This is a genomic window from Chitinophaga agrisoli (genome assembly GCF_008386695.1).
Classification (GTDB): Bacteria; Bacteroidota; Bacteroidia; order Chitinophagales; family Chitinophagaceae; genus Chitinophaga; species Chitinophaga agrisoli.
The window spans coordinates 288,358-346,028 of record NZ_VUOC01000003.1 but is presented as its reverse complement, the minus strand read 5'-3'; the positions used below and the strand labels follow the sequence as shown (position 1 = coordinate 346,028).

Annotated in this window: 57 protein-coding genes, 1 tRNA gene and 1 pseudogene (2 of these 59 only partly in view); 26 read left to right on the top strand and 33 right to left on the bottom strand. The window is 46.7% G+C overall.

What is annotated here, in order from left to right:
- A protein-coding gene (locus F0L74_RS16730) for a bifunctional helix-turn-helix transcriptional regulator/GNAT family N-acetyltransferase (protein ID WP_149839051.1) crosses the window boundary here: on the top strand, positions 1–300 show its 3' portion. The gene continues 654 nt to the left of window position 1, outside the view; only the last 300 of its 954 coding nucleotides appear in the window; its start codon lies beyond the left edge, outside the window; it ends in the stop codon at positions 298–300.
- A 48-nt stretch (positions 301–348) separates the two neighbouring features.
- Here the strand turns inward: F0L74_RS16730 and F0L74_RS16725 are convergent, their stop codons facing one another.
- On the bottom strand, positions 349–1,350 hold the full coding sequence (locus F0L74_RS16725; RefSeq protein WP_149839050.1) for a terpene synthase family protein: 1,002 nt from the start codon (positions 1,348–1,350) through the stop codon (positions 349–351).
- A gap of 160 nt (positions 1,351–1,510) precedes the next feature.
- Between F0L74_RS16725 and F0L74_RS16720 the strand changes: the two genes are divergently transcribed.
- Both F0L74_RS16720 and F0L74_RS16715 read left to right on the top strand, forming a co-directional pair.
- Positions 1,511–2,071, top strand: a complete 561-nt coding sequence (locus tag F0L74_RS16720; RefSeq protein WP_149839049.1) for a methyltransferase family protein — start codon at positions 1,511–1,513, stop codon at positions 2,069–2,071.
- A 70-nt stretch (positions 2,072–2,141) separates the two neighbouring features.
- Positions 2,142–2,215, top strand: a tRNA-Met gene (locus F0L74_RS16715).
- On the opposite strand, the gene F0L74_RS34135 is transcribed toward F0L74_RS16715, so the two are convergent.
- The 9 genes from F0L74_RS34135 to F0L74_RS16670 form a co-directional block, all read right to left on the bottom strand.
- Positions 2,175–3,542 carry a recombinase family protein gene (locus F0L74_RS34135; protein ID WP_438502956.1) on the bottom strand — a complete coding sequence of 456 codons (1,368 nt, stop codon included), beginning with the start codon at positions 3,540–3,542 and terminating at the stop codon, positions 2,175–2,177. The genes F0L74_RS16715 and F0L74_RS34135 overlap by 41 nt on opposite strands.
- A 29-nt stretch (positions 3,543–3,571) precedes the next feature.
- A complete protein-coding gene (locus F0L74_RS16705) occupies positions 3,572–3,820 on the bottom strand; it encodes a recombinase family protein (protein ID WP_149839048.1) in 249 nt (82 codons plus the stop codon).
- A 153-nt stretch (positions 3,821–3,973) separates the two neighbouring features.
- Positions 3,974–4,348, bottom strand: a complete 375-nt coding sequence (locus tag F0L74_RS16700; RefSeq protein WP_149839047.1) for a hypothetical protein — start codon at positions 4,346–4,348, stop codon at positions 3,974–3,976.
- Positions 4,332–7,079, bottom strand: coding sequence for a MobF family relaxase (gene mobF, locus F0L74_RS16695; protein ID WP_149839046.1), 2,748 nt, complete (start codon positions 7,077–7,079; stop codon positions 4,332–4,334). The genes F0L74_RS16700 and mobF overlap by 17 nt, the downstream gene beginning before the upstream one ends.
- A 176-nt stretch (positions 7,080–7,255) precedes the next feature.
- Complete coding sequence (locus tag F0L74_RS16690) at positions 7,256–8,035, bottom strand: hypothetical protein (RefSeq protein WP_149839045.1); 780 nt, start codon at positions 8,033–8,035, stop codon at positions 7,256–7,258.
- Positions 8,036–8,059: 24 nt separating this feature from the next.
- Positions 8,060–9,562: a type IV secretory system conjugative DNA transfer family protein gene (locus tag F0L74_RS16685; RefSeq protein ID WP_149839044.1), complete on the bottom strand. Its 1,503-nt coding sequence runs from the start codon at positions 9,560–9,562 to the stop codon at positions 8,060–8,062.
- A 70-nt stretch (positions 9,563–9,632) separates the two neighbouring features.
- On the bottom strand, positions 9,633–9,824 hold the full coding sequence (locus F0L74_RS16680; protein ID WP_149839043.1) for a hypothetical protein: 192 nt from the start codon (positions 9,822–9,824) through the stop codon (positions 9,633–9,635).
- Between the two features lie 232 nt (positions 9,825–10,056).
- Entirely contained in the window at positions 10,057–11,106 is a 1,050-nt protein-coding gene (locus tag F0L74_RS16675) for a hypothetical protein (protein ID WP_149839042.1), read from the bottom strand.
- A 226-nt stretch (positions 11,107–11,332) separates the two neighbouring features.
- Positions 11,333–11,644 carry a hypothetical protein gene (locus tag F0L74_RS16670; protein ID WP_149839041.1) on the bottom strand — a complete coding sequence of 104 codons (312 nt, stop codon included), beginning with the start codon at positions 11,642–11,644 and terminating at the stop codon, positions 11,333–11,335.
- 275 nt (positions 11,645–11,919) lie between these two features.
- Between F0L74_RS16670 and F0L74_RS16665 the strand changes: the two genes are divergently transcribed.
- The 7 genes from F0L74_RS16665 to F0L74_RS16635 all read left to right on the top strand — a co-directional run bounded on the left by F0L74_RS16665 (position 11,920) and on the right by F0L74_RS16635 (position 15,802).
- Positions 11,920–12,387, top strand: a complete 468-nt coding sequence (locus F0L74_RS16665) for a hypothetical protein (RefSeq protein ID WP_149839040.1) — start codon at positions 11,920–11,922, stop codon at positions 12,385–12,387.
- 224 nt (positions 12,388–12,611) lie between these two features.
- Complete coding sequence (locus F0L74_RS16660; RefSeq protein ID WP_149839039.1) at positions 12,612–13,280, top strand: recombinase family protein; 669 nt, start codon at positions 12,612–12,614, stop codon at positions 13,278–13,280.
- Positions 13,281–13,312: 32 nt separating this feature from the next.
- Positions 13,313–13,570, top strand: coding sequence for a hypothetical protein (locus F0L74_RS16655; protein WP_149839038.1), 258 nt, complete (start codon positions 13,313–13,315; stop codon positions 13,568–13,570).
- Between the two features lie 20 nt (positions 13,571–13,590).
- The gene (locus F0L74_RS16650) at positions 13,591–13,914 is read left to right on the top strand and encodes a hypothetical protein (RefSeq protein ID WP_149839037.1); all 324 of its coding nucleotides are present in this window, start codon (positions 13,591–13,593) and stop codon (positions 13,912–13,914) included.
- Positions 13,915–13,945: 31 nt separating this feature from the next.
- Positions 13,946–14,878 carry a porin family protein gene (locus F0L74_RS16645; protein WP_149839036.1) on the top strand — a complete coding sequence of 311 codons (933 nt, stop codon included), beginning with the start codon at positions 13,946–13,948 and terminating at the stop codon, positions 14,876–14,878.
- Between the two features lie 115 nt (positions 14,879–14,993).
- A complete protein-coding gene (locus F0L74_RS16640) occupies positions 14,994–15,332 on the top strand; it encodes a hypothetical protein (RefSeq protein WP_149839035.1) in 339 nt (112 codons plus the stop codon).
- Between the two features lie 44 nt (positions 15,333–15,376).
- Complete coding sequence (locus F0L74_RS16635; protein WP_149839034.1) at positions 15,377–15,802, top strand: hypothetical protein; 426 nt, start codon at positions 15,377–15,379, stop codon at positions 15,800–15,802.
- 90 nt (positions 15,803–15,892) lie between these two features.
- Here the strand turns inward: F0L74_RS16635 and F0L74_RS16630 are convergent, their stop codons facing one another.
- Positions 15,893–17,050 carry a tyrosine-type recombinase/integrase gene (locus F0L74_RS16630; RefSeq protein WP_149839033.1) on the bottom strand — a complete coding sequence of 386 codons (1,158 nt, stop codon included), beginning with the start codon at positions 17,048–17,050 and terminating at the stop codon, positions 15,893–15,895.
- Positions 17,051–17,615: 565 nt separating this feature from the next.
- Between F0L74_RS16630 and F0L74_RS34130 the strand changes: the two genes are divergently transcribed.
- The 3 genes from F0L74_RS34130 (at position 17,616) to F0L74_RS16615 (ending at position 19,283) form a co-directional block, all read left to right on the top strand.
- On the top strand, positions 17,616–17,813 hold the full coding sequence (locus tag F0L74_RS34130) for a helix-turn-helix domain-containing protein (protein ID WP_149839513.1): 198 nt from the start codon (positions 17,616–17,618) through the stop codon (positions 17,811–17,813).
- 80 nt (positions 17,814–17,893) lie between these two features.
- Positions 17,894–18,805 carry a DUF8464 domain-containing protein gene (locus F0L74_RS16620; protein WP_149839032.1) on the top strand — a complete coding sequence of 304 codons (912 nt, stop codon included), beginning with the start codon at positions 17,894–17,896 and terminating at the stop codon, positions 18,803–18,805.
- A complete protein-coding gene (locus F0L74_RS16615) occupies positions 18,798–19,283 on the top strand; it encodes a JAB domain-containing protein (protein WP_149839031.1) in 486 nt (161 codons plus the stop codon). The genes F0L74_RS16620 and F0L74_RS16615 overlap by 8 nt, the downstream gene beginning before the upstream one ends.
- A gap of 107 nt (positions 19,284–19,390) precedes the next feature.
- Here the strand turns inward: F0L74_RS16615 and F0L74_RS16610 are convergent, their stop codons facing one another.
- From F0L74_RS16610 to F0L74_RS16575, 7 genes and pseudogenes are all read right to left on the bottom strand, one after another.
- Complete coding sequence (locus F0L74_RS16610; RefSeq protein WP_149839030.1) at positions 19,391–21,316, bottom strand: ATP-binding protein; 1,926 nt, start codon at positions 21,314–21,316, stop codon at positions 19,391–19,393.
- Positions 21,303–21,824 carry an ABC-three component system middle component 5 gene (locus F0L74_RS16605; RefSeq protein ID WP_149839029.1) on the bottom strand — a complete coding sequence of 174 codons (522 nt, stop codon included), beginning with the start codon at positions 21,822–21,824 and terminating at the stop codon, positions 21,303–21,305. The genes F0L74_RS16610 and F0L74_RS16605 overlap by 14 nt, the downstream gene beginning before the upstream one ends.
- A complete protein-coding gene (locus tag F0L74_RS16600) occupies positions 21,824–22,399 on the bottom strand; it encodes an ABC-three component system protein (RefSeq protein WP_149839028.1) in 576 nt (191 codons plus the stop codon). The genes F0L74_RS16605 and F0L74_RS16600 overlap by 1 nt, the downstream gene beginning before the upstream one ends.
- On the bottom strand, positions 22,396–22,581 hold the full coding sequence (locus tag F0L74_RS16595) for a hypothetical protein (RefSeq protein WP_149839027.1): 186 nt from the start codon (positions 22,579–22,581) through the stop codon (positions 22,396–22,398). Before F0L74_RS16595 ends, F0L74_RS16600 begins: the two co-directional genes overlap by 4 nt.
- A 370-nt stretch (positions 22,582–22,951) precedes the next feature.
- A pseudogene (locus F0L74_RS34125) lies at positions 22,952–23,584 on the bottom strand (ISAon1 family transposase).
- 8 nt (positions 23,585–23,592) lie between these two features.
- Entirely contained in the window at positions 23,593–23,820 is a 228-nt protein-coding gene (locus F0L74_RS16580; RefSeq protein WP_149839024.1) for a hypothetical protein, read from the bottom strand.
- Between the two features lie 61 nt (positions 23,821–23,881).
- Positions 23,882–24,208, bottom strand: coding sequence for a hypothetical protein (locus F0L74_RS16575; RefSeq protein WP_149839023.1), 327 nt, complete (start codon positions 24,206–24,208; stop codon positions 23,882–23,884).
- A gap of 85 nt (positions 24,209–24,293) precedes the next feature.
- Here F0L74_RS16575 and F0L74_RS16570 point away from each other — a divergent pair, with 85 nt between their 5' ends.
- From F0L74_RS16570 to F0L74_RS16555, 4 genes are all read left to right on the top strand, one after another.
- Positions 24,294–25,097 carry a helix-turn-helix domain-containing protein gene (locus F0L74_RS16570; RefSeq protein ID WP_149839022.1) on the top strand — a complete coding sequence of 268 codons (804 nt, stop codon included), beginning with the start codon at positions 24,294–24,296 and terminating at the stop codon, positions 25,095–25,097.
- A gap of 70 nt (positions 25,098–25,167) precedes the next feature.
- Positions 25,168–26,358, top strand: a complete 1,191-nt coding sequence (locus tag F0L74_RS16565; RefSeq protein WP_149839021.1) for a serine hydrolase domain-containing protein — start codon at positions 25,168–25,170, stop codon at positions 26,356–26,358.
- Between the two features lie 223 nt (positions 26,359–26,581).
- Entirely contained in the window at positions 26,582–29,500 is a 2,919-nt protein-coding gene (locus tag F0L74_RS16560; RefSeq protein ID WP_149839020.1) for a CshA/CshB family fibrillar adhesin-related protein, read from the top strand.
- Between the two features lie 410 nt (positions 29,501–29,910).
- Positions 29,911–30,189: a hypothetical protein gene (locus F0L74_RS16555; RefSeq protein WP_149839019.1), complete on the top strand. Its 279-nt coding sequence runs from the start codon at positions 29,911–29,913 to the stop codon at positions 30,187–30,189.
- A 25-nt stretch (positions 30,190–30,214) separates the two neighbouring features.
- On the opposite strand, the gene F0L74_RS16550 is transcribed toward F0L74_RS16555, so the two are convergent.
- The 4 genes from F0L74_RS16550 to F0L74_RS16535 form a co-directional block, all read right to left on the bottom strand.
- A complete protein-coding gene (locus tag F0L74_RS16550) occupies positions 30,215–31,114 on the bottom strand; it encodes a helix-turn-helix domain-containing protein (protein WP_149839018.1) in 900 nt (299 codons plus the stop codon).
- A 90-nt stretch (positions 31,115–31,204) separates the two neighbouring features.
- Positions 31,205–32,020 (bottom strand): SDR family oxidoreductase, encoded by an 816-nt coding sequence (locus F0L74_RS16545; RefSeq protein WP_149839017.1) that lies wholly within the window; start codon positions 32,018–32,020, stop codon positions 31,205–31,207.
- 181 nt (positions 32,021–32,201) lie between these two features.
- Positions 32,202–33,284: a suppressor of fused domain protein gene (locus F0L74_RS16540; RefSeq protein WP_149839016.1), complete on the bottom strand. Its 1,083-nt coding sequence runs from the start codon at positions 33,282–33,284 to the stop codon at positions 32,202–32,204.
- A 314-nt stretch (positions 33,285–33,598) separates the two neighbouring features.
- Positions 33,599–34,351, bottom strand: coding sequence for a class I SAM-dependent methyltransferase (locus tag F0L74_RS16535; protein WP_149839015.1), 753 nt, complete (start codon positions 34,349–34,351; stop codon positions 33,599–33,601).
- A 100-nt stretch (positions 34,352–34,451) separates the two neighbouring features.
- On the opposite strand from F0L74_RS16535, the gene F0L74_RS16530 reads away from it, so the two are divergent.
- The 5 genes from F0L74_RS16530 to F0L74_RS16510 all read left to right on the top strand — a co-directional run bounded on the left by F0L74_RS16530 (position 34,452) and on the right by F0L74_RS16510 (position 42,720).
- Positions 34,452–35,627: a helix-turn-helix domain-containing protein gene (locus tag F0L74_RS16530; protein ID WP_149839014.1), complete on the top strand. Its 1,176-nt coding sequence runs from the start codon at positions 34,452–34,454 to the stop codon at positions 35,625–35,627.
- Positions 35,628–35,675: 48 nt separating this feature from the next.
- Complete coding sequence (locus F0L74_RS16525; protein WP_188316040.1) at positions 35,676–36,845, top strand: helix-turn-helix domain-containing protein; 1,170 nt, start codon at positions 35,676–35,678, stop codon at positions 36,843–36,845.
- Between the two features lie 324 nt (positions 36,846–37,169).
- Positions 37,170–38,528 (top strand): TolC family protein, encoded by a 1,359-nt coding sequence (locus F0L74_RS16520; RefSeq protein WP_149839012.1) that lies wholly within the window; start codon positions 37,170–37,172, stop codon positions 38,526–38,528.
- 11 nt (positions 38,529–38,539) lie between these two features.
- Positions 38,540–39,592 carry an efflux RND transporter periplasmic adaptor subunit gene (locus F0L74_RS16515; protein ID WP_149839011.1) on the top strand — a complete coding sequence of 351 codons (1,053 nt, stop codon included), beginning with the start codon at positions 38,540–38,542 and terminating at the stop codon, positions 39,590–39,592.
- A gap of 11 nt (positions 39,593–39,603) precedes the next feature.
- Positions 39,604–42,720 carry an efflux RND transporter permease subunit gene (locus tag F0L74_RS16510; protein ID WP_149839010.1) on the top strand — a complete coding sequence of 1,039 codons (3,117 nt, stop codon included), beginning with the start codon at positions 39,604–39,606 and terminating at the stop codon, positions 42,718–42,720.
- Positions 42,721–42,793: 73 nt separating this feature from the next.
- Here F0L74_RS16510 and F0L74_RS16505 read toward each other — a convergent pair whose 3' ends face one another.
- The 7 genes from F0L74_RS16505 to F0L74_RS16480 all read right to left on the bottom strand — a co-directional run bounded on the left by F0L74_RS16505 (position 42,794) and on the right by F0L74_RS16480 (position 49,627).
- On the bottom strand, positions 42,794–43,528 hold the full coding sequence (locus F0L74_RS16505) for a metallophosphoesterase family protein (protein WP_149839009.1): 735 nt from the start codon (positions 43,526–43,528) through the stop codon (positions 42,794–42,796).
- 123 nt (positions 43,529–43,651) lie between these two features.
- Complete coding sequence (locus F0L74_RS16500) at positions 43,652–44,812, bottom strand: FG-GAP repeat domain-containing protein (RefSeq protein WP_149839008.1); 1,161 nt, start codon at positions 44,810–44,812, stop codon at positions 43,652–43,654.
- Positions 44,813–44,893: 81 nt separating this feature from the next.
- Entirely contained in the window at positions 44,894–46,018 is a 1,125-nt protein-coding gene (locus F0L74_RS16495) for a multinuclear nonheme iron-dependent oxidase (RefSeq protein WP_246197742.1), read from the bottom strand.
- A gap of 28 nt (positions 46,019–46,046) precedes the next feature.
- On the bottom strand, positions 46,047–46,223 hold the full coding sequence (locus F0L74_RS33320; protein ID WP_188316039.1) for a chryseobasin-related MNIO class RiPP peptide: 177 nt from the start codon (positions 46,221–46,223) through the stop codon (positions 46,047–46,049).
- Between the two features lie 120 nt (positions 46,224–46,343).
- The gene (locus tag F0L74_RS16490) at positions 46,344–47,195 is read right to left on the bottom strand and encodes a dienelactone hydrolase family protein (protein WP_149839007.1); all 852 of its coding nucleotides are present in this window, start codon (positions 47,193–47,195) and stop codon (positions 46,344–46,346) included.
- 155 nt (positions 47,196–47,350) lie between these two features.
- Positions 47,351–48,727: a hypothetical protein gene (locus F0L74_RS16485; protein ID WP_149839006.1), complete on the bottom strand. Its 1,377-nt coding sequence runs from the start codon at positions 48,725–48,727 to the stop codon at positions 47,351–47,353.
- Between the two features lie 75 nt (positions 48,728–48,802).
- On the bottom strand, positions 48,803–49,627 hold the full coding sequence (locus tag F0L74_RS16480) for an SDR family oxidoreductase (protein ID WP_149839005.1): 825 nt from the start codon (positions 49,625–49,627) through the stop codon (positions 48,803–48,805).
- 100 nt (positions 49,628–49,727) lie between these two features.
- Between F0L74_RS16480 and F0L74_RS16475 the strand changes: the two genes are divergently transcribed.
- From F0L74_RS16475 to F0L74_RS16465, 3 genes are all read left to right on the top strand, one after another.
- Positions 49,728–50,093 (top strand): winged helix-turn-helix transcriptional regulator, encoded by a 366-nt coding sequence (locus tag F0L74_RS16475; RefSeq protein ID WP_149839511.1) that lies wholly within the window; start codon positions 49,728–49,730, stop codon positions 50,091–50,093.
- Between the two features lie 63 nt (positions 50,094–50,156).
- Complete coding sequence (locus F0L74_RS16470; RefSeq protein ID WP_149839004.1) at positions 50,157–51,848, top strand: GH39 family glycosyl hydrolase; 1,692 nt, start codon at positions 50,157–50,159, stop codon at positions 51,846–51,848.
- A 59-nt stretch (positions 51,849–51,907) separates the two neighbouring features.
- On the top strand, positions 51,908–52,765 hold the full coding sequence (locus F0L74_RS16465; protein WP_149839003.1) for a DMT family transporter: 858 nt from the start codon (positions 51,908–51,910) through the stop codon (positions 52,763–52,765).
- A gap of 146 nt (positions 52,766–52,911) precedes the next feature.
- Here the strand turns inward: F0L74_RS16465 and F0L74_RS16460 are convergent, their stop codons facing one another.
- The gene (locus F0L74_RS16460) at positions 52,912–53,454 is read right to left on the bottom strand and encodes a YciE/YciF ferroxidase family protein (protein ID WP_149839002.1); all 543 of its coding nucleotides are present in this window, start codon (positions 53,452–53,454) and stop codon (positions 52,912–52,914) included.
- Positions 53,455–53,785: 331 nt separating this feature from the next.
- Here F0L74_RS16460 and F0L74_RS16455 point away from each other — a divergent pair, with 331 nt between their 5' ends.
- Entirely contained in the window at positions 53,786–55,633 is a 1,848-nt protein-coding gene (locus F0L74_RS16455; RefSeq protein ID WP_149839001.1) for a cytochrome c oxidase subunit I, read from the top strand.
- 15 nt (positions 55,634–55,648) lie between these two features.
- On the opposite strand, the gene F0L74_RS16450 is transcribed toward F0L74_RS16455, so the two are convergent.
- The 3 genes in view from F0L74_RS16450 to F0L74_RS16440 are tightly spaced (at most 8 nt apart) and all read right to left on the bottom strand, a layout consistent with a single transcriptional unit that may run on beyond the window.
- On the bottom strand, positions 55,649–56,593 hold the full coding sequence (locus F0L74_RS16450; protein ID WP_149839000.1) for a phosphatase PAP2 family protein: 945 nt from the start codon (positions 56,591–56,593) through the stop codon (positions 55,649–55,651).
- 8 nt (positions 56,594–56,601) lie between these two features.
- Positions 56,602–57,222 (bottom strand): sterol desaturase family protein, encoded by a 621-nt coding sequence (locus F0L74_RS16445; protein ID WP_149838999.1) that lies wholly within the window; start codon positions 57,220–57,222, stop codon positions 56,602–56,604.
- A 2-nt stretch (positions 57,223–57,224) separates the two neighbouring features.
- Positions 57,225–57,671 carry the 3' end of a DUF4833 domain-containing protein gene (locus F0L74_RS16440; RefSeq protein WP_149838998.1) on the bottom strand. 849 nt of this gene lie beyond the right edge of the window, so the window shows 447 of its 1,296 coding nt (coding positions 850–1,296); its start codon lies beyond the right edge, outside the window; its stop codon occupies positions 57,225–57,227.

Genomic DNA, 57,671 nt, shown 5'->3' with positions numbered 1-57,671 from the left:
TATGATGAACAACCCGTGGGCACCTGCGCCATGATCAAAATGGAAGACGGTGGCTATGAGCTGGCTAAGATGGCGGTGTCCCCGGCTGTACGGGGCAAGAACATTGGCTGGTTACTGGGACAGGCAGCCATTCACTGGGCGCAGGAAAAAGGCGCTAAACGGGTATACCTGGAGAGCAACACCATCCTCAAACCTGCCATCAACCTGTACCACAAGCTGGGATTTAAAAAGATCACCGGTCCCCCCTCCCCTTACGAGCGGGCCAACATTCAAATGGAATTGTGTTTAGACCAGATATAGATAGAAACAAAAAACGTCCTGTATCATCCGGTACAGGACTTCTTTTTATCACTCATCCAGGAAGATCTTACTGAAAGTGAGGCTATCCTCATTACGTTTCACCAGTTTAAGGTCATAACGCGCTGTATCAAACACGCACCAATCCAGGTTGCCCCGGATCCAGGAGCGCAGGCCCGCTATAAAATGCGGTAAACACGCATGTACCGCTTTGCCCGGCGTTAATAACTGCCCTTCCTGGAACATAAAATGCCGGATGGTCTCATTACATACCTCTGTGACCTCGCGAATAGCATCATAGGGGCTGAAATGGTGCTCCTCCTGCAACAGCAGCACCAGGTTATGCGGTTCGTTTATGCGCAACTCCTTGTTAAAGGACACCAGGTCATTTACCCAGCAAACCGCCTCTATACAGGTAAGGGTTAGCTGCTGTATGGATTCGTGCAGGCGTATATCGTCCGGCAGCCAGGATTGCCGGATGATCTCTATCAGGTCTATACAGGGATACATGGCGCTGGTATAGGGCCGCATCTTCACATATTCCGCGATGGAAGGCCGCCGTACAGCCGCCCGGTTCTTCCGCTCCCAGAAAGTAGCGGCAAAGAGGGTACGCATATTCCCAATGAACCGGCGCTGCCATGCGGCCGGGCTTATGGCTTTGAGCCTTTCCCAGATATCCATGAGGGCAGCCGTAAGGGCCGCATGCTCGCCGAGGACGGTGCACTCCTGCTGCTCCAGTACATGCATGATCTCTTCTACCACCTGCTCATGTTCCGTTTTATTGCCCCCTATCTTTTCCAGCAGATCATCCACCATAAACAACCAGGTACAGAAATCGCAGGCCACACACAGCTCCGGGTAGTCCGCCCCATGATAGATACGGCCCACAAACCAGGGGAATTTAGCCCTCCGGTAGGCTTCGAACAGGCGCGGCGAGGGCGCCAGCTTAAACTGTTGCACCCAGTGGATGTTATGGGCGTTCACCTCATCTATATAGCGGCTGATAGCAGCAGGGAAAGGACAACATATCTGCGGTAGGCGTAACTGTTCCATGTGGTTATTTTAGGGTAATTGTGTAAAAGGAACACTATAATAACAATAACCGGTCCCGGAAGGTTTTCATTATACTAAAGATAGGCCGTTTTGCTGCGGCAGGATTGCTGAGGGGGGCTGTTACCCTGGAAGGAAGTATCTTTAGCCTGTTCTATTTTCTATGCAAAATATCTTCTATATCGTTTATTTGGGCTGGGTCCTGAGCGAAGTTATCCTGAACCGGGTACTCCGCGCCGGACAGGGGGATAAGAAGCCAGAGGGAAAACACTCCCTTACCTACATATGGGTAACCGCCATCATTGCCACGGTGGCCGCCCAGCTGATTGCGCGCCATACGTATTTTCCGCTGGCAAAATCCGCTTTCGTGGGTATTACCGGTCTGGTGCTGATCCTCCTGGGCATGGCGTTCCGGTTCGTGGCCATTGCATCCCTGGGCCGGTTCTTTACGGTGAATGTAGCTATCCGGGAGGGGCACACTATCAAAAAGGACGGGATGTACCGGTTGATCCGGCATCCCGCTTATACAGGCTCGTTGTTGTCGTTCCTGGGATTTGGGGTGTCTGTTAACAACTGGATCAGTCTGGTAGTAGCGTTTGTACCGGTGGTAGTGGTTTTCCTGTACCGGATACAAATAGAAGAGGAAATGCTGACGGCGGGGCTGGGAGGGGCCTATGAGGAGTATAAGCGGGGAACTTACCGTTTGATACCCTGGGTTTATTAGCAAAAAATGTTTGATATTTCGCGAATGACCATTATCTTTGCACTCCCTCAGTGAAAAAGAGGGGAATTATGGCGAGGTAGCTCAGGCGGTTAGAGCGCAGGATTCATAACCCTGAGGTCTCGAGTTCAACTCTCGATCTCGCTACAGAACGGGAATTTTCAAGGAAATCTTGGAAGTTCCCGTTTTCTTTTTCCCCTGAAACCTGCGACAGCAGCGACGCTGCATGAACGAACTCATTTATTTTATCGGTTAGACACAGGTGGTTTTTCGCATCGTAAAAAATACCGGCAGGGAAGATGATTTTTTGCAAGCGCCTTTTATTCTCCAAATCGCTGGAAGTCCATATCTGCCGCAGTTTCCCCAATTTCCCAAGCGAATGTTCGAGTAATTTGTCGAGGTTAGGCACCTTCGGAATTTCCTTATCCAATTCTTTGCTTACAGCCTGCATTTGTTCATTCAAATGCTCAATTGTAAGATCATAGGTTTCTTTGTCTATTTCCCCCAGACCATGACGAATTTGCAGGTTCCGCCGTTTCTTTTCCAAATCGGAAAGCTGGGTTTTGAGTGTATCATCATTCGTCTGATCTTGATTAAAATGATCAAACATTTTTGTCAGTTGCAGCTTCACCAATGGAACCACCGCAGGGGCAACACTGAAATTATCCAAGAAATCAAGGAATAGGTCATTAGCGCCTTTGCGTCTCGCATGTTTAGTCGTTTGAGCGTTGACGCTTACCCCCTTACAATGCCGACAGCGATAATAGTGCAAACTCTTAATGCGGTTGATATATCCGATCATATAACCTTTGCAGCATGCGCATTTCAAGTGACGGGTGAGGGGGCGCATTTCTTCATCTTTTTTATGCTGATAGCCGGAGGGGTTGCCTTCCAGCATTTGCTGAACCTTTATAAAATCCTCATGGCTCACAATTTTCGGCCAATTGCCCTGCACAGGCTCCTCAATCATCTTTGAAATCAGCACGCCACAGTAGAAAGGATTGCGCCATATTTTAGATAGCTTTTGGGGCAAGAGGCGCAGCCCTCTGGCTTCGAGCTTCGCCAATATTTGCACATCACTATAGTGACCGGATACTTTCCATTTCCATGCTTCTTTCAGCAGTTTGCCATCTTTGTTTATCTCAATCCTTTGGGTACGGCTTATAAATTTGTCATTCCGGACGCGCGGCCCGTAATGATCGTACCCCACGGGGCAAATCCCAAACCGCTTGCCTTCCCGTAAATGGGCTTTCATAAACGGAATAATAATCTCTTTACGTTCGAGGTTCTCTTTACTGGCGTGGAAAAGGCTCTCATAAATGGCCATCTTTCCGCGCTCTGTGGTAGTAGAAAGGCCGGAGCACGTTTCAATCAGATGCACGCCCATTTCTTCCACCAGCATGTTCACAAGACCTATAGCGTTGCCGCCGGAGCGGCTGAAGCGGGACATTTTGTACACGATAATGGCATACACCTTTTTCCGGCTTCCTCTTACCTTGTCAATCAGGCGTTTAAATTCAGCCCTCGTAAAATCGTTTTTGCCGATTCATACGTACCACCGAATTCTTCGGTAATGTGATAGTTGTTTTTTGATGCATATTCCCGGTTAGCATTTATTTGATTTATTACGCTGGAATTCCGGTCAAACTGATCCTTGGAACTCACACGGGTATAAGACCAAACCTCATAGTTTGGCTTTTCCTCGTTATTGCTTTTAGGAATAAATCGTTTGAAGTAGTCAATATTACTCATTGTTACTCCGAAAAGAATGATACAATGTCAGGCACAAGTCGTGGATAAACGAAATCAAGGCGAGCTTCTGTTCCAGCAGCAAATGCTTGAAATCGGCCAGCGTGTCGATTTCCTCAATCGTGAGGCTGATATTCGGTGTTATGTTGTCATAGGTCATACAGGCACAATGATAATTTCATTTACGGTTGGTGTGTTCCTTTCAACCGTTGCGTTATAACGGGGATCAGTACAAATAATCTGGCGCGGCACATGCTGCATGAACTCATAAAACAGGCTCTCCAGATGAATGCCTGTCAGGGTGAGGACATGAGAGGTAAAGGCCAAAACAATCCTGCCTTCCACCGGGTCATAGTCACCTGAAACCAGATAGCCGTAATTCAGGAAAACCCGCCTTCCATCCAGCCAGACAAAACAAACATTCCGGACATGGCTTTCCATTGAGTAGGAATCATTTTCGGAAGATTTATTTTGCTGGGTTGGATCACCCTCACGCATCTGGTCATATTTAAACCTAAAGCTCTGGCTCATAATCCTTGTCTTTAGTAGCCATGTTTTTCAGATGATCTTTGGTTACAGCTTTGTCCTTGCCGGGTGACGCATAGTCGTTTCTTTGCTTTAGTGCTATGTGCTGTTCATGCACCGTTTCGCCGGATAGCAGTTCCAGTGCGGAATACCTGTCCCGCATGTTGGAGGCGTGTTCCAGAAGCGCCGCCTTATCATCGGTATAAATCGATACGTTATGCTTGCCGCGCGATACGGAAACATAAAACTGCTTTAAATCCGTGGCCGGAAACGTGGAGGCAGGTTGTGCAATAAACACTTCATCCACGGTTTTCCCTTGTGAGGCATGGGACGTAATACAATGCGCATGGGTCATATGCCCGAAATCCGCTTTCAGGCTATAGGTTGCCTTGCTGCGCTTATTCCGTAGGATGATATTTCCCTTTTTATCAATAGCCACGACATCGAAGGTCATGCCGTTATTAAGCCGCTTCTTTTTTTCATCGAGGCTGTCGCGTGTGATTTTTACACTGTCACCCGTGGATATTCCTATTTCTGTTTTCCGGTAAACATCAAAACGGCTGGCCTTGTCACGGGGCAGGGACATTGTTTTCCCTTCCGTGTCCTGAATAATCACATCCCGGTCACTGGTTGATTTTACAGCCCAGACACTCCCCCGCTTGCCACCCGCTACATGCTGATTGAACTGGATAACATGACCGTCCCGAAAACTGCGCCAATCTTCTTTATCGGCTTGCGTCAGATTAAGATTAACCAACCACTTGACCGTGATTTCCTTTTTTCCGATAAGGCCAAGCTGCCGCAGCTTTTTACGAATTTCTGCCGTGACCGCATCCCCATGCTTATGCGTGGGGGAAATAACCAAAGCGGATTTCTTTCTTTTAAGCGCATCCGTGTAATCATTGACCAGTGCTTCATGCGGGTTGAGAAGATCGACATTCTTGATCGATCCCATACTTTCCAGTTTTTCAAAAGCATCACCAATTGCACCTTTGGAAAGGTCTTCAACGGCTGCACGGTAGTATTCATTTTTCTGGCGGTAAATCTTTTCTACCTCTGCCGCTTTTATGCCGCCCACTGTATTCAGGATACGCAAGGCATCCCCGCGAACAACGGCGGAATGCTGGCGGGTGTCGCCGCCCAAGATAAGGCGGGCGTTTTTCTTGGTCGCCAATTCAATCAGCGCTGTCATATCTTTTGTCCCAAGCATTCCAGCCTCATCCACCCACAGGACTTGCCCATTGAGCGAATTTTGTAAGCCGGGAGACGACAAAAGTTTAGCGACGGTTTCCGCATCCTTGAAACCATCCTCTTTTAGAACACCGTGGGAGGCTTCTATAGTAGGAGCGACAACAATGACCTTTTTCCCAATTTTTCCGATAAGGGCGACGGCCTGCTGCATAAGTTTCGTTTTGCCGGTGCCGGCAGCCCCGCGAATAATGGAGATAAGATTTTTTGTGGTGAGTACATGCCTCACGGCTTTGGATTGCTGCGCATCCAGTTTGATATCCGGGACTTCCTGCGGATAGAGAGGGGCAAATTTGCCCCTTCCATCCCGTGCCAGCTCAACCATCCGCTTTTCTTCAGTTAAAACCTCTTTTGTCGTGGTAAATGTCTGACTGCCTTGTTTAACATGGAGCAAGCGGTCATCCCGCAAAAAGCAATCCGTAATAGTGTCGAGTGAAACGCCGGGGCTTCCGATGGCGTGACGATAGGCATGTTCAAGGATACGCCTGTCCGGTTTGACGGAAGCCCGTTCAAAACAATGACGCAAGGCATAATCGACGCTTTGCTCCGGCTGCGGTGTTTGCGTTTCCTTCACCGTAGCAAAGCGTATCGATTGGCCTTGGTCGAGGTTCTTATCTCCATTAAGCAGGCGTATTTGCTTTTTCCACTCCGTTTTTAATACATCCATGCCCAAGCCCTTTTTTTGCTTTTTTCTACGGGTACGGGCACCCAATTCAGCAAGTTCTTTGGCATCCGTGATACCTTTTTCTTTGGCAATCTGGCCGATTTCATTTGTGCGTTTGGAAAAGTGATCGATAGCCGCTTGCGGTACGCCTTCGATTTCAAACGAATGATCCGTCCGTCTCACGCGATAGCCCAAAGCAATCATTTTATCTGACAGGCGTTTATGGAAGCGCGCCTGAAAATAAGGCATGTCCCGTTTGATGTCCCTGAATTTCCCGGCCTTGATTTCTTTTTCCTGCGCGTCCCATGTGGCATTGAAAACAAAGCAATGGGCGTGCAGGTGCGGGTCAGGTACATATCCAACCGGGCGGGCTGTCTGGTGAATAAATTCAGCCCATGCAAGCTCTGCGGTCACACGATCATCATAGGCACCTTTTTTTCGCACACGGGTGCGGCTTTCAGCTTCTATTTCCCGCATGGTTTCATAAACGCTCTGCTGGAAAGCATCCATAATATGATTGTCTTTGGCAAGCATATGCAGGATGGAAAGAGATTTAGGACAGTGGAAATTAATGTCGTACCCGACAATTCGCGCTTCTTTGGTGCGGGGCGTAAGGGAGCCGCCCGTTACCGGATTTTTGTTTTCACACAATAAGTAGAAAATTCCTTTCGTGGCTGGCTTATCAATTCCAAGGCGTTCAGCCAAAAGGCCACGAAACTGGCCTTGCAGTTCCTGATCGTTGATATAATAATCAGATTTAGAAAGTACGTCCGAAAAGTACGCCTTTGCTTGGCTTTCCGAACTGCTTGGGATCATACGAATCATAAAGCATGTTTAGTCGCGTGTTCAAATCAGGTGGTGAGATTTCCGCAAATCGGTGCAATAAATATCACCATTAAACATCAAAGCGGGAAGGGATGCAGTGCTTTGCATGCGTTACGTTCAGAAGGCTATTTTTCATCAGACATCTGCCCGTAGACGTGCAAAGCACTGCTAAGGGATCAAATTGCCTGCGCGGCATCGTCATTGCGGATATTAAAGGACGCTGCAAGCCTACGGCGCAAATCCACGCGTGAGGGTTTACGGGCGTGGAACTCAACACCTCTGGTTTTGTCGCTGTCTTCATCGTAGACAAATGCTTCTTCCGTTTCATCTACCATCATACCGTCATCAATAACATCCAGAACGAAATCATCACCAATTGCATAGGCAGCCAGATAGCTGAAGCTGTAAAGGATGCTGCAAATAATAAGGAGCATGCCGACAGGTTGCCCCATGAACTTCAGCAGTAGCCCGGCAATGAGAAAAACGGCAGGCTCGATAAAGGTCTCGATCATCCGCTTGTCTGGCTTAAACCCGCCGATGGTGATCTTGCGGAATAACGGGTGCATCTGACCCGTGCTGCGGCTGTAGCGTCCAAAGTCGTAAACGGACGGCTCTCTTCGGATTTCCATTAAACGCCTGATGGCTTCATAGATAAACAGGAAGGTAAACACGTACCAGGTTGCGAACTTATGCCAAAACCCCGTTCCACCTTGCCCGAAGGACGGCGCGTATAAAAAAGTAAAAGCGCTATGGACGACATAAGGGAATACCAGCATAAAGACCGCCGCAAAAAAAGCCGGAAGGATTGCAAAGTGTCTTTCCCCCATATTACGGCGAAGGAAGGCATCCGGGATAATGCGGAAGCAAGATGCAATCACGATGACAAAATTGAGGATTTGCCGTTTCAGCTTGCTTTGTGGCTGTACTACGGCGTGGAAATAGAGGCTCTTTTTCATGATTGATGGTTTTGATTGTGGTTATTAAATCTGTTTGAATTTAACCTTGTTGAAATTGAGGCCGCTTGCAAAGGGTTTACCTTGACAGTGCATATAGCATTCGACCTCAAAATTGTTCAGGGGGCCGCCTGTCTTTAATCCGGCAAATTCCTCCGGCCTTACCATTTGCTCCAGCTTGTAGGATTTTGAGCGGGACGATGAGAATTTTCCCGACATGGAGACAGAATGCGTATGGTCTTCTGTGTAAGCGGAGCCGATCAACTCACTTGCGTATTTATTTGTATGTGTATCCGCATTGGCCAAGAAGAACTTGGTGCCAAATGTCCCGAGCAGGCTTTTAACCCGGTATTCCGATTGATCGCCGCCCATATTGGCGTGATAGTTTGGCAAATTCTGGCTTAGATATGTTGTTATGATCCTGCTGCTTCTTGCAGTAGCCTGATATTCAGCGTCATACGGATGCAAAAACAATTGTGCTTCATCGGCGTACAGGAACAAAACACGATTATTCTCCGCCACATTCCTACGTTCCATGGCGCGCTGCCAGATATACTTGAACAAAACTTGACAATCCCTTCCTGCTTTGTGGTAGTGTTTTACAGGTAGGTTTAACAGGATAATTTTTCCGTTCAGGCAATCTTCAGGCGTAACAGTTGACGTACCCTTGCAAAAGAGAGAATAAACAGGTTCCTGCAACAACCGGAACAGAAAGCCGGAAAATGAAAACTCAATTATTGAGCGGGTCTTTTCGCTTAAATTCCTGAAGGTTTCAGCGAAAAACTGATCCACTTGCTTCATGAGCGCCGCATCAGGCAGGGCATCCAGCACGGCGCTTTCAAATGCCGCTTCATCTTTCAGCCTGTCCCGTTCCGCCGGGGATAGTCCTTTCTCAAAGCGTTCAATCTGTGCATAGACGTTTTTTTGCGCGGCGGTAAAAGCCTGCTCAAAGCTGGTAGGCTTTCCGGTGTCATTTGTGGTTTGTTCCCGCTTAGGTGCTGTGCTGATAACATCGAATAAGTTCCGCAAGAAAACCTTGCCGTAAGCCAAATTGCAAAGAGAAATTACGTTTGTCAGAAGCATATCCTGAGCGTTCTCCCAGAAAACATCATCATTTTTATGCGCTCCGTTTTTAGCATCACTGGCTATGACTGTTTTTAAAACTTGGACAATGTTCTGGGTAATCGATATGCCGCCGACACGTTGCGAGGATTCGTATTCCAAAAAATTGAAACGATGCTTGCCACCCGGTTCAATAACGATGAGATCGTCCAGCCTGTTTGTCTGGCGGCAATACTCCTGCCAGAGCGCTTTTTCCTCTGCCTTGGCGCATAGTACAAGTCCAGAAAAGCCGTGAGATAAATACTTCAGAGCCAGTGCCCGGCCTACGGAAGACGTTTTTCCGGCACCACACGCGCCGAATACGCAAACCTGTTCAACAGCTTGCCTTATCGTCCATTCAGAACGCCCATGTTTATCCGCAAACTCAAAAAGTACCGTATCAAGGTCAAAAGATGGTGTCGTTGTCATTGGTGAAGGTTTTAGGAGAATGGCCGTCCTTCATGACGAACGACCATTCCCGAATGAGAGAAAAAAGAGGTTACAGCTTTTTGCTGTTTTTCAGATCACTGGCGGAATTATAGGTGGTGCCGTTGGCGTTATAGCTGTTCCCCGTTTCCGATGGCTTTATCTGCTTTCCCTGATCGTTGATCATCTTCGTGCCATCAGAACTTACACGGTACCCATTGTCCTTTGCGATTTGTTCGATTTTTTTGCGATCCTCGTTGTTCATTTGTCTTGTTTTTGATTGTTAAGAAAAGATTGTTTATGTCTGGATTTCACCACAAGGCACGGCATGGCCAGTACCTTTGCCCGTGGCAAAGCGTTTAAGTAATAAGTGTCAATTTGACAATTTTTTTATGGGGAAAATGTGGGGGCTTTTACCTTGGGTAAAGCACCGAATTGAATAAAATCAAAGAGTGAAAAAGAAGCCTTACGGGGCTACTACTAGGGAATAGCATTAGCTATTCTTTCTCTTCTTCAGACGCATGAGCTTCGCTTTGAAAAAGGACATTATCAACCAGCCAAGTGTCATTTATCTGGACAAAGGAGAACTCGTAAATGCGGATGATTACTTCTTTGAAGGGGTCTAACACAAGGTCAGCCACATCCAAATTATTTAAGCGAAAGCCGCTCCAGCGCCATTTATCCCCTTCAGCATCAAAGGATAGGCTCACACGTTGCATCATTTCTTTCTGCTCTTCAGTCGCGTGTTCTTTCATTTGATTAAAGACATTCTGCACTAAAGAGCCAATCTCTCCAATATTCTCCAGGGCATGATCTTTAAACTTCACTTGTTGGAGAGATTTCAGTCTGCCGACATTAATCTCACAAGAAGCGATACACTCAATTTTGTGCTGGTTTAGAACCGTTATATGATCGAGAAATATTTTTGACGGCAATGTGTCCGCTTCAAAAATTTCCCGGTACTTTTCTTTATTATGTTCTCCAATAGAGCGTCTTTTGAAATCATCGGACATGAAGATCCAGATTTTCTCAGCCTCCCTCTCTGAAATTGCCCGAAAGAAATTACCCAAACAGATTTCAATATTCTGCAAAGATGCGTCTATGCCGAATTGCAACTTTTTCCAATTTTCGTATGCGGCCTTTATAATTGGAAATTCATCAACTATGGATAATTGCTTCTTTATCTCTGTATAAGAGGTATGTCCAGCTTTTGGCCTAATTTGGGCTTCTTTCAGCTCGTCATTTAGCTTTACCTGTAACTGTGGTATCTGTTCGAAGAAAGCCTCAACATTCTTGTTAAATAGCTGGATCGCTTTATCCGAAAATGAAGAATGCGTTTCTTCTGTTCCCCAGTAGTTTTTGGCACTGCCCCGCTCACAGCCTAGCAGTTCTGTCAAAACATCATCTCTAACGACTACTTTGGAGCTATTCAAAGGAATGGTTCCTTGAATAGTTTTTACGTCAATGACAAAAGTTGTAATTTGTTTATACAGGCGAAGTGCTTCTCCGCTTAATTTGATAGCTTTCTTTTCTTTTTCATTACCCATTTTTTGGAAATTTTGAGTTTATCAAAAATGAACGAACTGAATGTATACAATCAAGGCAACCAATGTCTGTTTTGAAGATCAGCAGTAAACCCATGCAAAAATCATTATGTTTTGCATTCTGTTCAAAAAAAAGACTTCACGATTTCAAATTCTAAAAAATAAACCAATAAGATACTAATTTTAAGCATGTTACGTATTTATATAAATACTCTATTCCTTTATAAGGTTAATAATCTGGTCTAAGTCCCTTATACCCGCCATTGTCGTCATCCCACAACTCACTTAGTTCATCATTGAATTTGTCACGATTCTCTATGAGCTCCAAAAGAGCTTCCTTGAATGTTTCCTCGACATTAGGATGTTTAATTAGGAGGCGCTTCAATTCATTAATTACATCATTGGTTCCCCCTGAATAACCTTGAAGGGCTTCATGGCCAACAGGAAGAGGTTTATCTTGAAAATCGAAGGCTTCAAGATAATTTGGAATTGTTGCCAGCGTTAGGGGTCTACCATTCTCATAAAACTTATCAAATTTCATAGCATGTTCCTTTCATGCGTTTACATATAATGACAATTTCGGTGAATGTCAATACTGAAAGGTATAAGGCGGACGAGTATTATTTTAATAAAAAGATGCACTTAAATTCAAAAACTTGAAATTTTGAAGTCACCTGTTTTTCAGAACCAGCCCATTTCTGGATTTTTGATAAAAATAAACCGAGGAAGGGCTAACGCCGCCCTTCCTCCTTCTCCATCCGGCGGGGTTCCAAACAATGGGGAATGCAATTTTAATCAAATCAAAAAAATGACGCTATGGCGAATGAAATGCCGCAAGAATTGATCGATGAGATAATCCAAATGGACTACCACCAGTTCGATTATTTTGAAAAAAAGTGGAAAGACAATTTAAACGTAAAAGCCGACTATGAAAGACAATATTATAGTCAGGTGCAAGGCTATATCGAACATAACAAGACATTCAATGAAAATAAGCGCCCATTGAAGCCCTTGGAATATTCAGCAGTAATCGATCAAGAATTAGTGGAAGAGGCAAGGACGATCAATCTTGATCGTGCTGTTAATGATAATGAAAAATCAAAGCAGCAGCCGGAAAACCCAGCACCGCCACCTATAGGAGATAGCGTTAAATCAATTACCGCCCGGCTATTCGCAGCAATGAAGTATGAAACGCTGAAGCAGGATAATGACAGGAAAGCCAACAGTCCCCATAAAAGCCAGCCTTCCGACCCAAAGAAAGATATTGATATAGAGCGAGGCTAAGCACTGACCCCCATATTATTACATTGCAACCAAGTTTTACAAAAAAATTTGGCCATATACGAAGGAAGGTTCATATGTGGCCAAAAACTGCCTTATTTGCTCCCTCTTCTTTTTTAGAAACCGCCTCATATCAATTGGTTTTAAATGAAACCCGCATTGAATATTGATGTTTTCAGGCGCAAAATAATCCTTGGTTCATAGATGGACAGGAAGGAGCGGCGCTCATGCAACAAGCCGTTACCTATTATCGCGTATCAACAGACGAACAGGGAGAAAGCGGTCTGGGGGTTGAGGCCCAGCAATACGATGTCAACGCATTACTGCGCGTCAGCGCTATAGTGGTTGTACGCGAATACTTCGAGGTGGAAAGCGGCAAAAAGAACAATCGCCGCGTCCTAAAAAAAGCGATACGGCATTGCCTAAAAGCAGGATTGACTTTGATCATTGCTAAATGTGATCGTCTGACCCGCAAGGCATTGTTTGGCGCACGGTTGCTAGATAGCAGGCTGAATTTGATTGCGGCAGATAAGCCGTGGGCCACGAAACTGGACTTACTGGAAGACTTCATTCGCGCTGAACGTGAGGGCATAGCCATCAGCAAAAGAACCAGCGCCGCCCTGCAAGCGGCGAAACGGCGCGGTGTCAAGCTGGGTAAGGCCTGCAAGGCGCTTGCACTAAAAAACAAGCTGGCGGCCATCGCCTTCGCCCGCACTATGAACCCCATCATTCAGGATTTAGCGGCGCATGGATTTAGGACGATCCGCGCATTGGCGGCAGAACTCAACCGCCGCCACATTCCCACCTATCGCGGACACGGCGCGAAATGGCACCGCAATACTGTGTGCCATCTCCTGCACCGCATTTACGAATTATCGGAACCATCCCAAGCGTAATTATTTATCATCATAAAAACCACACGATTGTTATGAAAGCGAAGAAAACAAATCCCCCCGACCAACCGAACATTTTAGACATCGTCTATAAATTCATGGCAAAACTAGCCCTTGATTTTCGGGACACAATGGGGGCTGAGTGCGATTGGAGCACGCCAACCTTCTATCGGAAGATGAAACACGCCAAGAGCATAAACAAGGCCGAGCGCGACATGATTTATAAAATCGTGCAGGAAAAAGCCGACGACTTCAGAGAGTGGGTTCATGACCTGCGCAAATTCCATCGTTAAATAACCAACTCTATCAAAGCATGACACCACTACACGAAATTTTGCAACTCATTGAAGGAACCTTCAATATCGGGAGCCGCCCGATTTATAACGCCTGCGGCTTTTACGTGACGTCTTACAACAATTGGAGAAAAGGGCGATCAAAAACGATGAATATCCACGCCCATGAGGCCGTCAAGGCCATCATTGGTATCAACCTCTATAAATCCCAGCAAGAAGGAAAGATCATCGTCATCAACAAGGATGTGTTTGAGGCGTGGTACACCACCTTGCCGTCAGCCCCTTCTTTGGCCTCTTTAGACAGCAGCGTCTTTCAGATTATTCCTGAACACACGGCAGCATAAGAACAATTCACCGTTTTAAAACCAATATTCTATGACACTTCAAGTAACCATCAAACAGGCAGAGAAAGCCCTTGGCGTCTATGGCAGGTCTATTTATACACGGCTTGGTATTACGCAGACAACATACAGTTCTTGGAAAACAGGCAGAAACAAAAGCGCTAGAATTGACCTGCACGGAAAATTTCAATCGGAATACGGTATCGACCTGAAAGCATCCCAAAGAAAGGGAGAGCTTGTTATCTCCGATAAAGAGCAATTTGCCAAGCGCTGCAAAAAAAGACATGCGGCATGTGTCATGATCATGGCTATCGCCATTGCGTTTTTTACGCCTGTTCAGGCGCAGAGCATCAATGCGGGGCTTCGCGTGGCAGGGAATGCGCCCCTAAAAGGCGGGGAACTTATCTTGCAGAACCCGCCCGATGATTACCGCCCTTATGAACTACGCGAACGGATAGGCTTCAGTGTGGGTGGCTTTGCCGAGATCAATCTTACACGGCATTTTGCAATCCAGCCTGAAATTGGCTACAACCGCGTCCAGTGGGAATTGATGGACGCACAATCACGCCAGCCGCGCCCGTTCATCTACACCAACAATTATTGGGAAATCCCCGTGCTGCTCAAATACAAACTGTCAGGGTTCGGGATCTGTGTCGGTGCCAAGATGGATATTCTTGCTTCATCCAGCGCGGTAGAACCCGCAGGGGAAGGGTTAGGAACAAGGATCGGCTACCCCGACACGGATAAGGATTTCAAGACTAGAAATCCCGTATTCGGCGTGATCGGGCTGGAATATACTATGCGGCGCCCAGGTATCGGGTTCAGCTTACGGTATTTGCACGGCTTTGATGATGTGTTCACCGCCGACAACAGCCTGATACTGGCCGCACCGTTCAAGCAGGTCAAAAGCAGGCAATTGCAATTCGGCATGCATTGGCGCTTCGGTAGAGACAAAAGCCGACAATAAGGCTGGACCTTATGATCAGAATATATTCGCTGTGGGTATGTTGGCACATCTTTTATAACTTTGCATCACATTTGAATTTTTATTCATAATTTCCCAGACCAAAACAATCGCCACCATGGAAGAACTTAGACAAAAACTCAAAACGATTCTGAGCGAAATGAATAGCCTGCGCACACAGTCGGGCAAATATCACAGCTTAAAAATACTCTGCGAACAAATGCTGTCCGTTATAAACGACATGCAGAGAGTGGCGACAGATGAAGATGAAAGAAGGAGGCTTGTTGGTGTTTATTCTGCTCTGTCCCATACCAACGGCAAGGAGGTTGAGTTTGTGAAATACCATGAGGATGAAATGAGAAAGAAAAATGCTGCCCAAAAGAGGCAGACGGAATATTTTGCAGCTTTGGACAAAGCCATTGGATTGATCCGCATGGACATAGGCATATTAATCTGATCTAAGCTCCAGGAAGAGAGAAAACACGCAAAAGATAACTTCTAATGACATTGCCAGTCATATTGTCCATTTGGGGCGCCGTGCTATCGACAGTCCTTTTTGGAATAAAAATTTTTGAAACATATAGAGACCGCAACCGCCTCCTTATCTCTTATTACTTTGGGGTAACACAACATGAAAATCAGATCATAATTGCCAACCCTTCCAAAACGCCAGCTATGATAGATTATTATGAGCTATTTTGGGGACGGCGTAGGCTTTGGAGGACAAAAGTATTGAAAGAGATATTTTCTCCAGATGATTGTGCCAATATCACAATCCCAAGCTATTCAAAACACGTTTTGACCTTTTCTGATGAAGATTACTTTAACTGGGATACTCCATCAATTAAAAATAGTAAGATTTATATACGCCTCTATGTTGTAGGTGGCAAAGGCCCCAAAACAATATTAGTCTACCCGCAGAGATAATAACTAGATTAAATATTAACATGGAAGTTTGGATTTAAAATATCCGCTCTTTCGAGCGGATATCCAATGTTTAGGACGTAGTTCTTAGGATCATAGCATATGCGCTGTTGCTATGTTTATTGCATCTTCCACAGGATTTTGCGAAAGACGGGCATAAATTGCCGTGGATACTTGGCTTTTATGGTTCAGTGCTTTCCCGATGATTGGTAGACTGATACCCGAAATAGCCATATAGCTACCCAATGTTCGGCGCAGATCGTGCATTCGAATATCCATGATTTTCATTCGTTTTTTAATCCTTTCCCATGCCCGCTTGGGGTCTTTAAGATAACCGTCTTTGCTTTCTCCGGGAAACACGTATTGGGAAGGAATCGCAAATTCGGAGTTAGCCTCTCTCCTTCCGCTAAGAATTTCTAAGGCATATTGCGAAAGGACAACAATATTAACATCCTTATTTTTCGTCTGTGTTTCCGGAATGCGCCAGCGTTTGAGGTTGAAATCTAGATGCGCCCATTTCATCGACAAGACATTGGATTTTCTAGCTCCTGTAAATAACAGGAGTTTGAAGAAATCCCGGAATAATTCTTCTTCCTGTTCAACAGCATCAAAAAATAATTTTAGTTCCTCAGTGCTAAGAAAACGATCTCTACTATATGACGGAAATTTCCTTAATCCCAGACAAGGATTAATTCCTTTAACATAGCCATTCCGTATCCCGAAATTGAAAATAGATGATACGACATTTATAACCCGATTAGCTCCGCCATGCCCACTATTAATACCCATTTGTGTATGGATTTTACAAATCTGTTCACGGGTTATATTCTTCACCTTGGATCTGCCAAAAATCGGAACCAGATGGATTTCCATCATCCGCTTATTGTGAGTAGGGTTCTTATTATATAAGAGTGAATGCTGTTGATAGTAGATTTCTAATAGCTCATTAAAGGTGATCTCTAACTTCTCTGCCTTTTTCTCCTCTTGTGGATTGTGGCCTAGTGTAATCTTAGCCAAAAGGCGCTTTGCCTCTTTAGTGGCCTGCTCAATAGAGAGGTCGGGGAAACGGCCTATTTTAATTTTCTGGGGGACATTATTAACCTTCTTGTAAAGCAGGAAGGTTTTAACGCCGCTTGGATATACAGCGATCCTTAAAGAAGGGGTTTTGGTGTCTGCTACTTCATAGCGTTCTGGTTGAAATATAAGTTTTTCAAGGTTGGAGATTTTGAAGGGAATTTTCGTGATGGCCACGGGTTACCTATCCTTTCCAGTTCTACCCCAGTTCTACCGGGGCGATTAAAGTTGAGTGATTCTGGTAAAACGCCGTAGTAACAGAAAATTCAGTTAAAACAGGTGGATATTTGAAATATCTAGAACAAATAATGTTGCATAATAAGTCTCTGGCTCGATTGACATGGGAGAGGTCACAGGTTCAATCCCTGTTGCGCCCACCAATTTTTCAAAGACTTATCAGCATATTGTTTGCTGATGGATATTCAGTTCTACCCTAGTTCTACCACCCTTATTTATAACAGAAAAAGGGCATTATTCTAGGGAAAAGTAGTGCTGGTTCAGGGCATTTCTTCAATGGCCATTTCCGAATCACTTGGTGACAGTTTTGATGCACCACAGCATAAAATATTAAGCATGGCATATCTGGATATGATCCGATGAATAAACCAGTATTATTTGTTATGAATATTCCTCTTTTCTTTTGACTTTTCCATAGCTGATCCCGTACCACCGCCCTCCGCTTGTGAGGGCTGTTTCATTTTTGCGCTCACATTTCCCCGAACAATAATTTTCTAGGAGGTGCATCGGCCAAGAACAAAAACTTTTAGAACCATTACTTACTCGTAAAGAAGCCGCTAAATATTTAAACATTTCACCCGGAACATTAGCCGTTTGGGACTGTACCAAACGCTATGACCTCAAACCACTCAAAGTGGGACGTGCGGTAAGATATCGACTTAGTAATCTTGAAAAGTTTTTAGACAATCAACTAACACCATAAAACACGGGAAGGGCGCTTTTGACACGGCTGCCTTTCCCTTTTAACTCGACATTTCCCCTACAATAATTCTGGAGATCGCAATGAATATCGAATGTGCGAAACGCATTCCGCTTACCGACATTTTAAAAAAACTGGGCTTTGAGCCAATAAGACAAGAAAATAATATCCTTTTTTACCTATCCCCGCTTCACAAAGACGATACAGCTTTCTTAAAAATCTTTGTACCCAAAAACATCTGGTTCGATGAAAAACTCAGCAGAGGCGGCGATGTTTTAGCTTTTGTCTGCAATTATCTGGAAAGCCAAGGCGAAAACTTCACCCTTGCCGATGCACTCCGCTATCTTTCAATCATGATGGGGTATGCCCCGAAGATTGAACCTGTGGGTGCAGAAGATCCACAGGTTCGGCGGTCATTGTATATCGACGGCATCGAACCCATTCAACATAGCCGCCTTATTGCCTATCTTGACAGGCGGGGCATCCCTTTAAAGGTCGCGGAGCGTTACTTAAAAGAGGTGCGCGTTTGCGACAGGGACACAAAAAAATCTTTCCTCGCGCTGGGTCTTCGCAATGAGGATGGCGGTTATGAGGTATGGAATGCCTTTACCAATGAGTATGTCGGCAAACGGAATATTACATTTATCCGTGGCACCGTTCCCAAGCCCAATGGTATCCATATTTTCAAGAATGGTTTTGACTTCATGTCGGCCGTTATGCGACAGGAAGGCGGAAAGCCATTCAAGGAGGATACGCTCATTGCCCCTCCAGCCATTCTGACAATGGCAACACCGTATCTATATAAATACGGCTATGAGGCGGCTTTTACATGGATGGATAATTCTGTTATCGGCAGAGCTGCGGCACTATCTCTCAATAATTACTTCAAAACCGAAGACGGGCTTACCCACAGCCCAATGAATTACCTTTATAAATCGTTTCAATCGGTGAATGACTGGCATATCCAAGCGCCAAAGGCAGGTAAACATGCCTAAAAGCAAAATCCATTCACCATTTAAGGTAACGGAAGTACAACTGACCTACCGAAACAAGGTAAAAGCCGCCGACAGACCCGTCATCCGTCACCCGGAGGATGCGTTCATTGTTTTAATGACGGCATGGGATGAAAACAAAATCGAGCTGCTGGAGGAGTTCAAGGTTCTTTTGCTGGATTACCGAAACGCTTGCCTTGGCATCACCTCAATAGGTTCCGGCACAATAACAGAGTGCCTTGTCGATCCAAGGCTAATCTTTGCCACTGCATTAAAGGCGCGCGCGTCCAGGATCATCCTCGCCCATAACCACCCATCGGGCAACCTCAAACCCAGCAAAGCGGATATGTCGATTACCCGAAAACTGGTTACTGCCGGGACGTACTTGGATATTGCCGTTGCCGATCACCTTATCTTAAATTCCGAAACCTTTCTTTCCATGAGCCTAGAGGGCATGATGTCAGGCTATACACCGCATTAATAAGGAAGCGCCCCGACATGGGGCGTTTTTTTGTGTTTACCATCAAATCAGCAGGATAAAGTATCTATTTCCCTTACACTATAGGGTTCTAAAAGTATCTCTATAAGTCAGTAAACGTTTTGAAGGCTAGGGGATTCTTTTGTATAATATTCACCAACACGATAAGTACTATTTTTAAGCTCCTCTGTTATAAACGAGGTGGTATATATCATCTGATAGTGTTCACTGTCGTGTTTTTCAGTTTCTTCTATAATAATCTTCTGGAAATTTTGTGCTCTTTTCTCTTCTATTCCCTTATCCTCCATGTTATCGCAGAGGATAAATCGAGGATATCTCATTCTTTCAACTTCTAGAGACGCTAAAAAAATGGCGAATCGAGCGGTGGTTTTAAGATAAAAATTCGAGCTTGCCGAGTATTTAGCCTCTTTATCAGATATAAAAGCCAAATTATTTCGATAATCAATATTGAATTCTTTCGCCTCCATAAAATCCTCTTGGCGCTTTAAATCATTATTCAACAAGTATAATGCCTTCTTCTCTATAACCTTATTTACCTGTTCTTTCATAGTAAACTGGGCTGTAGTCATTCTATCTATCGAGTTTCCGAGAGTTTTAATTTCCTTTTCTAGTCCCTCTCTCTTTTCGACCAAACTTTGGTATAGCTCAGCATTTTCAAGTAAAGTTCTAAGCTGAATTATTGCTCCTTCTGCAAATCCTTTTTCAATATATAGCGCATCAATTTTCTCGTCACGAACTGATTTCACATCTTTAAGGGCAGCGTTGACACGTGCTTGCAGATTGTAAAGTTTGACCTTCTCAGACTCATACAGCCCTTTCATCTCATCAAGCTGTCTATTTCGCGTTATAAGCAAAGCTTTCGATTCTTTAATTTGAAAACTTAGTTCTTGTTCTATTTTTCTCGCTTGTGTAACTCCAAAACTGCTATCAATCACTTCTTTGCACAATTTACACTTGGTATCATCATCCGTCTTTTTAATTTCAGATAGGCATTCTGGGCAATATGCTAGAGGAAATTCACCTAAAAAGTCTCTCGCTAGAATAGAATTTTTTACTGATCTAGATTTTGTCTCCAGTGTTTTAATGAAGAAAGCCGAATCTTCGATTTCATATCTTAATGCTCTGATGTCCGTTTCGAGCTTCTTAACAAGGGATCTTTGCTCAATCGCCTCCTCATTAAGCTTTTCAAATTCAAGTTTTGTTTGTTTAGTAAATCTAACTGCCTTATTTTGTTGATTAAGTTCTAAAAGCTGCTCTTCGATCTCGCTAATTTCAGCTTCTTTATTCTCTATGCGAGTCTTTAGATTCTCAGGGATTAAATCATGGTCTTTGGGAATAAACTGCCTAATAATCTTGATTTCTTTTTTGACATCATCTAACTCATTGGATGCTTCGACCAACCGTTGTTTACTATCATATAAATCTTGGTTATAAACGCCAAGTAATAAATCCGACACAGTTTCTCGATTTAATGTGGTATCAAATTGCTCATACAAAAATAAAGAGTTTGTTGGAGAATCTTGATCGACATAAAGCAATCTCAATATTTGATGGAAAGTTATATTATTATCTCCTCTAACTATCGGAATATCCAAATTCTCAAAGAATACGTTAGAAAAGCTTTTTCTACTATCTGTCGTTACATAGCCAAATTTCTGCCAATCCGTAGAAGCCGATTTTTGTGAGCTCTCGAAATCTCCCCAATAAACATAAATAGGTTCCATTGGATTTCCCTTATTCGTTTGAGGATTAATATTAATTTCTCTTTTTATTACCAAAACGGCACCATTCATTTCTACTTCGGCCAATACCATTGAACATCTTTTCGCTTCTCGAACCCAATCATTAAAGGAGCCGCCTAACACGTAGAAAATAAAATGAGTAATAGTAGATTTACCACTACTATTATCACCACAAATGATATTTATCCCCCTATGATAAGCTTCATCATAAGCTACTTTTCCAGTTACCGTATAAATGATAAGGCGATTTAAAAATAAATTACTCCGCATCATATTTACTTTCCATGAGTTTGGTTTTGGCTTTCAGTCCATGTGGGCCAAACATTGATACTTGATAGAAATGAGAAGTCATTAAACCTATGACGTTTCGTTCTTTAGGGGTCATCGGTTCAAATTTAGATGTGTAACTTTGTAATAATTGCTTAGAAACAATTGTCACTCTATTTTCAGCCAAATATTGTTTATTTATTATTCCATAAGAGGCTAAACACTTAATAGCCGTCAATTGATAAGGTTTTATTCTTTCAAACATTTTTCGATTGTCTAAAATATCCTCGTATGGATTTTTCTCATTTGTAATATAAAAATTGATGAGCTTCCTAATATCCTCCTCTTCTCTTCTTAAGGTAATTTTCTGTACCTGATTAGGGAATAGTAGATAAAAATCCCAAATTCGCAACCGATCTAGCTCAACAAATTCGTTTTTATCAAAGTGTGTCAAAATCTGAAGGAGTCTGTAGACACAATGATATAAATCGAATGCAGGATGATAAACTATCATTATCTAGCCCATTTTATATGACACTTACCTGTCAAAAAGTAAATCATTCCTTCTATATCAGTAGATGACAACCCCATTACATCATCACATCCCTCGTTATGAATTTTCTCTATAATAGGCTTAATGATTTCTTCGGAAATAGTTTTTGCGATATCAGTTTCAGATGCTCCGTCTTTTATCATGGGGTACACTATATTTCGAAACTTCTCCAATACAATTCCCAGAAGAAACGCATGAATCTCTTGCGCCGTTTCATAAAATTGAAATCGAGTAAGTTTTTTAAAATACTCTTGTTTCAACCATGCAGCATCCTCTAGGATATGCGCTCTTCCGCCATTAACTAGCTTCTGCTCAAGTCCAATCGTATCCCTCGCATCGGAATAGCGCTGTAAGTTATCGGAAATCTCTTGGATTGTCTTTTTACCATCGAACTCCTCTTTTAGCTTTTCAAAGAGGGAAGACAGTTTTGTTTTTTGAGCGTAGTGATAGTGATAATTTTCTTCATGTTTATTTCCGGCAACCAGGTCACCTTCGCCAATCTTATTCCCCGACTGGTTAACTTGATTTGGCCTCATTCGCTTGTTTTATTACCTGCGACAATATCTCCCTTACCAACGGTATTGTTGCTTTGGGTTATCACGTTATTGCTGCTTGTATTATTTCTCTTTTTAGAGATACGAATGGCGATAAAAGCGCCAGCGGTTATTAAACTAATAATTAAGGCTGCTAATTTCAGGAGGTTATCATCGATTTTCATGGTTGAGGGCTGCTTTGAATAGGTAATAAATAGGTTATACTAATGTCTTACATTGTATTATTTGCCAAATATAAGAATATTAGTCAATTCTAACCTGTTATGATTAAATATTATGATTGAAGTTGACTAATCTATTAATAATCATTTATTTAATATATTAATTATTTACAATAAAATATAAATAGGTCGGTCAAGTAGTTACATTGTTAAACTACCAAAAATGACCAAATCCTGTAGAAATTGGTTAGACAATTTTCCCGTTCCCGCTACGATAAAAAAGGCTTTCAGGATTACCTGGAAGCCTTTTTACATTACAATAGCTCTTTATATAGGAACAATCGGATCAAGTTAAATTCTTGGGGGATTGACATTAGGCGTATAGTTTAACTAGCCTAAAAAGGAAGAATTCTACATCCCGTACCCCTCTCATCGCATTCCTAAAGGATTTTACCTTAGCATTGAAAGACTCTGCTGCGGCATTGGTAGCTCTGTTATTGAAGAAGTTTAATATGCCCAGATAGTCTGTTTGTACAGTCCTGGCAAGCGTTTTAAAGGATGACAGTCCGGATAGTTCTACGTCATTATACCACAAAGCAAGCCTTTTGAACGCCTGTTCTTTGCTGGTGCATATTCTAAATACATCCCCTAATCCGAGCGACAATTGATACGCTTTTTGTATAACTGGGTACCTGGTGAACAATAACGCTGCTCTTTGTTGCTGTTCCCTGGTCCATAATCGCGGTTGTTTAAATAATAAATATCTGCTACAGGCTAATAGCTGCTTTACGGTATCTCCGTTGTACAGGACCTCCGGCTGATAGGGCTGCTGTTGCTTTTTAGCCCGTTCATATGCCAGGTTTTCCTGCTCAAGGGCTTCCCACCTATATTGTATACGGGTTTCCTGTACGGCGTCAAAAGCCAATTGTTAAACATGGAAGCGATCGATTACCCGATGGGCATTGGGAAAGCAACGTTTGATAGCCACGTTGAGGCTTGCTGACATATCAATTGTTACCTCCAACACTTTTTTCGAAGTATCACATCATTCGATAGGTATTCGTCCCTGAAAAGGAAATACATAGAATCCCCGGATGAAAAAGCACTACCGGCAGTAACGCCAGGGCGGGGACCAGCGGGTGCATTTGGCGCCGTTGCGGTATTATGATCCTTTTTACAGGCGCTAATGGCCAGCAGCACAATACCGCCAGCCAAAGCTGTTCTTCGAAAGATGGTGAACATAAGATGGTTTTCCGTGTTGGGTGAAAGAAGTATATCTGCATACAGGATCCAATACAGACAATCAAAAATCTACTTCCCCTAATTCAATTTCTCCTACTTTATATCCTAACTCCCTTGTTGCTATTTCCTTTATCTCCTTCACCCAATTTATCCACTCATCTGTATCCATCAATCCGGAAAACTGAAGCCCACCCATTTCTACAGAGGCCAAAATATGCTTTTCATGCTCATTAAAACCAAACCAGTAAGGAAGCCCCTTCTCACCGCATTCGCCGCCTGTTCCATATCCCAACCAGCCCTTTAGTTGTGCATAGATCAGCGGAACTTTATTCCAGATTTCTTCCGGAGCATCATACCTGATATTTAAGTTCATCTCATGACTCGTCATATAAAGGAATATTTATAGGTAAAGAAAAGGCAAATTTGGTTACATATTCTATTCTTTCTGGTTAATTTTAAGCGAGCCAATTCCAATGTTCCATTACAAAGAAATACCAACACCAGACCCGATCCAAACCTACATCCGCAAATTCTGGGTCCTTGATCATTCAAACAGCCCGCTGTACAGCCATGCCAAATATGCATTACCCAACGGCTGCCTCACGCTTGCCTTTATCACCGGGCAAGGCGTGCTTTTAGAAGACGGGAACAAAACCATCAACATAAAAACAGGTATCTACCTCATCGGTCAGATCACCAGACGCCTGAAAGTCATCATCAAGCCCTATTCCAAAGCTATCATGGCACAATTAAACCCATGGACGCCAACATTGATCACTAAACTTCCGCTAAGTGAATTAACCAACCACTTCGCAACACTTAACTTCGTTAATAAAAAGCTACATAAAGCTTTTAGCGCTATAGATACTTCAGATGAGAATTTATTGGTTAAAAAGATCTATCATGAACTGGAGAGCCTTTTTTATGAAACAAGCGACTCCTCCCTTATACAAAATGTTATAAACGTATTTACAGCCAGCTTCCCGGCAAAGCCTGTAAAAATGTCCGATATCGCTGCAGACACAGGCTATTCAAAACGATACATCGAAAAAAAGTTTAACCTCCACACCGGCCTCTCACCAAAAGAAATGTATTCAATTTTGAGAGTCCGTAATATTATAAATGCCTTACACCGTCCCAATAACAAATCCTTAACCCAACTCGCCCTGGAATTCGGTTATTTCGACCAATCGCATTTCATTAAAATGTACACCGGCATTATGGACAGCTCACCCCGAAGATTTGAAACTAACGATTACATTTTGCCATTCAACTAGTTAGCCGTTCGCTTTTTTACAATTTCCACCGGTTTAATTGTTTTAGTTTTGACGCCATAATTGTTTTTCTATGGCAAAAAAGATCCTCGGTTACCTTCTCCTGGCAGGATTACAACTCATCATTAATAAGTGTACCGCACAGCATAATTTCGATACGCTTACTGCAAAGTTAAACAGGGTGGTTACCCGGGACAGCCTACCCGGACTAACCGTAGCGCTGGTTAATGCCGAAGGGATTGTTTACCAGAAAAGTTTCGGGTTTGCGGATATCAAAAACAATATAAAATATAATGCCAATACCGTCCAGAACATCGGATCAGTCAGCAAAAGCCTTATCAGCATTGCTATCATGAAAGCCGTGGAGCTAAAATATTTCACCCTGGAAACAAATATTAATGACATCCTGCCGTTCAAGGTCATTAACCCCAACCACCCAAACGATACTATCACCATAAAGGAGCTAACCAACCACACATCAGGCATTATTGACAATGAGAATATTTACCCCAATAGCTACAGATTTTACCCTGCTTTGAGATCATATGACAAGGAACTATTGGAACTTATCGGCACAAAAGGCTACCAGGAGAAGATCAAGGACACCAGCATGAAAACCTTCTTTTACAATTACCTATCTAAAGAAGGAGCATACTACAGTGCAAAAAACTTCAGTTCCAATAAAGCGGGTACTGCATACTCGTACAGCAATCTGGGGTCCGCACTGGCTGCATATCTCATAGAGATCAAGTCAGGGCTTTCTTACGATAAATTTACCGCGAAATATATATTTCAACCCCTTAAAATGAAAAACTCGGGCTGGTTTATAGATGTCAAAAAACTCGAAAATTACGCACGGTTATACTACAATAAGGACAAAGACTTCCCCCTATATTCCCTGTTAACTTACCCTGACGGCGGATTGAGAACATCCTGCAATGACTTAAGCAAATATTTAGCCGCAGTAATAAAAGGCTACAGTGGCGATACCACCCTGTTAAGCAATATTTCATTTAAACAGATGTTCGCTCCAATGTTTACCGAAACTAATGCCCCCCAGGGCATCCGTTTATCAAACAGGAACAAAGGCGTATTCTGGAATTTATACAGCGATGGAACCATCGGACTGGATGGTGATGATCCGGGAGTGAGCTCCTATTTGTTTTTTAATCCTGCTACAGGTTTGGGCGGTTTATTCCTTTGCAATAAATTTATAGACAACAAACAGGCTATTGTTGAATTATTAGTGAAGGAAACGCTATGAAAGAGCTCTCAACCGGCCAGTCTCACTTATTACCAATTCAATAAACTCATTATCAACAACTTATCCCTCAAAACTCTCTCTCCCCTTGCCAACATGGTATAAATTCATATATATTTTATACCATATTATTTTATTCGTACCTTGCGCCCCAATATATTAGCCATACTTTATTTGCTTAACCCATCAGTTACAATTAATTGCGATCCCTAACCACCTGTTCGAAATGACAAGGACTTTTTATACCTTTTTGTTACTACTCCTGTTTACCTGTTTGCAGACCCATGCCCAATATGCCGATAGCGGGACCGGCGTTCTAAAAAGCTCCGTATGGTGGTTCAATTGGCGGGGATTTACCATTAGCAACGGCGCCAGCAAAACATTCACCACTACAGATGGACTGAACGTTACCATCACTTTTTCCAATGTATCAGGCCCCACTCCCATTCCGTCGCAGATGAATACCTGGCCTGGTGCGGTACTGCATTTCCTTTATGATTTTACCGATCCCAATATTAACCCTGCCATCTACAATCCGCCAACAACGCAGAATGTAGCCTTTACAATGTCCATAACGGCCACCCGTAATGGTGCGCCGGCCCCCTTTACCTTATGTGCGGCAGATGCGGAGGCAAGCCTTAAGCCGGTGGAGAATACCACATTGATCACCTCCGGCAGCGGCTGGAATATCCTGGAATTTTTCCGCAACTCGCACCAGACTGGTAATCCCGTAACGGGTTGCGGCACTCAAACAGTGGTGATCACAGATACGCATGAGCCTACGGCAGTGAGCAATGCCCTGCCCATCGGGCAAAATCCGCTGATGGCTACCAATGCCCCTGCTTCCGGCATCTTACAGGTGGAAGTGCATATGGACAGAATGGTGCTAGGCGGTATGGCTGTGGCCTTTGGCATATTTGCGCCCATTGACCGCGGCGATCTGCCTCCCAGTTATGGTTCACCACAACATCGCTGGGTATATGCCACCGCTAATCAGTGTAGCTACAATCCTCCTTTCCCCACCATTAGCCAATCTACGGCCCTCAAGCTGGGAAACCTGCCGGGCGATGCAGACCCGACGGGCAATTCTGACGATAACGTAATTGGGGCGGATGAAGATGCGCTTACCAGCTTCCCGGACTATACAGGCAGCGGCAACTATAGCTTAGATGTCCCCGTCACTAACACTACCGGGGCAAATGCCTACATTTCCGGTTGGTTCGACTATAACCGTAACGGCTCTTTTGACGCGGGCGAAGGGGTATTTGCTACCGTTCCACCCCTTGCAACCAATGCCCACCTGGTCTGGACCGGCCTCCCAAATAAGCTCACCCACGGCACGGTACGGGATTTCGGCTTTCGTTTCCGGATCTCGTCTGACCAAACAGCAGTATCCTCCGCTTCCGGCGTAGCTACTGACGGAGAGGTGGAAGACTACATGGCTCACCTGGTAGTGCCGTGCGATGTGGTTACCTTCCCAACCGCGTCCGTAGATATGTGTGAGGGTGCTTCCCTGCAGTTGCAGGCCACTCCGGGATTACTCAGCTATAACTGGACGCCGGCCACCGGGCTGTCTGCTGTCAATCTGGCCAGTCCAATCGCTACTCCCACAGCTAACGTTACCTACACGGTAATGGCTACTTCAGACGATGGCTGTCAGGGCAGCACCACCATTGCAGTGAACGTAAACCCGCTTCCGGTCATCACTAAAAGCGCGGATGCCAGTATCTGTACCGGCGCCAATGTACAGCTGTCCGCTACTTCCAGCATTGCCAATACTACCTTTAGCTGGTTGCCGGCCACCGGCCTCAATGACCCTGCTATCGCCAATCCGGTGGCAACCCCACAGACCACCACCACCTATACGGTTACGGCTACCGCTGCTGGCGGGTGTTTTACCCGGGAAAATGTACAGGTACAGGTTAGATCCAAACGTGTTGCGACAGTAAACCCTGCCGCTAATGAGCTCTGTGAAGGGACCTCCCTTACATTGGAAGCCGCCGGCGGCGATGTTTACCAATGGCTGGCTCCAGATAATACGCCTTTAGGTGTAAATCCGCAGTTGCAGGTCACTCCCCAGCTCACCACCACCTACACCGTAAATATTACTGATAATGATTGTGGCGGCACCACTACCCTGCAGGTGCCTGTTGCCGTTTATCCCCTTCCGGTGATCACTAAGAGCGCAGACGCCAGTATCTGCGCCGGCGGAAATGTACAACTGTCTGCCACGTCCCCCACGGCCAATACCACCTTTAGCTGGTTGCCGGTTGCCGGCCTGGATAACCCGGCTGCCACCAATCCGGTGGCAACGCCACAGAGCACTACCACCTATACGGTTACGGCTACCGCAGGCGGCGGATGTTTTACCCAGGAAAACGTACAGATACAGGTAAGGCCCAAGCGCGTTGCGGCAGTAAAACCGCCCTTTAATGAGATCTGCAAAGGCGCTTCCCTTACATTAGAAGCCTCTGGCGGCGACGCCTATCAGTGGCTGGGCCCTGATAATACATCTTTAGGCGTAAATCCACAGCTGCCGGTATCGCCTCAACAGACAATCACCTATACCGTAAATATTACTGATAATGATTGTGGCGGCACTACAACCCTGCAGGTACCCATTACTGTTAGCGAGTTGAACGCGTCTGTAACAAAGTCTAACGACATAACCTGTTCCACCGGTCCTGCTGTGCTGATAGCAACAGGCGGCACTCAATATCAGTGGGAGCCGGCTCCTGGCCTTACTGATCTTGCAGCCTCCCGGCAAACGGTGGCGCCGCTGGAAAACACCACCTATCGCCTTACCGTCATTAACGGCGCTTGCTCTAAAAAAGACTCCGTTACGGTAACGGTAGATCTGGCTACGGCCATCAGTACCTACCCCCTGCCCAATGCTTTTACGCCTAATAACGACGGCAGGAATGATTGCTTTGGGTTAAAATACTGGGGGCCGGTCACTACACTCGATTTCAATATCTACAACCGTTGGGGTGAGCTGGTCTTCTCCACCCACAATCCCATGGACTGCTGGGATGGCCACTTTAAAGGCCAGTTACAGCCGGTTGGCTCTTATGTGTATTGGATAACGGCCAAAACCCTCTGCGGCGATGTAACCAGGAAAGGTGTTATATCCCTCTTGCAATAACAATGATCTTATCACTTCCGGCAAACGCCTGAACCTAATATATTTCATAACAACAAGGGCTTTGAAGCATTACCTTCAAAGCCCTTGTTTATAGTCTTCATACTTATAATATATTCAGCTACTCCCCATATACCCTTCCCTTCTCTGTCAACATCCTTAAACCACCGCATTACGGGTAATCTGTCTTGTCCCTCGGTTTGAACTTGTACAAAAATTGCACAAGTTACCTTCTCCCATAACTCTATCGCCGCCAGGTATGGGATAACCCGTTAATATCCCGCAAATAAGAACACACTTTTAAATCTACTCACCATACCCTATCTTCATCCCACAAATTACATCCATTCCAAATCATCCAACAATAGTAAGATCATCAGGATCAATAACTACAAAAAACTTCATCATCTGAAATGAAATCAAACAAACTATTCAAAATTACCCTGCTGGTCATTCCCACTATGCTACTGATCTACATTTTTCTGACCAGGGATAAAATAGATCCTGGCTCCGGGGTCGAAAGCGGCTCATACGATGTTTCCCAAATGTATATCCTCGTTTCAACCGGGTTGTATTTATTGATGCTCAGCCTGATCTTTCTGTTGCGGGACACCCGGGGTAATGTCCTTTTCCTGCTGATTGCCATACTCCTGCTTGTCATTACCGCTACTATGGCTGTGCATGTCTTTTAAATCTCCACTGACAGCCAATACCCCACTAATCCCTGGTCCTAAACTCCCTTGGCGGCTTACCCGTTTGGGATTTAAACAATTTCGTAAAATGAGACGGATGCTCAAACCCCAGCTCATAAGCAATTTCACTGATGGATTTTTGTGTGCTCCACAGCAAATGTTTCGCTTTTTCCGCAAAGGCCAGATGAATATACTCCTGCGTGGTTTTACCCGTGTATTTATTCAGCAGGTCTGATAAATAATGCGGGCTAAGGTTAAGCTGAGCCGCGAAATACTTCACACCGGGCAACCCGGCCTCCATGATATCCGCTGCAAAATAAGCATGCAACAGCTGCTCAAAACGTTGCACAATATCATTATTCACCCTGGCCCTTGTAAGGAACTGCCGGTCATAGAACCGGTTACAGTAATTCAGCATCAACTGAAGGTTATCAACAATAAGGCCCTGTGTATGCTTATCGATATGCTGAGAATATTCTCTCTTTATTTTCTCGAGGCAGTCCTGTAATAGCTGCTTTTCATCTGCTGATACATGCAGGGCTTCATTAACCTCATAATTAAAAAAGGAATAATCCCGCATTTTTCCGCCCAATGCAGTTCCGCTTAACAGGTCCGGATGAAAGAACAGGCCCCAGCCTTCCGTTACCTGTACATCAGGGCTTACAGCAATGATCTGCTGCGGGGCGGTAAACATCAAAGATCCTTCGTTAAAATCATAATGCCCCCGGCCATACTTCATCTCCCCCGCAAAACGCTTACACATGATAATATACAGACCGGTACGGTAAAACACTTCTTCCTTGGGCCGGTCCGGTGCTACCCCGGTAAGATCTATTACAGAGATTAATGGATGCCGGGGCTTACCACAGTTGTAAAAACTGTGTACCTCGTTGATAGACCTGATGTCGGTATATTTCCGTTGCATAATGACTGGAAGTGCTTACAAGTTAACGAAATCAGGCCAGGCGGTCACTGGTAACCAATTGCCATTCGTGCTAGAAAGCCCCTTCTAAGATCAATTAATAAAAAGATCCCGGATAGCCTTCACATAATCACCTTCGGTGTTATTCCCCTTCAAATCAATATAGAACTGTGCATCCTGTCCCACTACATAACGCAACCGGGGTGTGCCATCTGTCACTGCCTCAAATATTTGCTTAGCAACATCTTCCGCGCTTGCCTTGGGCAAATGCTCCGTTGCTTTGGGATAGCGGCTAAAAAAACCAGCCATATACGGATCATATGCCGGTATCTCATTTTTAACCAGCTCCAGTCCATTACGGAAATTGGTAGATACGCCACCTGGCTCCACTATTTTCACAGCAATATGCAACGGCGCCATCTCATGGGATAAAGCCTCCGAAAAACCCTCCACTGCAAACTTAGAACTGTTATATAAACTACCGAACGGTAACCCTGTCATCCCCCCAAAAGAAGAAATATTCACAATAACGCCCTCCCCATTTTTACGTATATATGGCAGCGCGGCCTGTGTCACACGCATCATACCAAATACATTTACATCGTACTGCCTTTGGATCTGTTCCAGGGCAGCAGACTCAAATACGCCCATCAACCCATATCCCGCATTATTTACCAGCGCGTCCAGCCTGCCAAACCGCGCTATACCAGCTTGTACGGCTGTTTCAATAGACGCCTGGTCCTGCACATCCAACCTTGTTACAAAAACATTGTCCAGTTGGGAAAGTTCCTGTTCTTTTTCCGGGCTACGCATGGTAGCGATCACATTCCACCCATTTTGCTGAAACTCTTTTGCCGTCTCTTTCCCAAAACCGGAAGATGCACCTGTAACTAATACTGTCTTTTTCATTGCTGTAGTTTTTACTCGTGATGATCATATCGACCACACAAAATTATTGCTACCCCAATCCCCCGGCTTATACGTTTTGCATGAGTATTTATATTTTTTGCGGAACCAATTAATAGCTAAAAATAACAGCGGCTTTGAAAGATAGACTTCAAAGCCGCTGCACGCTATTTTACACGTAACATTACATTCCTTTCCTCACCACATGTGTCCTTCCTTCCCCTATCAACGTTTCCAGTAACTCATACCCACCATTCGCTTTACTATGCGCACGCTCCCGTTCCGCAAGGGTAATGGGGCTGGCCCAGTAAAGATTCACCCTGTCTCCTTCCATTACCGGCAGCGCTATCTCCGGACCTTTATACAATGCAGAAGAAAGTATAAAACTATCAAATCCCGCCGGCAAACCTGATGAGCTGATGGTATGCCCTTCGCCCAGCCAGGTAAGGTTCCGCCAGGGACTATCCGCTATACCCGCTATCGACTGCGCCATGTTCATGATCTCATCCATGGTATAGTCGTTCTTATTCACAGCAAGCCCCAACTCCATCCGTCTGAAACCTCCTGCCTGCTCATTATACAGCAACTCCACCCAGGGCATCGCGCGGATGCTTACGCCCAGGCTCAGGAAATAGATAACATCATCCTGCTCATACTGGGCCAGTGCCATAGGCGGCCACTGTTGGTTATCTATCGCATAATACTTTAAGGTACTGCCAAACTGTGTTTCATACGCCTCCAAAAATTGCCGCTGCAGGGGTCCCCAGGGATTATTCCCCTCATCGCCCCACTTATCCCAAAAAGCGGAAGCTTTCTCCAGCCCTTCAAACAATGCGGGGGCAGCTAGCGGAAAAAGCCCGCGATCTTCCGCAGCCTCGCTACATTCCAATGCATAACAGGCCGGCTGTTCAGCAGAAAGCGACCAACCGGGAATAATCCCTATTGGCTCATCCTGATAAAAAACCGTCGCCCCATCATCAGACTCATTCCACATAATACTTAGTTCCGCTGCCTCCAGTGGTGCAAGTCCTTGCGGATGCTTACAATACTGCGCCTCCAGCATCGGCGCCTTCCCGGCTTCCATGGCTGCGCTATCCCGCTCATCGGGGGCAGGCTGCAGGTTCCGCAACCAGCATGCCCGCATACCATAACGTTCAGAAAAATGTTCCCCAGGATAAATATAAAAATAAGCGGTCCGCTCGTCCTGTTCTATTACCGCGTGCAATGTGCTGCGGTTATTCGCCATTTCTAATAAGATGGTTTCCATTGGATGAAATATTTGCGGCTTAAACTACAATTTTTTTCTGCACCCCCACTCCCTCCCATCATAATGTGATAATGCAAACGAAGCACTTAACCTAAACTTAACGCAGTAATACCCAACAGTATCCCCCATCTGTCCTACGGCCTGCTTGCCTTGCCGGTAGATGTTAAAATCGGCCTTGGCTGGCGCGGGCTCCAACAGCCTGCTTCCAAAGCGAACACCCCGCGGCAGGCGCAGCCGTTTTTAACATCTACCGGCATGGGCCAGATCCCTCAGGATCATACCGGCATAGACTAGTACATCAAGCATCGGCACTGCTATAGCCGGCCAACATACACCTTCGTATCATAACTAATAACAATCCTTCCCTCCTGCTCATACTTCCCAAACAACGCCTCCAGATCCGCTATCATCACCTCAAACCCGGGATCCCCCTGCAACGGCATATAAGAAGACGATAACAACCGCCCTTTCAACCCATCATAATCAAACACCTGCTCATTCGCAAACACCTTCAACTCCATCGCCGCCGGCGCAAAGAACGCCCCAATATGCTCCGCATCAATATTACGATGCCCAACCTGCACATAATCCTTCCCATGTTTATTGATCAACGCATCATACTCCTGCTCAAACGGGGAACCTACCCTTCGCTCATTCCAGATTAACGCCACCAGCCCATCTGATTGCAAGATCCTTTTAAACTCCACCTTACACGCCGGCACATTAAACCAATGAAACGCCTGCCCGGCTATGATCCCATCTACACTGCCAGATGGCAACGTAGTATTTTCCGCTGTGCCTTGTACAGGCGTAAACCCTGTGTACTGCCCCAGCAGCTCTTTAGCCTTACCCAACATCTCCTCATTAGGCTCCACGGCAAACACCGGGTACCCCGCCTCCAGGAACAAGCTGGTGGAGATGCCCGTACCAGCGCCAATATCCGCCAGCTGTTTCCCGGCAGACAACCCGTAGCCCTCTTGCAGATACGTAATAATATCCGCAGGATAATGCGGCCGGTATTTTACATAATCCTCCACGCGGTTGCTGAATCGTTTTGTGCTGTCCATACAACAAATTTAAAGTCAACCCAATTTACCAGCAAAAAAGGACTTTATAAAACAGGATAATTGTGGTAAATTATACTGGCCAACTATCAACCTAACCGAGATGCAACCCCTTTCTATATCAGAGCATGTACTGTTACTTGTTTCCGGCCTGGGCGTGGTGCAAGGTTTGCTGCTGGCAGCCTTACTGTATTTCCATCCCAAAAGCGACCGGGTGGTGAACAAGTTCCTGGCCCTGTACATCCTGGCTTTGTCCATTATCATGTGCGGGCCTTTTTTCCTGCGCCTTTTTTCCTGGAAAAGCGGGTTTGTGCAGCAGCCCCTGCCCATGATCATGGGGCCGATGATGTATCTGTATATACGCAGCTACCGGGAAACGGTCACCCTCCGCAAAGCATTACCCCAAGTACTCCCTTTCCTGCTATTCTATATCGTGTCTTATTCCTGGTTTGCCTACCTGGTGTTCACCTATGGGAATACGGATACGCCGCCGCTTTTCGCCTTCCAGTCGCCCATAGGCATTATGGTCAGTTGTGTGCCTTATGGCCACCTGGTGCTTTATTATTTTATAGCCCGGCGGGAGCTGCGATTATACCAACGCACTATACGCGGCCTGTTTTCTGAGACCAGCCAGATAGACCTGCATTGGGCCAGCTGGCTTATAAACGGGTATTTATTCATTGTGGTAAATGCGTTGGTGATGTATTCACTGATCATCACCTCCCCTCAATACTTCAACCTATGTTATCTTATTACCATAGCGGTGGCCACACCTTATATTTATGTCTCTACTTATAAGGGCATCACCAATCTCACCATCTGGCAAAGACAGCATCTGGAAAACAAGGAAACACTGGAAGTACAGCTGCATGATATCACCCTGCAGCTGGAAAAGGATACACCGGTGCGCAACAACAACAGGATGCTGGATATAGCGGGCAGGATCACCCTGGTAATGGAACAGGAAAAGTTATACCAGGAAACAGAGCTTACCCTGCAACACCTGGCGGATAAGCTGCAACTCCCTTCTTACCTGGTATCCCAGGCCATCAACGAGGGCATGAACAAAAATTTCTACGACCTGGTGAACGGCCTGCGCGTAGAAGAAGCCAAACGCCTGCTCCAGGACGCGCGGAACAAACATTACACCGTGTTATCCGTAGGCTTTGAGGCGGGGTTCAATTCAAAGACCACCTTCAATACCGTATTCAAGAAATTTACCGGGCTTACGCCTTCCGTTTTCCGGGAACAGCAGTGCAGAACAGCGGAAATGGCGTAAGCTATTTTAAAATACAGGAATATGCCACTATTGAATATACCGGAACATATGCTTCTATTCCTCGCCGGCGTGGGACTGCTGCAGGGCGCATTGCTGGCGGTATTACTGTATTTCCATCCAAAAAGCGACCGGTCCGTGAACGGCTTCCTGGCGCTGTTCATCTTTTGCATCAGCCTCCCGGTACTCATCCCTATTGCCCAACAATTATTCTCCTGGCAGGCCATCATTATTGTGGAGCCCTTTACCGTCCTGGGCGGCCCTTTCCTTTACTTATATGTACGCAGCTTTAAGGAACCCATCACCTGGCGTAAGGCCTGGCCTCACCTGGCCATTTTCCCCGTTTTTGTGGGCATAGCCTGCTGGTCATGGGTCACGGTCGCCCACCAGTACCCGCCGGGCAAAGAGGTGCCAGAAGGAGCCCTGCGGCATCCCTTATCCTTTATACCGATCATGATCCGGTTTTCCCAGCGGCTGCTGTATTATGGGCTTTCCCTCCGGGCATTATACCTGTATCAGCATTCCATCCGGCACCTTTTTTCGGAAACGAGCCGGATCAACCTGCGCTGGGTACGGTACCTGGTACATGGGTACCTGGTCCTGGTGCTCAGCACAATTATTTGTTATATATACATCCGGCAGCACCCGGAAAACCTGGGAATAGGGATCTTATCCGCCGGCGCGCTTATCACAATATATATTTACCTCGCTGCTTTTAAAGGCATTGGCCAGATAACCCTATGGCAACTAATGCCGGAACGCAATAAGGAAACATTAGCTGATACCCTGGAAGAGGCCGTAAACTTGGAAGATGACAACCTTCCCGGCCGGGTAAAACGGAAGACCGGCCTCAGTGACACCCGCATACAGGACATTGCAGGCCGGATACTGCTGATACTCGAGTCTGAAAAACTATACCAGGAAACAGAGCTCACCTTGCAGCAGCTGGCAGACCGGCTCGCCCTGCCGCCCCACCAACTCTCCCAGGCCATCAATGACGGACTAAACAAAAACTTCTATGACCTCATTAACCAATACCGGGTAGAAGAGGCCAAACGATTATTATTGAATGAGGCTAACCGGAACTATACCATCCTTTCCGTAGGCTTTGAAGCCGGCTTTAATTCCAAAACTACCTTCAATACCGTATTCAAAAAATTTACCGGCCTTACCCCCACCGCCTACCGCGATCACCAGAAACAGGCAGCTTTACTTGCCTGAAAACCCGCTTTTGCAAACCGGCTTTAATGCCATTGTATGCAAAAAACCAAGGGGCGCCGCCTGGCGGAATGGCCTGAAACATGTCCTTCAAAATCGCTTTTCCTTCCCTGGAGTTCGGATTTATAGATCCGAACGCCTCGAACGGATCCCCAAACTAAATTGATTATCAACAACCTACCGCGTTCGAACACCCCATTTTACGATCCGGACCGGTAAATGGCCTTCCCGTTGGTTCGGATTAGCCAAACGGAACCCTCACGCCTTTTCCAGAGCGCAATTTTGTGCTGTCAAACAAAAACTCCTGACAGTTAAAACCAAAAACTTATGCGCAAGATCAACAAATGGAAAGTGGGTATGCCGGTGCTGCTGATCATCAGCCTCCTTAGTATACAGGCCCGCTCCCAGTCAACCAACATTACCATCAGAACCGCCATCGAACTGGCGCTGGCCAACAACCCCTCTTTAAAAGCCGATAGCCTGAACCGGCAGATAGCCGCTCACCAGGTAGGCATCGCAAAAGCAGCGTTGTTGCCACAAGTAAATTTTAACAGCAAGGCAGAGTACAACCCCGCCATTGCCACCCAAATGCTGCCGGGCGCTATTGCCGGCCAACCATCGAAAGAGTTTGTTCCCGTGCAGTTTGGTACCAGCTATAATATGGGCAACGGTGTAGAAGCCACCCAAACCATATTTAAGAAAAGCAGCCGCCTGCAGGTAGATGCCGCCCGTTTAAATACGGGCATCAGCGAAACTAAATATCAGCTGTCACAGGAAGACCTGGTGTTCCGGGTGGCCACCGCCTGGTATGAACTGCAGTCTTCTACCGCCATGATCCGTACCACCCGTAAAGACCATGATAATATCCGGGAGATAGCTGCCATTGCCAAAGCCCAGTATGAAAGCGGCGTGCTCAAACGTATTGATTATGAATCACTGCAGATCAATGCCGCCAATATCCAGTCCCAGCTTAACCAGCTGCAGTCCGGTTACGATGAACAGCTGGCGTATTTCAAGTACCTGTTGGGTGTACCGGCAGATGCGGCGCTGACCATTACAGAAGATATCCACTCAGCAGCCATCACGCCGGAGGGCGCTGCCTACCTGACCAGCCGGGCAGATGTGAACCTGTACCGCCAGCTGATCCAGGCCAAGGAACTGGATATCAAAAGCATCAAGGCAGAGAAAGGCCCTTCTGTAAGCGCGTATTTCCGGTTCAATTACAACGCGCAGTACAACCAGCTGTCAGATGCTACTAAAAATGATTACTGGTACAAAAGCTCCACCGTGGGCATTACTACTACCATTCCCATTTTTGATGGCTACCGCCGCAAAAGCCGCCTGCACCTGGCACAATCAGAATTGAAACAGCTGCAGTTCCGTAGCGAACAACAGCAACAGCTGGCCAACACGGAATGGGAAACAGCCAATACCACCCTGGGCAGCGACCGCCGGCAGGTAAAGATCACACAGGATAACCTGGTGCTGGCAGAGCAGGTGTACCAATCCCGGAAAGCGCTGTATACAGAGGGCGTTACCTCCCTGATAGAACTGCTGGATGCGGAGCGCGAATTAAGCCAATCCCGCAACCTGCATACCCAGGCGCTCATCAGCGTACAAACCAGCCTGGTAAATACACACAAAGCCAACGGCACATTATTAACATCATTTATAAACTCCCTTTAAACTATTGCAACATGAAAAAGAAGTTATTAACTATTGCCATCATCGCAGCGCTCACAGGCAGTATCGTGATCGTACTGGCAAACAATAAAGCTAAGATCAACAAAGCCGCTAACCCGGTTAAAGAGAAAATAGTGATCCCCGTAAAAGTGCACCAGGTAAAAGCAGACTCCTTTAATGTGTCCTTTAGCCTGAACGGCACTACGGCCCCCGCCAGGGAAGTGAAGATCGCCTCAGAGGTACAGGGTAAATTAGTAGCCCTCTATATTAAGAATGGAGATCTTATACGGAGCGGACAGGTGATTGCCCGCCTGGATGCAGGGGTATACAGCGCCCAGCTAAGCAGCATCCGGTCCTCACTGGCCAAAGCTGCGCTGGATATAGACCGCTATACCCACCTGATATCGCTGGGCGGCGCCACCCAAATGCAGCTGGAAAATGTGAAGCTGCAACACACCTCCTTGCTGGCGCAGCAGAAAGAGATCCTGGAACAGATGGAGCACATGCAGATCCGCGCGCCATTTAGCGGAAAGATCGAGAACGTGACCGTAGAAACCGGTTCCTACGTAACATTTGGTACCGTACTGGCGCAGCTGATCGATAACGCTTCCTTAAAGATAAACGTGTTCCTCTCTGAGCACGAAGCCTTCGAAGTAAAGACCGCCCAGGCAGTGACCATCACTTCTGCTGTGCTGTCACAACCACAAACAGGCCACATCAGCATGATCAGCGATAAGGCAGACGCCTCCGGGAAATTCCTGGCAGAGATCAGTTTTGCAAATGATAAGGAAGAACAGCTGAAAGCAGGCATGCTGGCAGATGTGACCTTTGCACCGGGCACCATAGCAGAGGGACTGTCCATACCGGTAAGCGCCTTGCTGGCCGGCGCTAAACAGCCTAAAGTATATATAGCCAACGGACAACAGGTTACCCTGCGTGATATCAGGACCGGCCTGGTTACGCCTGCTAAGATACAGGTGCTGGAAGGCTTACAGGCAGGCGAAAAGGTAGTTACCTCCGGACAGCTGAACCTTGAAAACGGCGCAGCAATATCTATCAACCAATAAAAAACAATTGTATGTCACTAACCGCAATATCAATAAAAAGGCCCACGCTGATAGTCGTGATCTTCTCTGTACTGGGCCTCCTGGGCATCGTCAGCTATTTTTCCATCGGGTATGAGCTGCTGCCAAAAATGTCAAAACAGATCATCACCATCAGTACTACTTATCCGGGCGCCGCCCCTTCAGAAGTAGAGAATGCCGTAACAAAGGAAATAGAGGACGCCATCTCCTCCCTGGAGAAACTGGATAACATCAAATCAAAATCACTGGAAGGATTGTCTAACGTGATCGTGGAATTTAAATCAGATGTGGATATAGACCAGGCCATGCAGGATGCGCAACGCAAAGTAAATGCCATTGCCTCCCAGCTGCCGGAAGATGCAAAAGACCCGGTGATCTCTAAGTTCTCTGTGGATGAGGCTCCGATCATGAAGATCTCCGTGGCCGCCAAAACAGATAACCGCGCTTTGTACGATATCGTTAAACAACGCATAGGCCCCTTATTATCCAAACTGAACGGCGTAGCGAACGTAGGTATTATGGGTGGGGAAGAAAGACAGATCCGCGTAAACATCGACCGCCGTAAGATAGAATCCTTTGGCCTGGATGCGCAACAGGTATTAAAGGCCATCGAAAAAACCAATCTCGATTTCCCTGCCGGCTCTGTAAAGAATGATGGCAGCGAAACCACCATCCGCCTGGCCGGTAAATACAAACACGCGGCAGATATTGAAAATACCGTCGTCCAGCACCGGGATGGGCGTACCATCTTCCTCAAAGATGTAGCCGTGGTAATTGATGGCATAAAGGAAACAGAGACCGTAAGCCGCTATAATGCCAACACCGCTATTGGCCTGCTGATGTATAAACAAACAGACGCCAACGCGGTAGAAGTAAGTGAACAGGTACGCGAAGAGATCAAAAAACTGGAAAAACAATATGCACCGGAGGGCCTTACATTCGCCATAGCGCAGGACTCATCTGAGTTTACCCTTAAAGCCGCAGAAGCGGTGAACCACGATCTTATACTGGCCATCATTCTTGTAGCGCTGGTAATGCTGGTATTCCTGCACAGCATGCGGAATGCTATTATTGTGATGATCGCCATCCCCGCATCGCTCGTTACTACCTTCATCGGCATCCATCTGTTTGGTTTTACATTTAACCTGATGACATTGCTGGCTTTATCGCTGGTGGTAGGTATCCTGGTGGATGATAGTATAGTGGTGCTGGAGAATATACAACGGCATATGGAAATGGGTAAGGATAAAAGACAGGCTGCCCTCGACGGCCGCCAGGAGATTGGTTTTACCGCCATGTCTATTACCCTGGTGGATGTGGTGGTGTTCCTGCCCATTACCATGGTAGACGGGTTGATAGCGGACATCCTCCGCCAGTTCTCACTGGTGGTGGTAGTATCCACCCTTATGAGCCTGTTCGTGTGTTTTACATTAACACCCTTACTGGTATCCCGCTTTGGCAAGCTCACACATCCTGATCCTAAAAAGCTGTGGGGCCGCACCATCCTGTATATCGAAGCGCAGATCAACCGTCTCACCGCCAGCTACAGCCTGCTCTTAAAATGGAGCCTGCACCACAAACGCTGGGTGCTGGGTATTACTCTCGCATTATTAATGGGCTCTTTAGGACTGGTAGCCGGTGGTTTTATAGGCGACGAGTTTGTGAATATGGGCGACCGTGGCGAGGTAGTAGTAAAGATAGAGCTGCCTAAAGACGCTACGATAGAACAAACCAACCTTAAAACACAGGAAGTGGAGCGTTACATCCTCTCCAAACCGGAAGTAGTGAATGTATTCTCCTCTATGGGTAAAAATGATAACCAGTTTGCCGCACAGGGCGAAAGACATATTGCAGAGATCAGCGTGAACCTGGTAGATAAAAGCAAACGTAACATCAGCACGGAACAATTCTCCCAGACAGTAAAAAAGGAATTGCAGGAGCGTATACAAGGCGCTAAAGTTAATATCAGCAACGTAGATATCATGGGTAGCACCAGCGAAGCGCCCATACAGGTGGTGCTAAGCGGCAGCAATGTGGATCAGCTGCTCGCCTATGCAGATGCTATACTGCAGAAAATGAAAACAGTGCCCGGCACATCAGACACAAAGATCTCCATAGAGAATGATAAACCGGAGCTAAGCGTACGTATAGACAAGGAAAAAATGATGGCCCTGGGCCTGCAGATGGACCAGGTGGGCAATGTGATAAAACTGGCCTTTAGCGGCAACAACGATGTACAGTTATCAGAAGGGCAGTATGATTACGATATTATGGTAAGACTGGATGCGTTTGACCGTTCTTCCATGAACGATCTGCAGCAGCTGTCCATTGTAAACGCCGCAGGCGGGAACATCCGCCTCAACCAGTTTGCAACCGTAGAGCGCACCATTGGCCCTGCCAAACTGGAACGTAAAGACAGGATCAGCGCGGTAACGGTTTCCAGCGAGGTAGTGGGCCGCCCGCAAGGTACCGTAGGCAAAGAGATCCAAACAGTAATAGAAAAAGACCCATTGCCGGCCGGCATTTCTATCGAATATGAAGGGAATATGAAGGAGCAGGCCGAGGCATTTGGCAGCATGGGTTATGCACTGGTGGCGTCCATCATTTTTGTATACCTGATCATGGTGGCGCTGTATAACTCCTACATCTATCCGTTTGTGGTGCTGTTTTCCATACCGGTGGCGATCGTAGGCGCCTTACTGGCCCTGGCGCTGAATATGCAATCGCTGAATATCTTCTCCCTGCTGGGTATTATTATGCTCATAGGGCTGGTAGCCAAAAATGCCATTCTATTGGTGGATTATACCAACCAGTTAAAGGCACAGGGCTATACGGTGATGGAAGCCCTCCAGGAGTCTGGCCGCACCAGGTTACGCCCTATATTAATGACGACCATTGCCATGGTGATAGGTATGCTGCCCCTGGCATTGGCCAGCGGGGCAGGCGCAGAGTGGAAGAACGGTATGGCCTGGGCGCTCATTGGCGGACTCACCAGCTCTATGCTGCTTACGCTGGTGGTGGTGCCCGTGATCTACCTGATCATTGACAAACTCATTGCCCGCTTCAGCAAAAAGGACATGCTGGCCATCCCCGCGCCAGTAATGGCATAAAGGTACAAGCGCATAAAAATGAAATGCCTCCAAAAGTGTAATACTCTGGAGGCATTTTTATATGGGAGCTTTTTTATTTATTCCGGCCCGTTTCATTGGGGTATAAACTTAATACCGTATCGCTTTGCCAGTGTTCCTTGGTATCAACATCTAATGCCGATAGTTTGCCGGTGAATGCGGAACCGGTATCTACATTCCACACATTACAGGCCTGCATGGGAATATCCACATCATAATGCACCGTAGGCGTATGGCCAATATAGATCTCATTAAACAGCGATAATCTTTTCGGGTATAATTTGGATGTTTTATTCAAATTGCCGTCTGTTGCCAGGGCCACTTCCCACAGCGTACGGTCCCAGGAGTAGTTACTTTCATAATGTTCTTTATCCGGCCCGTGCATAGAAGAAAAGCCGGCATGGATAAATAACCGGTTCTGATCATCCACATAATAATGCCGCATCCTGTTAAAAAAAGCCAGGTGCTTTTTGCGCTGTGCAGCGTCTATGGCCTCATAACTGGCGATGGTAGACCTGCCGCCGTTAAATAGCCAGGTTTGATCCGGCGGCGCATCACTCAGCCACGATTCACACCACACATCATGATTGCCTTTTATAAAAATGCAGTTATACACTTCATCCAGCTCCATCAGGTATTCAATGATCTGGGCAGATTCAGACCACCCATCCACATAATCACCCAGGAAGATCAGGAGATCATGCTGTTGCGGGTTTATTTTTTCCAGTACCTGTTGCAACGCTTTAAGCGCGCCGTGTGTATCGCCAATGACAAATGTTCTTGCGTTCATAATACCACTGTTAGATCTGTATGTTTCTTACGGGGTCACCCAATTGTTTGTGTCATTATAACACAAAGAAAAGATAAATTACGATCCTATCCAAGGGTTTAATGTTAATTATTCCCGCCCTGGCTATTTCCGCTGCTGCTCAAAGAAGTACACGCCCTTTTTATTGGACACAATAATGTCTTTCAGACCGTCCTTATTAATATCCTCTACTACAAAGCTGTTGCCAATGCCGGAATTATTGTCCACCTCATGGGGTGTCCAGCGGGGTGTTTTGCCGGGCTGGTATTCAAACCAGTATAATACAGCCGGCTCAAAAGCGCCGGGGTCGTGTTCATTATGGGCAAAATAACGTTTGCCGGTGACCAGGTCCGGATGACCATCGCCGTTAATATCTTCCATTGCCATCGCATGGGACTGGGAGAACTGCCGGCTGATCTCATGCGTGGCCCAACTGCCGCCAGCCTGCTGCTCATGCCACCATATGCCGTAATCATGCGCGGAGGAGCTCAGTACATCTATATCCCCGTCTCCATCAGCGTCCAGCGCAAACATATTGGCGCAATCTGCGCCCAGGTTAGCCGCATGAAAGGTCCAGTTGGCCTGCGTTACATCCGCCGGCGATTCCCACCAGCCTATTTTTACGATCACATCCTTGCGGCCGTCCTTGTTCATATCACCCCAGCCAAGGCCATGGGTATAGCGGTGTGTGGCCCGCAGGCTATCGCTGCTGATGATATGGCGCTGCCATAACGTATCCCCCTTACCAACAGGAGATTTTAACCACAGCACCTGTTTGGCCACAATATCATTACAGATAAGGTCTTTGCGGCCGTCTCCATCCACATCCACACATAGCGGCGTTTCAATACCGGCGGCAGGTAGTATCATATGTCTTTTCCAAAGCGTATTAGCGCCTTTGGGATTCTCATACCACATACATACCCCGCCCGGTTGGTCAAAACGTATCAGGTCTGCCCAGCCATCATTATTTACATCCATGCAAAAATTCAGGAAAGTGGTGCTGTAACCGGGCACCGGGTTGGCCGTATCTGCATGCACCCGGTGTTGTTGCCATTTGGGCGCTTCATACCAATAAGTGCCGGCCAGTATATCTATACGGCCATCGTTATTCACATCACCAACCGCCGCTCCTTCAGATACAAAAACAGGGCTGATCACATGTTTTTTGAACGTAACCGTTTGTGCCTGACAGGCAGTGGTAGCCATGGCCATCAGCCAGCCACAAAGCATAAGCAGGTAAGAAAAATGGGCGCTGCGTTTCATATTATTAATGAAAATAGATTCACTAACAATATAAATAAAATCAGCTGTATCCCCTATATAATACCATATTAACTGTTAAGCTCACTTCTTCCACTTCTGCGCAATTTTCATGGCCGTCTCTATCATATAAGGCGCCCATGTTTCTATACGCCAGTCAGAGTGTGCCAGGGAGGAGGTTTGTAATGCGTGTACCGCATCATTGTAAGTAGCGGCTGTTTCTAGTATGGCAGATAGCTCCAGCTGTTGCCGGTATAACGTGGCGTCTTCCGCTATATGCGCCGGGATGGTGGGATGTGCAGGTAAAAAGGACTGTATACTCTCTGTGGAACGGGTTGCATTCTTTTCTGCTACAATGGCTTCCATCCGCAGAAAATCCTGCTGGAACTGTGTTTTACTTTCGGCAGTTATCAGCCCATTGCCTAATTGTTCCAGCACTACATATTTAAGATGGGGGCACAGATCAATGGTATTTTCCAACAGCTCAAATACTGCATCCGGCACGGCATCATCATGTGTATCCCGCCTTACTTTTTTAGGCGGGGCGGCCAGGGAATCTTCCCAGCTGCCACCGGAGATATGGATCTCCCTTACCTTATCCAATGGATATAGGCTGATGAGCGTATCAAACGGGATCTCAAAATTATGGAGCTGGCAATAAAGATTATGCAGGTCCAGTATGATAAAACCATTCACCGGCGCCAGCAGCTCATCCAGGAAAGCGCCATGCTGTTTTACTTCTTCCAGCGAATAGGAGAAAGCCAGGTTCTCCAGTCCTACGGGGCATTGGCAGGCTGCCTGTATACGTCGCAGGCGGTCGCGGCCAATAGTAAGCGTAGCGTTGGTATAGGGAATATTAAGCGGCGCGCCGTGATGGAAATCCTTACCGGTCATAAACCCAAAATGCTCCGTTACATGATCAAACCGGAATGCAGTGCTGGTATGCTCCAGCTGCCGCAACCAATCTTCCTGTTCCTGTAGCCATTTACCGGAAAACAGCGAAAAGAAAACACCATGACCGATAAGTCGTTGCTCGTCACTAAAGGCGGTTAACAGCTCCAGGAACCAGGAAGGGATTTCCTTTACCTTAAACAAGGCGTCAAAAGACCATTCTATAGCTTCAACCTTAGAAGCTTCCATCAAAGGCAAACAAGCCCCCAGGATGTCCACATCCAGATTACAGGCTACAGCAGATAAAATTTTTGGCACTTTGTCTATTTTAAAGGAATTAACAGTATCAACCCATACCGCAGGCAGGACAAGGATCGCTATGGCCAGGCGCAGCCTGCTGCTGCAACTCCTTCTGTAGTTTACCAACCGTAGGCTCTGCCTGCTTTTCCTTAGTACAGGAGGTAATGGTGTGCATGCCAATGCCAAGGACAATGGCGCTGAGTAGAGATTTTGACAATTTCATCGCTATAGGTTTTGGGTATTTAGATATGTATGTTAAACGCACCATATTCCCAAAAGTTACAATCAATGAAAAAGCCGTGTGGCAGTCACCACACGGCTTTCGCGTTATAGGATAATTATCCTAGAATATCTTACCGAAGAATGTTTTCATATCATTCCAGGAAGCAGTATCTGCTGCTGCATTATAAGCAATAGGCAGGTTAAATTGTTTGCCTATTGCTGTAGCGCCCGGGTTGGTAAACGCATGAGTAGCGCCGGGATATGCTTTGAATGTATAGTCCGCGCCAATAGAGTCCATGCTCTTTTTGAACTGGGCTACTTCCTGTGGCAGCACGAATTTGTCTTCTTCGCCATGGCATACCAGTATCTTAGCTTTCAGCAGGTCCTTATTGGCAGGAACGCCGGCCAGGTTGCCATGGAAGCTTACTACACCGGTAAACGGTGTGCCCAGCTTAGCGGCATTCAGTACCATAGCGCCGCCAAAGCAATAACCAATAGCAGCTACATGCGCTGTATCTGTTTGGCTATAAGTTTTCAGTTGTGCCAGCGCTGCTTCCACACGGGATTTGATCAGCTTGGGAGCAGTATAGAAAGCACCGGCGGCTTTGCCTGCTTCATCCGGTGTGTTGGCTACTTTACCATTACCGTACATATCCACTGCCAGGGCAATATAACCCAGTTCTGCCAGCTGTCTTGCACGGCTCTTGGTGTAATCATTCAATCCCCACCATTCGGGTACTACCAGTACACCGGGACGTTTCTGATCGCTGGCTTCATTATACACTACATAGCCAATCAAAGTAGTGGTGTCATCTTTGTAGGTTACCGCTTCTTCTTTCAGCTTTACTTCCGGGGCAGCGGTAGTAGCTGTTGAATCTGTAGCGGTTTCCTGGGAAGCAGGTTGGTTGTTGCAGGCAGTGAACCCGGTCACGGCTGCCAGTAAGCAGGTAAAAAGCAAGGTTTGTCCTTTCATAAATAATACACGTTTATAAATAGTGGTTTTAAAGGCTCGCAGATTTGCGGCGTAAATGTCGCGCTTTTTAGCGATATCTATTATTACTATCTATTTAAGACAGTATGCAGTTTATGAGGTAAACCCGCTACCACAACGGGTTGCCTGTTACAGCGTTACGGAAATGCCTTGAACATCTGTTTATCCTTATTATATAACCGTACATCCTTTACGGCGCCGGTACCCATAAAATTGTAGGCAATGCCTACTATATGTACCGGTCTGTCTGGTAACTGACAACTATAAGCAGGCTTGCCATTCACCGTGTATTGGATCTTATTACCAGCCCTTTTACCGCTTACCTGTGCCCAATCTGTAAAGTCTACTCCAAAGCCGGAAAGATCCGCGCTTTTGCCGGATACCATCTCGTCTACGCTCATCAGATTGAGCTCAGATACGCAGCCTTTGTCAGAAAGCGGAATGATAATAGGCGCATCATCCGTGATCAGTAAAATGGCCATCAGCTGACAGGCAGCGGCGCCATCGCGGTAGGTGTGTTTCACCGTGGTGCTAAAGGAGAAGTCAGCCAATGGTACCGGCTCAAAATTACCTACGTTAAAAAACTTCACTACAGGAGGCTGCGGTTTTAAGGCAATATGTTGTTGTAAGATCTCGTCTGCGGATAAAGACAGCTCCCCTGCACGCTCAAATGCGTTGGCAGGCAGGTACACCGGCACCGGCTCCTGCTGGATCATGCCTACCCATCCGTTAGTGGGGATGATCAAAGGGGTTTCTTTCACTACCTGGTTATCCACCAGCAGCTTGGCACGGTAAAAACCAGGCTCGTAATAAATGGAGGTATGGGTATGCGCGTTTTTACCCACCCGCTTTCTTCTGCGTCCGTCCCAGGATTGCTGGATCTCTACAGAATCGCCCTGTGCGGCCGTAGCGTCATAACTAAATATAACGGAGTTGGGAATGCTGCGGGTAACCGGTTTGCTGCTAAACTGGTAATCGCTGGGTTTGGGTGGCGGCGGCGTTTTCTTTAAAGCAAAAATGCCTACCAGTGTAAAGATCACCACTAAAGTAGCGGCTACCATCCAGATGAACTTAGCGGGATAGCGCCCCTTAGCACCGGTTCCCTGCGAGGCTGTGTTAGCGGCAGCGGATGCCACAGCGCCAGAAGTAGTGCCAGCTACAGGCGTAATACCTGCCGGAAAGCCCGTAGTCGCGGGAAGAGCCTCAGTAGTCACAGCGTCTGTAGTAGTTCCAGGCATTATTACAGCCCCGGTGCCCTGCTGTTTATTAAAACTCCGCCAGCTCTCATACCCGGCAAACCGGGCCAGCGTATCCAGGGTAGTGGTGCTGGGCAGGCTATTATATGCCACCCGGCCCCAGATCCGCCTCAAAGTACTGGCGCTCAGGGAAACGCCGGTATGATCCAATATCTGATCCTGCAGGTTCTCAAAATCCCTGCTCTGCCAGCTGGCGCTATCGCCCCAATCCAGCTGTTGCTCTATTGCTTTTAATAATATGTCTATCTGCGGCTGCATGTATATTAACGGTAAAACCGGCGGCAAAAAGTTACAACTTTTTCCGGTTTTACCGTTAAACGACCGCACAGCCCCTCACGCAAAATTGGCTGCTATCTTTTCCAGGTATGCTTCAATAGGCACACTATTCCGCAACGCCATCAGCTGTTTACCGGCATTCCCTACCAGGGTCCTGAACTGTTTGCTGGCGCCCGTTGCCTGCGCATAAATAGCATCTACCACAATCTGCGGGTCATCCACCATGTCAGGGTTATCGCCAGCTTTTGCCATCAGCCCCTTCACTTTATGCACGATGGGATCGTAATCTTTTATCTCCGGATGGCTATGCCAGATAATACTGTTCTGGAAATTATTACCGGAAGAGCCACCCTGCTCTATCAGCCGCAGCTCAATATTGAACGGCTTCAGCTCATAATACAATCCCTCCGTTAATCCTTCCAGCGCAAACTTGGACATGTTATATAAAGAGCCTACCGGCACCGCCGTAGTAACGCCCATAAAAGAGCTGATGTTAATGAACATACCACTTTTATTAGCGCGGAAATGTGGCAGGAAAGCCCGTGTTACGTTAATAGCGCCGCGCACGTTCACCGCAAATTGCCAGTCAATAGCGCTTTCCTCCGCAAATTCCAATGGGCCATAAGTGCCCATACCAGCATTGTTCACTACTACATCTATCTTTCCAAAGGCGGCAATAGCCTGTTCTGTAGCCTGTTTCACCTGCGCTACATCTGTCACGTCCAGCTTGAAGATCCGGATATTGGGATAGGCGTTCAGTTCTGTTTCCTTCTCCGGCGTACGCATAGTAGCCGCTACCTGCCAGCCCTGACTGGCAAAATACTTTGCTGTTAGTTTCCCTAAACCGGTACTGGCGCCGGTTATAAATACTGTCTTGTTCATTTTCATGGTCGTTTAAAATACCTCACAAATGTCCGGCTATTTTGGTATAACTTTGTAACCAGTATAACAGAGTATACCAGGTATGAAACCAACAGCTAAAATGAAAAAGGAAGCAGAAAAAGTATTAAGCTTCCCCCGCAAACAGGCAGAAGAGATCCAGGCGCTGCAGGATACCATCTATGTGGTAGGCGGTAAATGGCGGCTGCCCATTATCAATTCCATCTGCAACGGCAACAAACGTTTCCGGGATATACAACGCAGCATACCCGGCATCACTACCCGCATGTTATCCCGGGAACTGAAGGAAATGGAATTGAACAAACTCATTAACCGCACCGTTTACGCAGATACCCCCGTAACCGTAGAATATACCAGCACGGACTATTGTTACTCCTTTGGCCCCATTATACTGGCCATGATAGACTGGGGCAAGAAACACCGCAAGAAAATAACCGGTAAGGACTAAAAAACTATATCTTTAAGCTATCCACTAAAGAGGGCTTGCCGCCTTCATGAAAAACACGCGTGTATGACCCAACATCCTATCCTCCGTTTGCTCTTATTATTGCCCTTGTTATTACCGGGCCGTTTGCTGGCGCAGAACGATACTGTTAATATACAGGTAGATACCCGTACGCCTAAAGGCCCCATGCAACCCATATGGGCCTGGTTTGGATACGATGAGCCCAACTATACCTACATGAAGGATGGTAAAAAGCTGCTCACAGAAATATCCCAGCTTAGCAAAGTACCCGTATACGTGCGCACCCATAGCCTGCTGGTAACCGGCGATGGCAAGGCCGCCCTTAAATGGGGCTCCACCAACGCCTATACGGAGGATAGCCAGGGCCGCCCCATTTACAACTGGACTATCATAGATAGCATTTTTGACACCTACATACAACGGGGCATGAAACCCCTGGCGCAGATAGGTTTTATGCCTCAGGCGCTTTCCGTAAAGCCGGAGCCATACCGCCATCACTGGCAACCGGATAACTCCTATGGCGATATCTTTACCGGCTGGGCCTATCCGCCAAAAGATTATAAAAAGTTCGCCGCCCTGGTATACGAATGGGTAAAACATTGCGTGGCCCGCTATGGCAAAGCAGAGGTAGAAAGCTGGTACTGGGAAATGTGGAACGAGCCTAATATCGACTACTGGAAAGGCACTACAGAAGAATACATCAAACTGTATGATTATTCGGCAGATGCGGTAAAGCGTGCCCTGCCCACCGCCCGCATCGGCGGGCCGGAAGTAACTGGCCCCAACTGGAAGGATGCGGCAGATTTCCTGAAAGCCTTCCTGGATCATGTTGTAAATGGTACCAATTATGCAACCGGCAAACGCGGCGCCCCGCTGGATCTTATCTCCTTCCACGCCAAAGGATCACCCAAACTGGTGAATGGCGTGGTACAGATGAATATGGGTACCCAGCTGCGCGATATAGATAAAGGCTTTGAGATCGTAGCCTCCTACCCTACGCTTAAACATCTCCCTATCATCATTGGCGAGTCTGACCCGGAAGGCTGTGCGGCCTGCTCGGAGAACTATCATCCGCAGAACGCCTACCGCAACGGCACCATGTACTCCAGCTATACAGCGGCCGCTTTTGCCCGCAAATATGACCTGGCTGCCGCCCGCGGCATTCACCTGGCGGGCGCTGTTACCTGGGCTTTTGAGTTTGAGGACCAGCCCTGGTTTGCCGGCTTCCGCGATCTGGCCACCAATGGCGTAGATAAACCGGTGCTGAACGTATTCCGTATGTTTGGGAAAATGCAGGGCCAACGTGTGCAGGTAAGCGGCCCGCTGGCCTACGATGCATTCCGTATCCGTGACTCCAGTGTGCGCGGCTCCCAGCCGGATGTCAACGCGCTGGCCACCGCGGATGCCCACAGCGTAAGCGTAATGGTATGGAACTATCATGATAACAATAGCCCGGCGCCCGCCACCCCGGTAGCCATTACTATTAAAGGGCTTCCCAATGGCCAGCTACGCCTGCAGCATTACCGCATAGATTCCACCCATAGCAATGCCTACACCGTATGGAAACAACTGGGATCGCCACAGCAGCCCACACCGGAACAGGTAGCCCAATTAGAGAAAGCCGGCCAGCTGGAACAACTGGCTGCGCCGGAACAGCTAACCGCCGCTAACGGCCAAACCGTGATCCGTATGATAATGCCCCGGCAAGGTGTATCCTTACTGCAACTTTCCTGGTAAAGAAGCATTCCCGGCACAACTTTCCTGGTAACTGAATATTATTGTACATTCCCACTCCTATGAGCGTTTACGCATTATTACTGGTAATAGCGGCCGCCGTGCTGCACGCTGCCTGGAACCTGATCACCAAACAGGTCAACGGTAAATTGCCTTTTTTCTGGCTGGTATCAGTGGCTTCCTCCGTGGTATGCCTGCCCTTTTTTTTCGTGCAGGCGGCGCATGAGCAGCTAAACTGGACCTTACCCGTCATGGGCCTTGCCCTGGTAAGCGCCATCCTGCACCTGCTCTACTTTGTGCTGCTGCAAACAGGTTACCGCAAAGCAGATCTTTCTGTTGTATATCCCGTAGCCAGGGGCGCCGGTCCTTTATTTTCCGTGGCGGGCGCCATGTTGCTGTTTAGCGAAAGACCCGGCCTGCTGGCCCTCACAGGCGTTTGTCTGATCATTGCGGGGGTAATTGTAATGACCGGCCTCAAAGTCACCAAAAATGCCCGCATCGTAGCAGGGCTGCAATACGGCCTGCTCACGGGTTTGTTTATTGCGGCATATACACTCTGGGACCGCACCGCTGTGGTGGATTATCATGTATCCCCGCTGTTTATCACGTTCGCCTCCATGCTGTTGCCGTTGGTGCCACTAATACCCGTAATGGCCCGTAAACGGGAAGAAGTGAAACGGGAGATCATACAGCACTGGAAACAGATCATCGCCGTGGCCGTTTTTCAGCCCGTCTCTTACCTACTGGTGCTGATCGCCCTGAAAACCACACCGGTGTCTTATGTGGCCCCGGCCAGAGAACTGAGTATCGTAGTGGGGGTATTCTTTGGAGCTAACTTATTAAAAGAAGACGATGCCCGGAAACGGATCATTGCAGCGATAGTGATTCTGGCGGGTATTGTATTGCTGGCGCTGGGGTAGTGCCGACCGCTTATTACCGGGATACCAGTACAGCCCAGCCAGATAACAAACATAATGAAGCAAATAAGTTTTTCTTAAAAAACCGAACGCCTGACGTGCTACCGTCAGGCGTTCAGTCCTTTTCTGCATTACTGCATTAGCCCTTGTTATGCCGTTTGGGGTTCCATTCTCGCTTGTCTGTTCACATTACCTTCGGCAATTTGTGTAAGTAAGGCGTCAGCCTCTTTTTCCTCACCAAGGGTTTGTCCTAATATGGATGCAGCCTCTTCATAGCCTAATGTGCGGGCCAATTGGCATAATCCGCCATACGTGGCTATCTCATAATGTTCTGCTTTCTGTGCGGCAAAGATTATCCCTACGTCCCGTTGTGCGGTGCCGCCATCCGTTTCGTCTATTATATCCTCGCCTTCGTCTACGATGCCTGACATGGCCGGACATTTCTTTGCTTTTGCCTCTTTGCCTATAATATCAAATACCTGTTCCAGTCTTGTTACATGGTTCCGTGTCTGCTCCAGGTGATTGCCAATCGCTGTCTTTAAATCATTGGTAGTAGCTGCTTCCTGCATTTTAGGAAGGGTCTTTACCAGTTTCTTCTCCGCCCAGTAGATATCCTGTAGCTGATCTTCGAAGAAAGTCTGCAGTTTGGAATCTATAGCAGTAGAAGCCTGGTTAACATTTGTATTTGCCATAAGAATACTTTTTTAGTAAATGGTTACGCTTAATAATCACCAAATAGCATGCACAATATGCCAGATGATGGAAAGAATTCTCGTACGCATGGGCTGCCATCCACACAATATCAATCCCTAATACAACAGCGATATGCTAATATTTTCTACCGTAAAGCACGCTAACAGTGGGTATCAAGTGTTGCATTTGTTATAAGGATTGTGGAGATCACTGCACAGGAATTTTACTGCGTTATTGGCCATCTCCCCTGTAAAGCAGGCCGGGCAAAGTTTTTGTGGGACGATCAGATTGTCAACGCTCATCTCTCTCACCGTTAAACGGAAACCATCTATGCATCATCCCACCACGCAACCCGGCCAGGAACAGGCTACTCAGCAAACAGTTGCACATGACCATGGTAATGGGCACGAACACCACAAGGAGTCTTTTTTCTCAAAGTATGTTTTCAGTATGGATCATAAGATGATCGCCAAACAGTTCCTGATAACAGGTATGGTATGGGCTATCATCGGCGCGGGCTTTTCTGTGTTGTTCCGCCTGCAGCTGGGCTATCCGGACCAATCCTTCCCCTGGCTGGAGACCATCCTGGGCCACTGGGCAAAAGGCGGCCATATTTCGCCGGAGGCCTATTATGCGCTCGTAACCATGCACGGCACCATCCTTATCTTTTTTGTGCTGACAGCTGGCCTGAGCGGCACCTTTGCCAACCTGCTCATTCCCCTGCAGGTGGGCGCGCGGGATATGGCTTCCCCATTTATGAATATGCTTAGTTACTGGTTCTTTTTCCTGGCCAGTGTGGTAATGATGACCTCCCTGTTTGTGCAAACCGGACCTGCCGCCGGCGGCTGGACCTCCTACCCGCCACTCAGCGCCCTGGGCAGCGCGGCTATTGGCTCGCGCATAGGAATGGACCTATGGCTGGCCAGTATGGCCCTTTTTGTAGTATCTCAGCTGCTGGGCGGCCTAAACTACATCAGCACCATCCTTAATATGCGCACTAAGGGCATGGCCCTTAACCGCATGCCGTTGACTATCTGGGCCTTGTTTTTCACCGCTGTATTGGGCGTACTGTCTTTCCCGGTACTGCTATCCGGTTTCATCCTGTTGCTGCTGGACAGGCACGCCGGCACCAGCTTTTACCTGAGTGATCTGTATGTGGCAGGCCGGGCCTTATCCAACGAAGGCGGCAGCGCTATCTTATATCAGCACTTATTCTGGTTCCTGGGCCACCCGGAAGTGTACATCGTTATCTTGCCGGCGATGGGTATAGTTTCCGAAGTGCTGGCCATTAACGCAAGGAAACCCATTTTTGGGTATATGGCCATGGTGGGCTCCCTGTTTGCCATTACCGCCCTGGCTTTTGTGGTATGGGCGCATCATATGTTTGTTACAGGCATGAATCCTTTCCTGGGGTCGTTTTTTGTGCTGCTTACCTTGCTGATAGCGGTGCCGTCTGCCATCAAGGTATTTAACTGGTTGACCACCATCTACCGGGGCAGCATGCATTTTACGCCGGCTTCGTTATTCAGTATCGGGTTTGTGAGCACTTTTATTTCCGGCGGATTGACCGGTATCTGGTTAGGTAATTCCTCTATCGATATACATGTGCACGATACCTATTTCGTGATCGCGCATTTTCACCTGGTGATGGGCGTCTCCGCTATATTTGGCATGTTTGCCGGCATTTATCACTGGTTTCCGAAAATGTATGGCAGGTATATGAACACCACGCTGGGATATATTCATTTTTGGATCACGCTGATAGGCGCCTATCTCATTTTCTGGCCCATGCACTATGAGGGATTGGCAGGCATGCCCCGCCGCTATTACGATTACAGTAACTGGGAATCCTTTAAACAGTTCGAGCCGCTAAACCAGTTCATCACAGTCGTGGCCGTCACGGTCTTTTTTACCCAGCTGTTATTTGTATTTAATTTCTTCTACAGCCTGTTCAAGGGCAGAAAGCTCACCACTACCAACCCCTGGAATGCCACCACGCTGGAGTGGACCACGCCCATCCGCCCAGGGCATGGCAACTGGCCCGGCGAAATACCGGAGGTACACCGCTGGGCCTATGACTATAGTAAGGATGGAAAAGATTTTATTCCGCAAACAGTGCCGGAAATGCCGGATGAAAAGGCTGCACATGTGCCGGCATCGGATAAAACGCCGGTATAGTCAGTGTCATCGGCCTCAGGTAGTGTGCCGGTATAAATACTGCAGGAAACTGATGAAGAAATAACGCCTGCACAGCACCCGGTGATACAGGAAGATACCTACGCCGGCGGTAAGGATCCCCGCCAGCACATCCAATATATAATGGTGGCTGGTATACACAGCGGCAAACCAAATGCCTGCCGTTACAATGGTAGACAGGATCTTAAAAGTGGTGCTCTTTGTTCTCCAGGCAAATACCAGCACTATCAGCGGGTAAGCAGAGTGCAGGGAGGGCATGGCAGCAAATACGTTGGAGCCTTTGGCATACAATCCCTTAAATATGCTTACCTGGAAGAACTGGTCAAACCGCGCCAGACCTGCCGTGTTACCGGGGGTGTGCGGTATCAGGTCAAACCCATGCAGCTGCACATACCAGGGTGGCGCCGCGGGAAAGGTATAGTACACCACAAAACCCAGCAGGTTCACAAAAAGGAAAATGAACATAAAATGGAAGAACTGCACGCGGTTAGCGTAAAACAGGTAGGCGGCAAAGGCCAGGGGCAGCGGGATCCAGCACAGGTAAAAAAGGCCGCACAATACATCCAGGAATGCATTGGAATGGGCCAGCCAGTATTCATTGGGGGTCAGTATCCCCCCGCTGGAGGCAATCCCGAAAATATTCCGCTCCGCATAATATACACTGGCAATATGCACCTTTCCAAACTCGTAGTTCGGAAAGGCCTTCATATAATCATACAGGATCCAGTATACAATGAAGATGGAGAAACCAATGATAAACTTGCGCGTGCCTTTGGATATGTAGAATAAGGAGTTAAAGATCCCTACCAGCACCAGCTGATCTGTTTTAAATCCCACCAGCAACGCAGAGAGCAACAAATAACCAACACTGATCAACGAAGTGATGATCAGTGTTTTGCGATTGTAAAAAGACACAGGAGTGACAGTAGAAAGCGTGTCCATCTATCTCATCATTTCTTTATAAAATCCGACCCAAATATCAGGTCCCACAGCTTGGAGCTTACGCCATAACCTTTAGTCGCATCTGAATAATGGTGGAGCATATGGTGCTTCTTTAACATCATCCAGTATTTATTCTTAAAGTTCACGTGATGGAACGCATAGTGCGATATGTCGTACACAAGATATCCCAGCACAAAAGCAGGGTAAAATGCGTAGAGCTGCTGCTCATTCATCAGCGCCCGGAACAGGAGATAAAAACCTATGGCCAGGGGAATGCTCACGGAAGGAGGTAATACCAGCCTTAAGCGATCCTGCGGATAATCATGGTGCACGCCATGGAAAATAAAATGCAGTTTCCGGCCCCAGTCAGTTTTAGGCTCATGATGGAATACAAAACGGTGCATGATATACTCCGTAATGGTCCACAGGAAAAGCCCGGCAGCAAAATATCCTATAAAAGGCAGTATCTCAATACCTTCTATAGCAAAATCACGCCAGCAGCAGTAAATGATCACAGGTACGTATAGGACAAGCGGTACCCAGAAAGGTATCTTGGATAAAGCTTCCATCCAGCCCGCCTTAAACATCCGGATAGACTCCGGGGAGTTGGATATATAGTTCTTTTTCATGTCTATGGTTTAAAACGTTCCATTTTTTCTGCACCCGTGGCCGGGTCTGTTCCCTTCATCTCAACATAGATCACATTGGGTACCCAAAAAGTACCGCCCTCAATCTGGATCCAAATGGTATTGAGGATGGCCAGGGAACCGTTAATGTTGGTAAATATCTGGTATTTACCCTTGTCTGTCTTCATCAGGTACATCGGACGTTTGTCGTATGCCACCGATTTGAGCTCATATTTCTCCGGGCTCAGGCGTTTTACCTTTAACCCGTACGCAAATTTACGTTGTATCCAGTTTAATCCTTTCTTATCCCCATTTTCAGTGAATCGCAGCCAGTAGATATTTACAGGCTCCTCCTCATCCAGCTTACCGCTGGCGTCCATATTCAGGTCGTATACTACGGTATTGGAGTTAGGCGTGCGCTGCAGGTAGAACAGCATGGTCGGGATACCCTT

Coding starts and splice junctions, on each gene's coding strand:
- F0L74_RS16705 (WP_149839048.1), bottom strand. CDS start 3,820: ATGAGTAATATTGACTACTTCAAACGATTTATTCCTAAAAGCAATAAC.
- F0L74_RS16665 (WP_149839040.1), top strand. CDS start 11,920: ATGGCGAATGAAATGCCGCAAGAATTGATCGATGAGATAATCCAAATG.
- F0L74_RS16565 (WP_149839021.1), top strand. CDS start 25,168: ATGGCAAAAAAGATCCTCGGTTACCTTCTCCTGGCAGGATTACAACTC.
- F0L74_RS16465 (WP_149839003.1), top strand. CDS start 51,908: ATGAGCGTTTACGCATTATTACTGGTAATAGCGGCCGCCGTGCTGCAC.
- F0L74_RS16520 (WP_149839012.1), top strand. CDS start 37,170: ATGCGCAAGATCAACAAATGGAAAGTGGGTATGCCGGTGCTGCTGATC.
- F0L74_RS16640 (WP_149839035.1), top strand. CDS start 14,994: ATGGAAGAACTTAGACAAAAACTCAAAACGATTCTGAGCGAAATGAAT.
- F0L74_RS16550 (WP_149839018.1), bottom strand. CDS start 31,114: ATGCAACGGAAATATACCGACATCAGGTCTATCAACGAGGTACACAGT.
- F0L74_RS16480 (WP_149839005.1), bottom strand. CDS start 49,627: ATGAACAAGACAGTATTTATAACCGGCGCCAGTACCGGTTTAGGGAAA.
- F0L74_RS16685 (WP_149839044.1), bottom strand. CDS start 9,562: ATGACAACGACACCATCTTTTGACCTTGATACGGTACTTTTTGAGTTT.
- F0L74_RS16575 (WP_149839023.1), bottom strand. CDS start 24,208: ATGACGAGTCATGAGATGAACTTAAATATCAGGTATGATGCTCCGGAA.
- F0L74_RS16470 (WP_149839004.1), top strand. CDS start 50,157: ATGACCCAACATCCTATCCTCCGTTTGCTCTTATTATTGCCCTTGTTA.
- F0L74_RS16610 (WP_149839030.1), bottom strand. CDS start 21,316: ATGATGCGGAGTAATTTATTTTTAAATCGCCTTATCATTTATACGGTA.
- F0L74_RS16540 (WP_149839016.1), bottom strand. CDS start 33,284: ATGGAAACCATCTTATTAGAAATGGCGAATAACCGCAGCACATTGCAC.
- F0L74_RS16605 (WP_149839029.1), bottom strand. CDS start 21,824: ATGATAGTTTATCATCCTGCATTCGATTTATATCATTGTGTCTACAGA.
- F0L74_RS16455 (WP_149839001.1), top strand. CDS start 53,786: ATGCATCATCCCACCACGCAACCCGGCCAGGAACAGGCTACTCAGCAA.
- F0L74_RS16655 (WP_149839038.1), top strand. CDS start 13,313: ATGAAAGCGAAGAAAACAAATCCCCCCGACCAACCGAACATTTTAGAC.
- F0L74_RS16570 (WP_149839022.1), top strand. CDS start 24,294: ATGTTCCATTACAAAGAAATACCAACACCAGACCCGATCCAAACCTAC.
- F0L74_RS16500 (WP_149839008.1), bottom strand. CDS start 44,812: ATGAAACGCAGCGCCCATTTTTCTTACCTGCTTATGCTTTGTGGCTGG.
- F0L74_RS33320 (WP_188316039.1), bottom strand. CDS start 46,223: ATGAAATTGTCAAAATCTCTACTCAGCGCCATTGTCCTTGGCATTGGC.
- F0L74_RS16650 (WP_149839037.1), top strand. CDS start 13,591: ATGACACCACTACACGAAATTTTGCAACTCATTGAAGGAACCTTCAAT.
- F0L74_RS16690 (WP_149839045.1), bottom strand. CDS start 8,035: ATGAAAAAGAGCCTCTATTTCCACGCCGTAGTACAGCCACAAAGCAAG.
- F0L74_RS16675 (WP_149839042.1), bottom strand. CDS start 11,106: ATGGGTAATGAAAAAGAAAAGAAAGCTATCAAATTAAGCGGAGAAGCA.
- F0L74_RS16505 (WP_149839009.1), bottom strand. CDS start 43,528: ATGAACGCAAGAACATTTGTCATTGGCGATACACACGGCGCGCTTAAA.
- F0L74_RS16615 (WP_149839031.1), top strand. CDS start 18,798: ATGCCTAAAAGCAAAATCCATTCACCATTTAAGGTAACGGAAGTACAA.
- F0L74_RS16525 (WP_188316040.1), top strand. CDS start 35,676: ATGCTTCTATTCCTCGCCGGCGTGGGACTGCTGCAGGGCGCATTGCTG.
- F0L74_RS16460 (WP_149839002.1), bottom strand. CDS start 53,454: ATGGCAAATACAAATGTTAACCAGGCTTCTACTGCTATAGATTCCAAA.
- F0L74_RS16445 (WP_149838999.1), bottom strand. CDS start 57,222: ATGAAAAAGAACTATATATCCAACTCCCCGGAGTCTATCCGGATGTTT.
- F0L74_RS16555 (WP_149839019.1), top strand. CDS start 29,911: ATGAAATCAAACAAACTATTCAAAATTACCCTGCTGGTCATTCCCACT.
- F0L74_RS16645 (WP_149839036.1), top strand. CDS start 13,946: ATGACACTTCAAGTAACCATCAAACAGGCAGAGAAAGCCCTTGGCGTC.
- F0L74_RS16485 (WP_149839006.1), bottom strand. CDS start 48,727: ATGCAGCCGCAGATAGACATATTATTAAAAGCAATAGAGCAACAGCTG.
- F0L74_RS16595 (WP_149839027.1), bottom strand. CDS start 22,581: ATGAAAATCGATGATAACCTCCTGAAATTAGCAGCCTTAATTATTAGT.
- F0L74_RS16680 (WP_149839043.1), bottom strand. CDS start 9,824: ATGAACAACGAGGATCGCAAAAAAATCGAACAAATCGCAAAGGACAAT.
- F0L74_RS16530 (WP_149839014.1), top strand. CDS start 34,452: ATGCAACCCCTTTCTATATCAGAGCATGTACTGTTACTTGTTTCCGGC.
- mobF (WP_149839046.1), bottom strand. CDS start 7,079: ATGATTCGTATGATCCCAAGCAGTTCGGAAAGCCAAGCAAAGGCGTAC.
- F0L74_RS16515 (WP_149839011.1), top strand. CDS start 38,540: ATGAAAAAGAAGTTATTAACTATTGCCATCATCGCAGCGCTCACAGGC.
- F0L74_RS16535 (WP_149839015.1), bottom strand. CDS start 34,351: ATGGACAGCACAAAACGATTCAGCAACCGCGTGGAGGATTATGTAAAA.
- F0L74_RS16700 (WP_149839047.1), bottom strand. CDS start 4,348: ATGAGCCAGAGCTTTAGGTTTAAATATGACCAGATGCGTGAGGGTGAT.
- F0L74_RS16670 (WP_149839041.1), bottom strand. CDS start 11,644: ATGAAATTTGATAAGTTTTATGAGAATGGTAGACCCCTAACGCTGGCA.
- F0L74_RS16580 (WP_149839024.1), bottom strand. CDS start 23,820: ATGTTCACCATCTTTCGAAGAACAGCTTTGGCTGGCGGTATTGTGCTG.
- F0L74_RS16620 (WP_149839032.1), top strand. CDS start 17,894: ATGAATATCGAATGTGCGAAACGCATTCCGCTTACCGACATTTTAAAA.
- F0L74_RS16450 (WP_149839000.1), bottom strand. CDS start 56,593: ATGGACACGCTTTCTACTGTCACTCCTGTGTCTTTTTACAATCGCAAA.
- F0L74_RS16490 (WP_149839007.1), bottom strand. CDS start 47,195: ATGAAAGGACAAACCTTGCTTTTTACCTGCTTACTGGCAGCCGTGACC.
- F0L74_RS16560 (WP_149839020.1), top strand. CDS start 26,582: ATGACAAGGACTTTTTATACCTTTTTGTTACTACTCCTGTTTACCTGT.
- F0L74_RS16725 (WP_149839050.1), bottom strand. CDS start 1,350: ATGGAACAGTTACGCCTACCGCAGATATGTTGTCCTTTCCCTGCTGCT.
- F0L74_RS16635 (WP_149839034.1), top strand. CDS start 15,377: ATGACATTGCCAGTCATATTGTCCATTTGGGGCGCCGTGCTATCGACA.
- F0L74_RS16475 (WP_149839511.1), top strand. CDS start 49,728: ATGAAAAAGGAAGCAGAAAAAGTATTAAGCTTCCCCCGCAAACAGGCA.
- F0L74_RS16600 (WP_149839028.1), bottom strand. CDS start 22,399: ATGAGGCCAAATCAAGTTAACCAGTCGGGGAATAAGATTGGCGAAGGT.
- F0L74_RS16660 (WP_149839039.1), top strand. CDS start 12,612: ATGCAACAAGCCGTTACCTATTATCGCGTATCAACAGACGAACAGGGA.
- F0L74_RS16545 (WP_149839017.1), bottom strand. CDS start 32,020: ATGAAAAAGACAGTATTAGTTACAGGTGCATCTTCCGGTTTTGGGAAA.
- F0L74_RS16720 (WP_149839049.1), top strand. CDS start 1,511: ATGCAAAATATCTTCTATATCGTTTATTTGGGCTGGGTCCTGAGCGAA.
- F0L74_RS16510 (WP_149839010.1), top strand. CDS start 39,604: ATGTCACTAACCGCAATATCAATAAAAAGGCCCACGCTGATAGTCGTG.